Consider the following 43,515-nt stretch of genomic DNA (forward strand, 5'->3'; position numbering starts at 1 on the left):
TTCGGGTCGGACCACTTCGGACCACCCACGGCGCCCAGCAGTACCGCGTCGGCCGCCTTGCAGGCTTCCAGCGATGCCGCCGGCAGCGGTTCACCCGTGGCGTCGATGGCGCCGCCACCGATCAGGTGTTCCTCGAAATGAAAATGATGGTCGTAGTGCGCGGCGACCGCGTCGAGCACGGCCACGGCGGCGGCGGTGACTTCGGGGCCGACGCCGTCGCCGGGCAGGGTGACGATATGCGCTCTCATGCTGCGTTCTCCACGCGTTGTTCGTAGGCGGTAATGGCACTGTGGTGTTGCTGCAGATAACCGAGCTGGTCCACGCCATTGAGCAGGCAATGGCGAGCGAAGGACTCGAGCTGAAAGTGGATGCGTCCGCCATCGGGCAGCGCGATGTATTGCTCACGCACGTCGATGGCCAGTTCGATGCCCGGGTGTTCCAGCAGCCAGCGATGCTCGGCTTCGTCGAGCACGATGGCGAGCAGGCCGTTCTTCAGTGCGTTGTTGCGGAAGATGTCTGCGATCTCGCTGCACAGCACGGCGTGGATGCCGTAGTCCAGCAAGGCCCAGGGCGCATGCTCGCGGGAGGAGCCGCAGCCGAAGTTGCGGCCGGCGACGAGAATGGAGCAACCCTTCGCCTTGGGCTGGTTCAGCGGGAACGCCGGGTTGTCGCTGCCATCGGCCTGGTAGCGCCAGTCGTTGAAGCACAGCTTGCCCAGGCCCGCGCGCTCGGTGGTGGTGAGGAAGCGCGCCGGGATGATGCGGTCGGTATCGATGTTCTCGTCCGGCAGGACGGCGGTGCGGGAGTGGAGACGGGTGACGGGGCGCACTAGAAAACCTCCGAAGGGCAAAATCCCTTCTCCCCGCCGGGGAGAAGGTGCCCCGAAGGGGCGGATGAGGGGCGGGTGCTCGCGGCGACGTTGAACGAAGCGCGCTCCTGATTGGCGGTGAGGCTAGATTGGCCCCTCACCCCAACCCTCTCCCCGGAGGGGAGAGGGAGCAGATTGCGCGCGCTCATGCCGCCACCTCCGTCATGTACTCACGTGGATCGGCAATCCGCCCCGCGACAGCAGAAGCGGCGGCGGTGGCGGGACTCGCCAGCACCGTGCGCGCGCCCTTGCCCTGGCGGCCTTCGAAATTGCGGTTGGACGTGCTGACAACGAGTTGTCCCGGCTGCGCCAGGTCACCGTTCATGGCGATGCACATCGAGCAGCCCGGCACGCGCCACTCGGCGCCGGCGGCGGTGAACACGTGATGCAGGCCTTCGTGCTCCGCATCGCGGCGCACCGCTTCGGAGCCCGGCACCACCAGCATGCGCACGCCGTCGGCGACGCGGCGGCCACGCAGCACGTGCGCGGCTTCGCGCAGGTCGGACAGGCGCGAGTTGGTACAGCTGCCGACGAAGACCACGTCCACCGGCGTGCCCTGCATCGGCTTGCCGGCCTCCGCCTTCATGTAGTCGAGCGCGCGCTTCTCCACCGCGTTGCGCGCGGCGGGTACTGGCTTGTCCATGGCGATCGCCATGCCCGGATGCGTGCCGTAGGTGACAGTCGGGCGCACCTTGCCTGCATCGATGTGCACTTCGCGATCGTAAGCGGCGCCGGCATCGGTGCGCAGCGCGCGCCAATGCGCCACGGCGGCATCCCATGCGGCGCCCTGCGGCGTGCGCGGACGGCCCTTCAGCCAGGCGAAGGTGATGTCGTCCGGCGCGATCAGGCCGGCGCGCGCGCCAGCCTCGATCGACATGTTGCACACCGTCATGCGCTCTTCCATCGACAGCGCTTCGATGGCGTCGCCGCGGTACTCGATGACGTAGCCGGTGCCACCGTCCACGCCGATCTCGCCGATGATGTGCAGGATCAGGTCCTTCGCGCCGACGCCGGCCTGCAACTTGCCGCCCACGTGGATCGCCAGCGTCTTCGGCTTGCGCTGCAGCAGGCATTGCGTCGCCATCACGTGGCCGACTTCGGTGGTGCCGATGCCGAAGGACAACGCGCCAAATGCACCGTGGGTGGAGGTGTGGCTGTCGCCGCACACGATGGTCATGCCCGGCTGGGTCGCGCCCAGCTCAGGACCGATCACATGCACGATGCCCCGGTCCGCGCTGTCCCAGCCGTGCAGCTCGACACCGAACTCGCGGCAATTGGTTTCCAGCTGCGCAACCTGCGCCTTCGCTTCCGCGTTCGTGTAAGGACGCTCGCCGCTGGCATCGGCGGGCAGGGTGGGCGTGGAGTGATCCAGTGTGGCCAGCGTGCGGTCCGGCCGACGCAGCTTCAGGCCGCGCTCGCGCAGTTCGCTGAAAGCCTGCGGTGAAGTCACCTCATGCACCAGGTGCAGGTCGATGTAGAGGATCGCCGGCGTATCGGTGCTCTCCGGCGCGACGACGTGCGCGTCCCACACTTTCTCGAACAAAGTCTTCGCGGTCATGCCACAGCTCCCATCGAAGCGGGCTGTGGTTGAGAAGTGCGGCCATGGATGGCCGCTTTTTGATCGTCGTGGTCAGGGACGACCACATCAGATACCGCCGTGAGCCAGCCCCACTTGTCGGTCGTGGTGCCGTCGAACAACCCGAAGAACGCCTTCTGCAGCGCGCGCGTGACATCGCCCGGGCGACCCTTGCCAACGGCCTTGCGATCCACCGAACGCACCGGCGTGATTTCCGCCGCGGTGCCAGTCATGAAGATTTCGTCGGCGGTGTACAGCGCCTCGCGCGGCAGGTCGCGTTCTTCCACCGCAATGCCCAGCTCGCCGGCCAGCGTGATCACCGACTCGCGCGTGATGCCGGCGAGGATGCCTGCGCTGGTGGGCGGGGTGAGCAGCTTGCCGTTCTTCACCAGGAACAGGTTTTCGCCCGCGCCTTCGCTCAGCAGGCCGTTGTGGCCCAACGCGATGCCTTCGGCGTATCCGCCGCGGCGCGCTTCCAGCGCGATCAGTTGGCTGGAGAGGTAATTGCCGCCGGCCTTGGCCCAGCTCGGGATGGTGTTGGGCGCAGGGCGATGCCACGACGACACGCACACGTCGGCGCCGTGCTCGATGGCGTCGCCAAGATAGGCGCCCCATTCCAGCGCCATGATCGCTACGTCCACCGGCGAATCGGCCTTCGGCAGGACGCCCAGCCCGCCGGCGCCCCGGAACACGATGGGTCGCACGTAGGCGGCCTTCATGCGATTGGCGCGGATCACTTCATGACAGGCCGCGTTGATCTCCTCTTCGCTATAGCCGATCTCGATCTCGTACACGCGCGCCGACTCGAACAGGCGGCGCGTATGGTCGGCGAGACGGAAGTAGGCAGGGCCTTGCGGCGTGGCGTAGACGCGCTCGCCTTCGAATACCGAGGAGCCGTAGTGCAGTGCGTGGGTGCTGACGTGGACCGTGGCCTCGGTCCAGGGTTTGATCTGGCCGTTGTGCCAGAGAAATGGCGTGGTCATTGGACGTTCTCCTTTTGCGCGCGTCCATTCGCGCGAAGGTCAGAAAGCGGCCATCCATGGCCGCACTCTTCAACAAGAGCATCGCTACGTGGGGAGGCTTGTCGTTCGATGCGATTGACGATGGCGAGTGCCGCATGCGCGGTCGCTTCGATGATGTCAGTGCTGATGCCATTGCCGCGCCAGTCGCGCTCGCCGTGGCGCGCGGTGAGCTGCGCCTGGCCCTGCGCGTCGCCGCCTTCGCTGACGGCGCGCACCTGGAACTGCGTGACGTCCAGTGCGGTGCCGGTGGCGCGTTCGATCGCACGCAGCACGGCGTCGACCGGGCCGTCACCGATGGCGGCCTCGCCCACGTCGGTGCCGTTGTCGTGAGTCAGCTTCACCGATGCAGAAGCGCTGCCACCCATGTGCGAATTGGTATTGAGCTGCACCAGGCGCCACGGACCCGTCGCTTCCGGATCCATGCCCAGCGCGATCGCTTCCAGGTCTTCGTCGTGCACTTCGCGCTTCTTGTCGGCCAGCGCCTTGAAGCGCGCGAAGATGCTGTCCATCGAGGCTTCGTTGATGTCGTGGCCCATGCTCTGCAGTCGCTGGCGCAGCGCGTGGCGGCCCGAATGCTTGCCCAGCACCAGCTTCGTCTCGCCCATGCCCACGTCCTGCGGGCGCATGATTTCGTAGGTGCCGCGGTGCTTCAGCATGCCGTGCTGGTGGATGCCGGACTCGTGCGCGAACGCGTTGTCGCCGACCACGGCCTTGTTGCGCGCCACGGCCTGGCCGGTCAGCTGGGTCAGCAGGCGCGAGGTGGGATAGAGCTTGCGCGCGTCGATGCCCGTGTCCACGCCGAAGAAGGCGCCGCGCACGCGCAGGGCCATCACCACTTCCTCCATCGACGCATTGCCGGCGCGCTCGCCGATGCCGTTGATGGTGCATTCCACCTGGCGCGCACCGGCGGCGACGCCAGCGAGGCTGTTGGCCACGGCCATGCCGAGGTCGTCATGGCAATGCGTGGAAAAGACCACTTGGTCCGAGCCACGCACATGCTTGCGCAGGTAGGCGATGCGCTCCGCCATTTCCACCGGCGTGGTGTAGCCCACGGTGTCCGGCACGTTGACGGTGGTCGCACCGGCGGCAATGGCTGCGCTGAACACCTCCACCAGGTACTCCGGCTCGGTGCGCATCGCGTCTTCGGCCGAGAACTCCACTTCGTGGCACAGCAGCTTGGCTCGCTCGATGGCGGCGCAGGCGGTGTCGATCACCTGCTGCTTGCTCATGTTGAGCTTGTGCTCGCGATGCAGCGGGCTGGTGGACAGGAACAGGTGGATGCGCGCATGGCGCGCGGCTTCCAGGGCACGGCCGCAGGCGTCGATGTCGCCGTCGTGGCAGCGCGCCAGGCCTGCCACGGTCGGGCCGCGCAGTACGCGGGCAATCTCCGCCACCGAGGCGAAATCGTCGGGCGAAGCACTGGGGAAACCCGCCTCGAGGATGTCCACGCCAAGCGCCTCGAGCGCATGCGCCATGCGGAGCTTGGCGCGGCGATCCATCGAAAAGCCGGGCGCCTGCTCGCCGTCGCGCAGGGTGGTGTCGAAGATACGCACGCGTTCGGCGGCTACATCGCCCACGTCGCTGCTCTCGTTGCTGGTGCTGTCGGGGGTCATTGCTTCGCTCCGCTGGTGCGTCGCTCAAGGGCAATAAAAAACCCCGCATCCGTGTCCGGGTGCGGGGTTCTTTAGGTGGTATCAGGTTAGTTTTTCTTTACCTGGACACACGCCCTCAGCCCGCACCTCCGTTGGTAATAAGGAGTACGAGTACAAGGGCAAGAAGGAGGTTGTTGCGAAGGCGCAGCGCGCCGTCGATGGTCGGAGGACCAATCGGTTCGGCAATGCGATCGTGGCTGTTGCGCTGCGACATGCAACCGACCCTAATGGGGGTTGTTACGGGTTGTCAACAGTTTCGTTTGAAATTTCTGAAATCGCGTGCGAGAGCTCACAGTCGAGCGGCATTCGGACGTCCAGATGTCCAGACGTCCCATGCGGGAAATTCACGCATCACCGTCGATTGCTTCCGATAGCGATCGAAGATAGGCCGCCAAGGCGCGCTGCAGCTGGGTTTTCGCGGCTCGCCGCAGCGATGCCGGCTGCTCGTTCTGAAGCGCGACTGCCGCCTTCATCAGTTGCTGCACGACCATCGCTGCGGGGCGCAGTTCGCCCGCGGCCAGTCCCGGCGCGTGGATCGCGAGGATCTGGGAGAGGTAATCGCGCATGCGCTGGCGAATGGTGCGGGACAGCGAAGACGGCTCCGAGCCCACCGCTTCCACCAGCACCGCGAAGGACGGGTGCTGCCGTCGGTAGTCGGCGAAGGTGCGCACCAGCCGGGCCGCAAGTTCTTCCGTGCCCCAGCCGCGCGACTGTTCCACCAGCCGCTCCATGCGGCCGTACAGTGCTTCGGCATGGTCGGCCATCAGGGCATGAGCCAGCGCTTCCTTGGTGGGGAAGAACTGATACAGCGAACCGATGGAGGCCTCGGCGCGTGCGGCGATCTCGGTCATGGTGGCCGCGTCGTAGCCTTTTTCGACGAAGCAGGACGAGGCTGCCGCCAGCAGCGTCGCGACCCGCTCGCGGCCGCGCTGGCGCTGAGGCGCACGGCTAGCGGTGGTTGAATTACGTGAGGCCATCCTCATAAACTCCTATGTGAGGTTACCCTCACATAATTGCATAAGGCGCGATGTACCGCCGAGGCCAGTGCACGGTCTACGACGGGTCACCAGGCGCTCACGTTCCCCGCCGCCGTCCGGGCAAGTCTTGCCGGGCCGCTGGCTCCCCACCGGAGCACGACCATGGAAAAGCTTGACCCCCGCACCACCGCGCTGGTGCTGATCGACCTGCAGAAGGGTATCGCCGCGTTTGCCGGTGGTCCGCACTCTTCCGACGAGGTGTATACCCGCGCTGGTCGCCTCGCGGCTCGTTTTCGCGAACTGGGCGCGCCGGTGTGCCTGGTACGCGTGGGTTTTGCGGCCAATGGCGCCGACATGCTGAAGCCGCTCACCGACGAAGCCCCGCGTGGCGGAGCATTGCCGGCCAATTGGCTGGAATACGCCGACCAGCTCAACGTGGCCGAGGGCGACATCCACATCATCAAGCGTCAGTGGGGGGCGTTCTACGGCACGGAACTGGAGCTGCAGCTGCGCCGTCGCGGCATCACGCAGATCGTGTTGGGCGGCATTTCCACCAACATCGGCGTGGAATCGACCGCGCGCAACGCGTTCGAGCTGGGCTTCCACCAGGTGCTGGTGGAGGACGCGATGAGTTCGTCCAACGCCGAGCATCATCGCTTCGCGGTGGAGACCATCTTCCCGCGCCTGGGCCGCGTGCGTTCGACCGAGCAGGTGCTGGCCATGCTGGCTTGAAAGCCGCTTGCTTGGTTACCCTCGTCCGCTGGTCCGGGGCGAGGGAGCCTGCATGAAGATGAAGAACACGTGGTTGGCCATGGCATGCCTGTGCGGCGTGACGACCTTGCCGGTGCATGCGGAGCAGGGCGCCTTCGCGCCGCGCCACGTGCAGGTGGAAGGCCGCGACGTGGCCTATCAGGTCTTTGTGCCGAAGGGCTGGTCGCCGGATCGCGAATGGCCGGTAGTGCTGTTCCTGCACGGCAGCGGCGAGCGCGGCAGCGACAACGAGGCGCAGCTCAAACAGGGCCTGCCGCCATGGCTGGCCACGCATGGCGATGATTTCCCCGCGATCGTAGTCGCGCCGCAGGCGCCGGACGACACCATCTGGGACGGTGCGCAGGAGCGTGCGGCCCTTGCCGCGATGGAAGACAGCGTCGCGGCCTATCACGGCGACCGCTCGCGCCTGTATGTCACCGGGCTCTCGATGGGCGGTTACGGTGCATGGCAGTTCGCGGTCGACCACCCCGGCCTGTTCGCGGCGGCCGCGGTGATCTGCGGTGCCATCCGCGCGCCGGACGACATGCCCGAACTGGTGGTGCACGGCGCGCCCGAGGGCAGCAATCCTTACCAGTGGGTGGCCGAGCGGCTGAAGCCCATGCCGGTATGGATCTTCCATGGCGAAGTGGACGACCAGGTGTCACCCATCGAGGCGCGCAACATGTACGCCGCGCTGCTGAAGGCGGGCGACGACGTGCGATTCACCCAGTTTCCCGGCGTGAACCACGGCTCCTGGGGGCCGGCCTATGCAACGGCCGGGCTTTGGCCCTGGATGTTCGCCCAAACCAGCCGGCGTTGACGCTGCGCCCGCGCAAAAAGCACGGCGCGGGCACATTCATGGCCCGTGCCTAAACCGGTTTTGTTGCACTGCGTTTGAGCCTGTCCGGTCTTCGTTATGGCGATGTTATGCGGAGACGACTGTACGGACCTGCGGCGCAAGCCTAATGATTTTTTGCGGTGCAGCGGAAGATCCCGTTGCAAGTTCTTTACAAGCTTTCATGAAAACGTTTACGTTGGCGCCGCCGTGACCTCCGGTCACCCTCCATGCCGCCACCGTGACGACCAAGAAAGCGACCATCAAAGATGTAGCGCGCGAGGCCAAGGTGTCGGTGGCATCGGTATCGCGCGCGCTCAACGGCCAAGGTGGCGTCACCGCCGAAACGCTGGACCGCATCCGCGTTGCCGCCAAGCGCCTGCACTACATTCCCGACAACGCCGCGCGCAGCTTGATCACGCGCCGCACGCACACCATCGGGGCGCTGCTGCCCGACCTGTTCGGCGAATTCTTCTCCGAGCTGATCCGCGGCATCGATCTCGCCGCCCGCTCGCGCGGCCTGCACCTGCTGGTGTCCAGTTCGCACGATGGCGCCGATGAGGCCGCCACCGCGCTGCGCGCGATGCAGGGTCGTGTCGATGGCATGCTGATTCTTTCGCCATGGGTCGATGAAGCCTTCCTCGAGGCGAACATGCCCGGCGAGCTGCCGACCGTGCTGATCAACAGCCCGGTGCAGGGCCGCAGCGTGCTCAACATCGACAACCGCGGCGGCGCATACGCCATGACGGAGCACCTGCTGCGCACGGCAGGCCACAAGGACATCGCCTTCATCGCCGGCCCGGCCGGCAACTTCGACGCCGAGCAGCGCGAGCTGGGCTTTCGCGAGGCGATGAAGAAGTTCGCGCCCCAGGTGCCGCTCAACATCGTGGCGGGCAGCTTCACCGAGGAGTCGGGCTACCACGCGGGCCGCGAACTGCTCAAGCAGGCGCATCGCCCGGCCGCCGTGTTCGCCGCCAACGACATGATGGCGGTGGGTTGCCTCTACGCCTTCAAGGAAGCCGGACTGCAGGTGCCCGGCGACATGGCGCTGGCCGGCTTCGACGACATTCCCATCGCGCGTTATCTCTCGCCTCCGCTGAGCACGGTCAGCGTGCACATCGCCGAGCTGGGGCGAAACGCGCTGGAACGACTGTCCGCACAGATGGATGGGCGGCAGCCTTCGGATCGTACGGACGTGCTCGGTTGCGCGATCGCGGTCCGTGAAACCTGCGGCGGCAGCCGCGACGCGTCATCAAAAAACACCTATCAACCTGCACGCACATCCGATCCTTGATCGACTTTGGAGGGGAGACATGAAGTTGCCGCATCACCTTAAGAAAACCCTGCTGGCCAGCGTGATCGCCGGCGCGGTGGTGGCCACCGCCGCGTCGCCGAGCGTCGGCTGGGCGCAGACCGCCAATGCCACCTTGCGCGGCAAGGCCCCGGCCAGCGCCGAGGTCACCGCCAGGAACGTCGCCACCGGCGCGGTGCGCCGCGCGACTGCCGACGCGGAGGGCAGCTACGCCCTGGTCGGCCTTCCGCCCGGCACCTATCAGGTGGACGCCGGCCCGGGTACCGAGCGCACCGTGACGTTGACGGTCGCCTCCACTGCCTCGCTGGACCTGACCGCCGCCGCGCCGGCTGCCAATGCTGCCAATGCGCAGAACCTGGGCGGTGTTTCGGTCTCGGCCACCACCCTCCAGGAAGTGAAGACGCCCGAAGTGGGCGCCACCATTTCGCTGCGCCAGATCGACACGATTCCCCAGGTTTCGCGCAACTTCCTCGAGTTCGCCGACACCGTTCCGGGCATGGTGTTCTCGGTCGACTCGTCGGGGCACACGTCCTTGCGTGGCGGTGCTATGAACGATAGTTCTGTAAACGTTTACATCGACGGTGTGGGGCAGAAAAGCTACGTGGTGGCGGGGGGCGCGTCCGGCCAGAGCAACAGCCAGGGCAACCCGTTCCCGCAGCTGGCGATCGGCGAGTACAAGGTCATCACCTCCAACTACAAGGCCGAGTACGACCAGCTCGCCAGCGCCGCGGTGACTGCACAGACCAAGTCGGGCACCAACGACTTCCACGGCGAGACGTACTACCGCTATACCGACGACTCCTTCCGCGCCAAGACGCCGGCCGAAAGCGCATCGGCCACCAAGGCTTCTTCGGAAGAGAAGGAATACGGCTTTGCCGTGGGCGGTCCGATCATCAAGGACCAGATGCACTTCTTCATGGCCTACGAGGCCAAACGCTTCGACACGCCGGTGACGGTGGCGCCGAGCGCCGATGGTGCGCCGGGCGTGCCCTACCTGCCATCCAGCGTGGCCTCGCAGATGGGGCCGGCGAACCTGCCGTTCGAGGAGAACCTGTATTTCGGCAAGATCGACTGGGAGCCGACTGACCGCGATCGCTTCGAGGCCAGCGCGCAGGTGCGCAACGAGACCCAGCTCGACGGCATCGGTGCCAGCCAGCAGAACGCGGTGTCGGCTGCACGCAACGTCAAGAACAACGCCGAGCGTTACGTGGCGCGCTGGCAGCACAGCGGCGACGCGTACTTCAACGAACTGATCTTCGCCTACGAGGATGCCAAGTACGCGCCCACCGCAGTGACCGTCGGCAATGGCTACGTGTACACCTGGGAGCGTCCGATCGACGACCCGACCATCATCGCCACCGGCGCGGCCAGTCCGCAGGCCACGCAGAACAAGAGCCAGAAGGGCCCGTCGATCCAGGATGACTTCACCTTCAACGACCTGGAGTGGCACGGCGACCACGTCGTGAAGATGGGCATGAAGCTCAAGAAGGTGACGCTGGATGCATCCGACGCGTCGGACATCAACCCGCAGTACTACTACAACGTCAACACGGACGGCACCGCCGACACGCCGTACAAGGCCTACTTCACCAAGCCGGTGAACGGCCTGGGCCTGACCCCGTCGGTGTCGACCAAGAGCCGCCAGTTCGGCACGTACATCCAGGACGACTGGGCGGTCAACGACAAGCTCACGCTGAACCTCGGCGTGCGCTGGGACTACGAGCGCACACCGTCGTACACGGACTTCGTGACGCCGGCCAACGTGGTGGCGGCGATCTATTCGCAGGACACCAACGCCGGTGCGCCTGCCGGCCAGACCTATGCGCAGACGCTGGCCAAGGGCGGCATCAACATCAACGACTACATCAGCAACGGTTCCAACCGTTCGGCCTACAAGGGCGAGTGGCAGCCGCGACTGGGCTTCTCGTATGACTGGTTTGGCGACGAGCAGCATGTGATCCATGGCGGTGCGGGCCGTGCGTACGACCGCGACCTGTACGATTACCTGCAGCTGGAGACCACCAAGTCGGCGCTGCCTCAGTACACGATCTTCTTCCAGGATCCGGCCACGGGCACCTGTCATCGCGAAAGCACCCCGTGCTACGCGTGGGACCCGAATCTGCTCAGCGGCCTGCCTGCACTGCAAGCGTTGCTCGGCGCGTCCAGCAACGCCGGCACCGAGGTGGACCTGCTCAACAACAAGCTGAAGGCGCCATATTCGGACCAGTTCAGCCTGGGCATGTCCAATCAGGTCGGTGATTGGCAGACCGACGCCACGGTCGTGCGCGCGCTCAGCTATGACGGTTTTGCCTTCACGCTGGGCAACCGCTATCCCAATGGCGCGTTCTTCCAGCACAGCAACGACAACCAGCAGAACAGCCAGCCGTGGGGCAACGGCATTCCGGGCTTCGGCGCGCTGATCCTGGGCGACAATGGCATTTCCACCCGCAGTACGCAGCTGTTGCTGTCGGCCTCCAAGCCGTACGACAAGGCATCGGGCTGGGGCGCCACGTTCGCGTACACCTTCACCCACGCCAAGCAGAATCGCGACATCAACGAGCATTACTCGTTCGACTACGGCACGATCCAGGAATACCCGTTCATCACCTCGAATGCGGCGGCCAAGCACCGCTTCGTCGCCACCGGCAACATGGACGGCCCGTGGGGAACCGTGCTGTCGGCCAAGCTCACCCTGGCTACGCCGCTGCCGTACAACGGCGCGGCTTGCTACCCGGGCGTGACGCTGCCTGACGGCAGCAGCTGCGTGCCGTCGGCGGCGGTGCCGCAGGGCTCCAAGTTCCTCATCGGCGGCAAGATCTGGGGCTATCGCGACATCGACCTGCAGGCCACCAAGGACTTCGATCTGGGCCATGGCATGACGCTGTACGGCCGTTTCGATGTGCTCAACGTGTTCAACTGGCACAACTACTCCGACTACATCGCGACGTTCGTGCCGGGCAACACCATGGTCAGCTACAACACCACGGGCAACATCACTTTCGTGCCGCGCACGGTGAAGTTCGAGGTCGGCCTGAAGTTCTGACGGCCGCTTCGCAACCGCCCGCCGTCTCCCCCCGGACGGCGGGCAAACCGTCGGCTCCCATCCCCTGGGAGTCGCCGGAAGCGCGGGGCGGGCAACCCCTCCCATGCCCGTCCCGGCCGGACCGCCCGCCGATGGCAACACGGGGGCGATCCGGTGTTTTTCCGCGGAATGGCGGCTGTTTGTGGGCAGTCCGCCATTTCCGCCTTTTCTTCACGGGTCTGCGATGAATCGAACCAAGCTGCTCCGTTTTCTCCCCGTGGCGGCGGCTGCCATGCTCGCCTTTGTCTCGGGCACCGCATCGGCCGCCAGCAGCAACGCAACAGCGAGCCATGAATTCAACGCGATGCCCGCCGCGCAGCGCGCGATGGTCGAGGACCTGGAGAAGCGCACGTTCCAGTGGTTCTGGGACGGCGCCGACCCGAAGACCGGTCTGGTGCCCGATCACTGGCCCGGCGATTCCTTCGCCAGCATCGCTTCGGTCGGTTTTGCGCTCACCGCGTATGGCGTAGGCGTGGAGCGCGGCTACATCACGCGCAAGCAGGCGGTGGATCGCACGCTGGCCACGTTGCGCTTCTTCAATGATGCGAAACAGGGTGACGACGAAGACGACGTCACCGGCTATCACGGCTTCTACTACCACTTCCTCGACATGCAGACCGGCAAGCGCCATGCACGCGGCGTGGAGCTGTCGAGCGTGGATACCACATTGCTGCTGGGCGGCGTGCTGTTCGCGCAGTCGTACTACGACCGCAACAGCAAGGACGAAAAGGAAATCCGCCAGCTCGCCGATGCCATCTACCGCCGCGTCGACTGGACCTGGATGCAGCCGCATTCGCCGCTGATCAGCATGGGCTGGACGCCGGGCGGCAAGTTCATCCCGGCCGACTGGAAGGGCTACAACGAAGGCATGCTGGTCTACGTGCTGGCGCTGGGCTCGCCCACGCATGCGGTAGCCGACGATGCATGGACCGCCTGGACGAAGACCTATCCCGAATACTTCGGTGAGTTCCAGGGCCACAGCTTCCTCAACTTCGCGCCGCTGTTCGGCCATCAGTACAGCCACGCCTGGATCGACTTCCGCGGTATCCGCGATGCGTGGAGTCGCGAGCACGATACCGACTATGCGCAGAACAGCCGCGAGGCGACCTACGCGCAGCGCGCCTACGCCATCGCCAACCCCAATCACTGGACCGGGTACGGTGAAAACATCTGGGGCCTCACCGCGTGCAACGGTCCGGGCGATGCGGTGGTGAAGCGCAACGACGGCAGCACGCGTGCGTTCTATGGCTACACCGCGCGTGGCGCGGGGCGTGACTACGTATCCGACGATGGCACCATCGCGCCCACGGCGGCCGGTGGCTCCATCGCCTTCGCGCCGGAGATCGTGGTGCCTGCGCTGATGGAGATGAAGGCGCGCTATGGCGACGCCGTATATACCAAGTACGGTTTCGTCGATGCCTTCAATCCCAGCTACGATACGGGCATCGCGCCGCAGGAAGGTCGCGCCGTGCCCGGCATGGGCTGGGCGGACGACAAGCAGATCGGCATCGACCAGGGCCCCATCGTGCTGATGATCGAAAACTGGCGCAGCGGTTTCGTGTGGAACGTGATGCGCAAGAATCCCTACATCCGCAAGGGCCTGGAACGCGCCGGCTTCACTGGCGGCTGGCTGGAACAGAAAACGCGCTGAGACATGCCGACCACCCCACTACGCCACGCCAACGCGATGCTGCCAGCCAGATGGCTGGTGTTGCTCGGCGGCGTGGTGCTGGCACTGGCTGGCTGTGCCTCGCCCGATGAGGCGCATACGCTGACCTTCTGGACCATCGGCCGCGAAGGCGAGGCGGTGGCGAAGCTGCTGCCGGCGTTCGAGCGCGAGCATCCGGACATCCACGTCAACGTGCAGCAGATTCCGCTGCCGGCGGCGCACCAGAAACTGCTCACGGCCTTTGCCGGCGACTCCACGCCGGACGTCAGCCAGCTGGGCAATACCTGGATCGCCGAGTTCGCCACGCTGCGTGCGCTGGAGCCGCTGCAGGCGCGCGTGGATCGTTCGACAGTGGTGAAGCGAGACGACTACTTCACCAACATCTGGGCCACCAACGTGATCGACGATACGCTGGTCGGCGTGCCCTGGTACGTCGATACGCGGCTCATCTTCTATCGCGTCGACCTGCTCAAGGCCGCGGGCTTCAGCGCACCGCCGCGAAACTGGGCCCAGTGGCGCAAGGCGCTGGCCGCGCTGAGTCGTCCGCAGCAAGGCATCTACGGCATCCTGCTGCCCACCAACGAATACGAGCAACTGATGTCGCTGGCGCTGCAGCAGGACGAGCCGATGGTGCGCGATGGCGGACGCTACGGCAATTTCCGCAGCGAAGGATTCAAGCGCGCGCTGTCGTTCTACGTGGATACGTTTCGCCTGCACCAGGCACCGCCGATCACCGCCGTGGAAGCGGGCAATCCATGGGATGAGTTCGGGCGGGGCGTGTATGCGTTCTACTTCTCCGGCCCGTGGAACATCGGCGAATTCCGCCAGCGCCTGCCGGCCGGTGAACAGGACCGCTGGGCGACCGCGCCGCTGCCGGGGCCGGAGGGTGCTGGCGTGGGTGCGGCGGGCGGGTCCAGCCTGGTGATCTTCCGTCGCTCGCGGCACAAGGAAGCGGCGTGGGCACTCATCGAATATCTCTCGCGCCCCGACGTGCAGCAGCGCTTCTACGACTTGCTGGGCGACATGCCCGCGCGCCGCAGCGCCTGGGACGGTGACAGCCTGCGCAACGATCCCAAGGTGCTGGCGTTCCGCGAGCAGCTGGAGCAAGTGAAGCCCACGCCGCCCGTACCGGAATGGGAGCGCATCGCCAACGAGATGCAACTGGTCGCCGCACAGGCGGTGGCAGGCACGCTCAGCATCGACGAGGCCGCCAAGGAGATGGACCGGCGCGCCGACCATATCCTGGAGAAGCGGCGCTGGATCCTCGACCACGAGCGCCGCGTCGCGGGAGCCGCGCCATGAATGCGCCGCGCGCCGCATGGTGGTTCCTCACGCCGGCCTTGCTGGTGCTGGGCGTCTTCTTCCTGGTGCCGGTGATCGCTGCGCTGGGTTTGAGCCTCACCGACTACGACCTCTACGCGCTGGCCGACATCCGCCACCTGCGCTTCGTGGCGCTGGCCAACTACTGGGATCTGCTGCATCAGGAGCGCTTCTGGTCAGCGTTGGGACACACGTTCTATTTCGTGCTGGCCGGCGTGCCGTTGTCGATCCTGGTCTCGCTGGGCGCAGCCTTGCTGCTCAACTCGCCGCTGGCACGCTGCAAACCGTTCTTCCGCACCGCGCTGTTCGCGCCGATGGTGACCACGGTGGCGGCGGTGGCGCTCGTGTGGCGCTATATCTTCAACACCAAATACGGCATGGCGAACTACCTGCTTGGCGCCATCGGCATCCATCCGGTGGACTGGCTGGGCGATCCGCACTGGGCGATGCCCACCATCATCCTGTTCGCGGTGTGGAAGAACTTTGGCTACAACATGATCATCCTGCTCGCTGGCCTGCAGGCGATCCCGGCTGATCTCTACGAAGCGGCGCGCATCGATGGCGCCTCGCCGCTGCAGCAGTTCCGTCACATCACCTTGCCGATGCTCGCGCCGACGTTGCTGATGGTGGGCATCCTCACCGTGACGGGCTATTTCCAGCTGTTCGCGGAGCCCTACGTGATGACCGAGGGCGGGCCGCTGCAGAGCACCACCAGCGTGCTGTACCTCATGTACAACGAAGGCTTCAAATGGTGGAACTTCGGCGCCGCCTCGGCGGTGGCCTTCCTGTTGTTCGTGATCATGTTCGCCGTTACTGCGCTGATGCTGCGCGTGGCGCGCCGCGGAGCCACGGCATGAATCAGCGCATCGCCAAGGCGCTCATCAATGGCCTGCTGATCGGCGGCGCCGTGGTCGCGCTGTTTCCGTTGATATGGATGTTGTCGGTGTCGTTCATGCAGCCCGGCGCGGCCAGCGCGCTGCCGCCACCGTTGCTGCCGGCCAACGCCACCTGGCACAACTACGAAGCGCTGTTCATCCATGCGGGCATGGGCCGCTACCTGCTCAACAGCCTGCTGATTTCCGGCGCCATCACCGTGCTTTCGCTGGCATGCAACCTGATGGCCGGCTACGCGTTCGCCAAGCTGCGTTTCCATGGCCGCGAGCGCTTGTTCCAGGGCTTGCTCGGCATGCTGGTGATTCCCGCGCAGGTGGCGATGCTGCCGCTGTTCCTGATGCTCAAGACCATGGGCCTGGTGAACAGCTACGCTGCCGTGATCGTGCCTGCGATGGCCACGGCGTTCGGCATCTTCCTGGTGCGCCAGTACGCGCGCAGCATTCCCGATGAACTGATGGAAGCCGCCCGTATCGAAGGCGCCGGCGAGCTGCGCATCTTCACGCAGATCATGCTGCCGCTGCTCAAGCCCATCATGGTGACGCTGGCGATCTACACCTTCCTCACCGCGTGGAACGACTTCATGTGGCCGCTGATCGCCTTGACCGGGCAGAACCATTACACGCTGCCGATCGGCCTCGCCTCGCTGGCGCGCGAACACGCGCAGGACAGCGAACTGATGATGGCCGGCTCGGTAGTCACGGTCATTCCCGTGCTGGCCTTGTTCCTCGCCATGCAACGCTATTACATCGAAGGCCTGCTGTTGGGCAGCGTCAAAGGCTGACCGCCGTCAGGCGATACGGGTGCCGCTACTCGGTTCGAAGAAATGCAGACGATCCTGAGCCAACGCAAAGTGCATGACGGCGCCAGCCTCGGGCAGGGCGCAGGGAGCCACGCGCGATACCAGCGGCTGCGTGCCGCGCCGCAGGTTGAGGAAGATCTCGTTGCCGACGGGCTCGGGCACTTCGAGCACCGCACCGAGGGCGGCATGTTCGACACCGCTCAGTCGAAGGTCTTCGGGGCGCACGCCAAGCACAACCTCGCGGTCGATCCAGGGCAGCAATTCAGGGCTTTGTGCGATCAGTTCGCCAAGCGGTATCGCGCCGTCGGATGTTTCCAGCTCCCATGCACGCGTGTGCCGCAGCGTGCCGCGCAGCAGGTTCATCGCGGGCGAACCGAGGAAGCCGGCGACAAACAGGTTGGCCGGCTTTTCGTACAGGCGCATCGGCGTGTCGATCTGCTGGATCTTGCCGCCGTCCAGCACCACGATGCGCTGGCCCAGCGTCATCGCTTCCACCTGGTCATGCGTCACATAGATCGTTGTGGTGCCCAGCTGGCGATGCAGTCGGGCGATTTCCACGCGCATCGACAAGCGCAGCTTGGCATCGAGGTTGGACAGCGGTTCGTCGAGCAGGAACACCTTGGGCTCGCGCACCAGCGCACGACCCAACGCCACGCGTTGCCGTTGTCCGCCGGAGAGCGCCGCCGGCAACGCGTCGAGGCGATGTTCCAACTCCAGCAGCTTCGCCGCATCGCGCACGCGCGCATCGATCTCGTCGCCAGGCTTGCCGCGCAGGCGCAGGCCGAACGCCATGTTCTGCGCGACCGTCATGTGCGGATACAGCGCATAGTTCTGGAACACCATCGCGATGTCGCGATCCTTGGGCGACACCTCGTTGACCACGCGGCCGCCGATGCCCAGCGTGCCGGACGAGATCGATTCCAGCCCCGCGATCATGCGCAGCAGCGTGGTTTTTCCACAGCCGGAAGGCCCCACCAGCACCAGCAGTTCGCCGTCGGCGATCTCGAAAGTCGCCTCGTCGACGCCGACATGTCCGTTGGAATAGACCTTGCGCAGCCGATCCAGAGTCACCGTTGCCATCGACGTTGCGTCACTCCCCTGTCCGGGCCGTGGGCGGCCACTGCATATCTAGGTGAAAAGACCCGTGCACACGCGGGTCGCGCTCCGCTATTCTCGACATGTAAACGTTTTCATCAAGCCGCACTGCGGCATAAGGAATTGCCTCCATCATGACCCACAGCTACCGCTTCCCGGCGGATTTCCATTGGGGCGCCGCCACCTCGGCTTATCAGATCGAAGGATCGCCGCTGGCCGATGGCGCGGGTCCCAGCATCTGGGAGCGCTTCGCCCACACGCCGGGCATGATGGCCAACGGTGATACCGGCGACGTCGCTTGCGACCACTACCGTCGTTACAAGGACGACGTGCAGTTGATGCGCGCGCTGGGCTTGCAAGGTTATCGCTTCAGCATCGCGTGGGCGCGCGTGCTGCCGGAAGGCACCGGCCGCATCAACCAGAAGGGTTTGGACTTCTATTCGCGACTGGTCGACGAGCTGCTCGAAAACGGCATCGAACCGAATGCCACGCTGTTCCACTGGGATCTTCCCGCAGCGCTGGACGATCGCGGCGGCTGGTTGAATCGCGATATTGCTAACTGGTTCGCCGAGTACGCCAGCGTGGTCTACAAGGCGCTGGATGGCCGCGTAAAGCGCTGGTCCACCCTCAACGAGCCGTGGGTGGTCACCGATGGCGGCTACCTGCATGGCGCGCTGGCACCGGGCCATCGCAGCCTGTATGAAGCGCCGATTGCCGCACACAACCTGATGCGCGCCAGCGGTGCCGGCATCCAGGCGTATCGCGCCATCGGCAAGCATGAGATCGGCGTGGTGTTCAATATCGAGCCGAAGTATCCGGCGTCTGATAGCCCCGAAGACCTCGCCGCCACGCGACGCGCGCAGGCCTACATGAACGAGCAGTTCGCAGATCCGGCGCTGCTGGGCAGCTATCCGCCGGAACTGAAGGAGGTTTTCGGGCCGGCATGGCCGGACTTCCCCGAGGACGATTTCAAGCTCACGCGGCAACCCGTCGACTACGTGGGCATCAACTACTACACGCGCGCCGTGGTGAAGAACGATCCGAACCACTATCCGCTGCGCGCGGCGCCGGTGCGCCAGCCCAACAAGACGTACACGGAAACCGGCTGGGAAGTGTACGAGCAGGGTCTTACCGACACGCTCACCTGGTTCAAGCAGCGCTACGGCGACATCCCGCTCTACATCACCGAAAACGGCTCGGCCTTCTACGATCCGCCGGTGGCCGAAGGCGATGTGCTGGAAGATCCGCTGCGCACGAACTACCTGCGCAGGCATCTCAAGGCGATCCATCGTGCGATCGAGGCAGGCGTGAACCTCAGGGGTTACTACGCGTGGTCGCTATTGGACAACCTGGAGTGGTCGCTGGGCTTCTCCAAGCGCTTCGGCCTGTACCACGTGGATTTTGCCACGCAAAAACGCACGCCCAAGGCGACGGCGAAGTTCTATGCGAAGGTCATCGAGACGAACGGCGCCGTGCTGGACGACTGAGTCGCCCGCTGTCTTTGTCGAAATGTCGTGGGAGCGCACCCTGTGCGCGACCGCGGAGTGGCGTTGTACCGCTTCGCAGGCTCGTCGCGTTCAGGGTGTGCTCCCACAGTGGCGCTTTGGGCGAACCTGGCGGCGGCGGTGCGGACCCCTTTCGTAGGAGCGCACCCAGTGCGCGACCGCGGAGCTTCGGCGTTACCGCTCCGCGGCGTCCCTTTTGGCGGGATAGGCTCGTCGCGCACAGGGTGCGCTCCCACAGAATTCACTCTCAGGGTTGTCGAACCCAAACCGGGAACAACGCGGTTGCTCAGCCCGTAACCGCCTGCTCCCGCTCCACCCGCCTTACCAGCCATTCCCTCAGCGCCGCATCGCTCGCCGCCAGCGGTTCCGCGTGGGCTGGGCGCCGCAACATCTCCATGAGGGCCGGTGGCACCTCCACCGTTCGCCCGATCAACGGCTCGACCACGCTGTCGAACTTTGCCGGATGCGCCGTCGCCACCACGGCCCACGGCAGCCCGGTGGAACCCATCTGGTCGAGCAGGTGCACGGCGGTGGCCGTGTGCGGACAGAACAGTTCGCCGTGGTCTCTTGCGTGCCGCACGATGGTGTCGCGGATGGTGTCGTCGTCCACGCTGTTGGCGTGCAGTTGCATGCGCAGTTCGTAGTCGTGCGGGAAGGTCCAGCGCAGGCGTTCGAAGTTGCTTGGAGCACCCACGTCCATCGCGTTGGCCAGCGTGGGAATGGCGGGGCGGGGCGAGTACGCATCGCCGTCGAAATAGTCGGGCAGGGTCGCATTGGCATTGCACGCCAAATGGATTTCACCCACCGGCAGGCCCATCTCGCGCGCCCACACGCCGGCCAGCGCATTGCCCAGGTTGCCGGTGGGCACGATGAAATTGAGTGGCGCGCGATGGCGGTGCCACCAGGCGAGCGATGCGTGTGCGTAATAGCTCATTTGCGGCAGCAGCCGGCCCAGGCTGATGCTGTTGGCGGAAGACATCGGCACGCGAGCCTGAAGGTCCGCATCGTTGAGCGCCGCCTTCACCATGCGCTGGCAATCGTCGAAGCTGCCGGCGACGCGCAGCGCATGCACGTTGTCGCCGAAGCATCCCAGCTGATGGGCCTGTCGCGGCGACACACGTCCATCGGGATAGAGGATCACCACGCGCACGCCGCTCTGGCGATGGAACGCGGCCGCCACGGCGGCGCCGGTATCGCCGGAGGTGGCGACCAGGATCGTCAGCGGGGCATCGCCATCGCGCCGCAGGCGGCGAAAGCACGCGGCGAGGAAACGTGCGCCGACGTCCTTGAATGCGGCACTGGGGCCATGGAACAACTCCAACACCGAGGCGCCATCCAGATACGCCAATGGTCGCAGTGGCACCGGAAAGTCGAAGGCTTCGCGGCAGATCGCCGGCAGCTCCGCCAGCAGTGGCGTCGCGCGAAAGAACGGTGCCAGCAGCGTCTGCGCCGTGTCCGCCAGTGAGCCATGCGGATCGAAGGCGGCTGCATCCCGTGGCGGCAACACCTCCGGCACATAGAGCCCGCCATCCGGTGCCAGCCCGGTGGCAATCACTTCATCGATGCGCGCCGCGTGTCGTGCGCTGCGCGTGCTCCGGTAATGCAACGGCTCGGTCATGCCGCTTCCTCGTCCAGCAGTTCGGCGGCTGGACCATTGATGGGTGATACCAGGCGGTCGCTGCCGATGCCTTCTTCGGCAAACGCGAGCACCATCGCGGTGGCGGCGCGCTCGGCATCCTCGCGCGTTTCGTACCAGCCGAACACGCTGGGGCCGCCGCCGGAAATGCTGGCGCCGAGCGCGTGATGATCCAACGCCGCCTGTTTCACCCGTGCGAATCCCGGCACCAGCGGAGCACGGCGCGGTTCCACCAGCACGTCCTTGAGGCCTTCGCGCACCAGCGTGGCGTCGCCGCGATGGCAACCGGTGAGCACCAACGCAAGGTTGGCGTGCTGGGCGACCACCTCGCCCAGCGCAAAACCATCGGCGAGCACCGCGCGCGATTCGCGCGTTTCCAGCACGACATGCGGATGCACCAGGGCGCAATGCCAGGCGTCGGGAACAGGCAGGCGCAGCAGGCGGTCCCGGGTCGCCAGCACCAGCCCGCCCAGCAGCATCGGACCCAGGTTGTCGCCGTGGCGACTGCCGCTGGCAACCACTTCGCCATCCAGCGCAAAGCCGTACAGCGACTCGCGCGGCAACGGGCGTTCCAGCAGCGCGTTGGCGGCGACCAGGGCCGCCACGCACGACGCGGCCGAGCCACCCATGCCGGAACCCAGGGCGATGCCCTTGTGCAGCTCCACCTCGAAGCCGTGGCGCAGCCCCAGCGCACGGCGCAGGGAAAGCAGGGCGGCACCTGCGGTATTGCGCCCAGGATCCAGCGGCAGATCGGTGACCAGCCCATGGATGGCGGCGATGCGCACGGTGGGCTCGTCGATGCGGCGAACGATGGCCCGATCCCCGGCGCCTTCCACGCTGTGGCCCAGGATGTCGAAGCCCACGCCGACGTTGCCCACGCTGGCATAGGCCATGGCCTGCGCGCTCAGGGCACGTTGCGGCGCGTCCATCGGGTCGACCAGTCGCGCATTCATCAGCGCACCTCCAGCGATTCGGCGATGCGTAGAAGATCGGCGAAAACACCCGCCGCTGTCACCTCCGGGCCGGCGCCCGGCCCTTGCACCAGCATCGGATTGTCGCGATAGCGGTGGGTGGTGAATTGCACGATGTTGTCGGTCAGGCGCGAATGGGCGAACGGATGCGAGGCCGGCAGCATGGCCAGGTGCACGCTGGCGTGGCCTTTCGCGTCGAGGCTGGCCACATGACGCAGCACGCTGCCCTGGGTCTGTGCGCGGGCCACTTCACGTGCCATCGAGCGGTCGAGCAGGTGCAGGTTTTCCAGCGCCTCCTCGGGCGACATGGCGGCCAGTTCGGGTGGCACCAGGCTCTGCACGTTAACGTCCTCCAGCGACAGTGGCCAGCCGGCTTCGCGGGCGAGGATCACCAGCTTGCGCGCCACGTCCAGGCCGGAGAGATCGTCGCGCGGATCGGGCTCGGTGTAGCCCAGCGCATGCGCCTCGCGCACCAGGGCGGAGAACGGCCGGCTGCCGTTGTGCCGGTGGCACAGCCAAGCCAGCGTGCCGGAGAACATGCCTTCGACGGCGAGCAATTCGTCGCCGGTATCGAGCAGGTCGCGCAGCGTCTGCACGACCGGAAGCCCCGCGCAGACGGTCGCCTCGTAGCGGAAGCGCGCACCGCTGACGCAGGCCGCGCGGATCGCCTGCAGGCGCGGGAAGGAGCCGCTGCCGGCAAGCTTGTTCGGCGTTACCACGTGGATGCCCTGCGCCAGCCATTGGGCGTAGCGCGATGCCACGGCTTCGCTGGCGCTGCAATCGATCAACAAGGCGTGGCGACCGTCGTCGCCGCAAACATGGGCAGCGAACTCATCCAGGTTGCTGGGGCGCCAGGTCTGCGCACCGCCGTAGCGGCCGTTGAGTTCGGGATCGTCGGCATCGAGCCACATGCGGCGGCTGGCCGCCACGCCGCAGAGCTTGATTTCGAGGCCGGCCCGCGCGAGTCGAGGCCGCGCTGCGCGCAGCTGATCGAGCAGGGCGCTGCCGACACGGCCGGGACCGACCAGGCCCACGGCGAGCACGCGCTGGCGTGCGGTGACCATCGGCAGCGCTGCGGCATGCGGCGGTAGTGATGGCTGTTCGAGCGATGACGATACGGCAAGGTTCACGGCGGCCTCCTTTTTGGGGCCCGTGCTCGCTGGCGGTATCGGAGTGGTGCATCCGGTCCGCCTCATCGAGGGCGGGACCGTTTGCGTTGGGAAACTTATTCGCGCACGGAAACCCACCCCGACCCGGTGGTAATAGTGGTCGTGGTGGTGGTCGTGACGAAGGTGATGGCGCCTGCGCACAGCGGCACGCTGCCGGTCGGAACCGGGCGAAAAAGCGTGCAGGCTGGCGAAATGGACGGCGACATGGAACCGACCTTAGGCCGATTGTTGCAGTGCAGTCAACAGGTACGTTTGAAACTTTCTGACGGATGGACGGCCAAATGACCCACGCGGTGCCCACTGTAGGAGCGCACCCAGTGCGCGACCGCGGAGATGGTTCGTACCGCGGTTCTGGGTCTACCCGATCCAGAACCGCATCCCCGCTGTACAGGCTTTTCGCGCACTGGGTGCGCTCCTACAGGGCGACGATGGGGCGCAGCGGTTGTGCCACCGCGCCCTGTAACATCAATGCGACAGGTCGACGACGTAGATCGCCGTGCCGTCGCCGTTGTCCTTGAGCTGGCGGATGTTCTTCAAACCCACCGAGCGCGCGACGTCCTGCTTGTTGGCTGCACCCTTGAACACCACCTCGCCGCGGGTCTTCACCGGAGCGAAGTGCCACGAGGCGGCGGGCAGCGTCTTGGCATCGATGGTCTTCTGCCGCTGCAGCCACTTGGCGAGGATTTCGCGCGCGCCATCGGGTGCGGCCATCACGATGTTCTTGCCGTCCAGGCCGGGGAAGTTGCCGCCGCCGCTGGCGCGGTAGTTGTTGGTGGCGACGACGAACTGCTGCTGCGGCGTCACCGCCTTGCCCTTGTACGCGAGCTTGCTGATGCGTGCGCCCGCCGGCTTGGTCACATCGATGACGTAGGCCAGGTCACCCTGGATCTGGTCGAAGTTGTAGCCGGGCATGCGCGTGTTGATCAGCTCCTGCTCGCCTTCCTTCGACGGATCGATCCGGTTGAAGCGTTCGGCGGATTTCTCCAGCCACGCCTTGAGACCGGCGCCATCGACCTGCACGGCCGAAAGCGTGTTCGGATAGAAGTACAGGTCCGCCGCGCTGCGCAGGGTGAGCGGGCCGGGCTCGACGTCGGTGTAATCGTCGGGACCGCCGAAGCCGGTGCGGAACGCCGCGGCCGACGACAACACCGGCAGCTTGGCCAGTTCCGGATGCAGCTTGGGCAGTTCGCTCTGCACGTAGTCGCGCATCGCGGCATTGATCGGCGCGAGCGCGCTCATGTTGCCTTCGTCGGCGAAGTAGCTGTTCATGGGCACGCGGGTTTCGCCGATGGGCGTGTTCACGTACTGCATGGCCGCTTCATGGGCCTGTTGCACCAGCGGGGCAATGGCGGGATCAGCCGGTACGCACTCCATCTTTTGCGAGCCCGGCTTGCCCGGGCTGCCTGATTTGTTGCAGATCGGGCGCACCTCGCTATGCGTCTGGCTGGCGTCGATCACCCAGCGGCCGTCCTTGCGCTGCAACGCGAGATCGATCACGCCAAGATCCTTGCCGAAGAAACCGCCCATCACCGCCGGCTTGCCGCGCACGAAACCGCGATCGGCATCAACGTCCTGCATGCCCTTGTAATGCGGACCGGGGAATTCGGTGTGCGAGTGGCCCATCAGCACCACGTCGACGCCGGGAATGCCGGCGACGTACCAGCCGCCGTTCTCCATGTCCGGCGTGTACGGCGCGGTGTTGAGGCCGCCGTGCAGCACGGCGATGACGAGGTCCGGATGCTGCGCCTGCAGTTCCGGCAGGTACTTCTGCGTGGCTTCGACCACGCCGGTGACGGTCACCTTGCCGGCGAGGTTCTGCTTGTCCCACTCCAGGATCGGCGGCGGGGTGAGACCGATGATGCCCACCTTCAGCGGCACCTTGCGCTGGCTGCCGTCCGGCGCGGTCACGGTGATGTCTTTCTCCACCACGGTCCACGGTTTGAAGATCGGTGCGCCGTCGCGGGCGCTGAACACGTTGGACAGCACCAGCGGGAAGTGCGGACCGGCGCAGCGCTCGCTGCGACCGCCGTCCACGTTCATCGGCGTGCCGGTGACCTGCGAGAGGAAGCCCAGGCCGTAGTTGAACTCGTGGTTGCCGGCGGTGCCGCCGTCGTAGCCCATGGCATCCATGGCGCGGTAGATGCCCAGCTCTTCGTTGCAGCCCAAGGGCTTCACCTGGGCCTGGTAGTCGGCCAGCACGCTGCCCTGGATGGTATCGCCGCTGTCGAACAGGAAGCTGTTGGGGTACTGCTCGCGGGCACGGCGGATCAGGGTGGCGGTGCGCTCGTAGCCCACCGTGTCGTCCTCGCGCTGCTTGTAATAGTCGTAGCTCAGCACGTTGGAGTGGACGTCGGTGGTTTCCAGGATCGCCACCTGGGCATGGCTGCCATCGGGCAGGCTGGCAGGCTTCAGCGACTGGCTGGCGCAGCCCGCCAGGGCGGCAACGGCGAGCAGGGCGATGGGACGCGAGCGAAGGGGCATGGGGGGAGCTGTTCCTGTCGGGGACTGCGCACGCTACCAGATCAGCCGCGGGGCGGGCGGCGAAACCGGCGCTGAACCGCATGGCGCCGCCATTTTGCCGTTGCCGGCCGTTGTGCATGTGACGCTTTGAAGACCGTAGAATTGCGGCCGAATGACACCGAGGCCAAACAGGGGGCCCGATCCATATGCCGCAACAATCACTACGCTTCCTGCGGAAATGCGGACCCTGGCTGTTCGCTGCCGGCTTCTTCGTGTTTTGCGTGAGCATGACCGCGATGCGCGAACCGGCCCTGCTGCAGCAGGCCTTCGTGATCGCGCTGATGGTGTGCGCGTTCGGCGTGCTGCTGTTCGCCTTCGCGCGGCCGGCAACGGCGCTGGTGGTGAGTGGCGGCCTGTTCCTCGGCTTGAACTTCCTGTCCGTGATGAAGCTGCGTTACCTCGACTCGCCGCTGATGCCGGCGGATTTCATCTACTACGCGCGCAGCAGCCTGCTGGAAACGCTGGGGCACTACCCGCACCTGTGGACGCTGGCGCTGGCTGTGGGCGTGGTGACGCCGCTGGCCTTGTGGGCCGTCTGGCGCTTCGACCGCCGGCTGCTCGCCAACCTCAGCCCCAGTCGTGCGCTGCTGACGCGCGTGGGCGGCGTCGGGCTGTGGGCGCTGGCGTTCTGGGTGTGCCTGCTGCCGGACGGCCCGTTTGCCGAAGTGCACGCCCGCAACGTGTGGGAAAAGCTTTCCGACGACGCCCAGATCACCAACTTCTTCGTCAACTTCAGTGATTCGGACATCCAGATGCCCGCCATGGCCGACGACGCCGTGGCCGAGCAGGATTGGGGCGCCACCGCCTCCGGGTTCCCGGCTGCAACGCCGCGTACGCCGGAAAACTATCCGGACATCGTGCAGGTGCTGGAAGAAAGCACCTTCAACCCGTCCAACTTCACCCAGTGCAACATCCCCGAATGCCGGGTGGGCATGTTCAAGGCCGATGCGCGCACCCGCGCCACCGGTCCGATGCGCGTGCATACGTTTGGCGGGGGCACCTGGGTAAGCGAGTTCGCCACGCTCACCGGCATGCCCCAGGACATCTTCGGGCCGGGCGGCATGTACGCGCCCTACGTGCTGGCGCCCCACGTGCAGGACAGCCTGCCGCGCCAGCTGCAGCGGCTGGGCTATCTCACGGTGGCGATCTATCCGACCAACGGCGCCTTCCTCAATGGGCGCAACGCATATACGGCCTACGGCTTCGACCAGTTCTACGACGCCGGCCAGCTCGGCCTGGAGGAGTGGGAGGAAACCGACGCGCAGATGTTCACCGCGGCCAAGCGCGTCTACGACAAGGTAAAGAAGCCGGGCCAACCGGTGTTCGTGATGATCCTCACCCTGGCCCAGCACGGCCCGCACGACACCGACCCGCTGTCGACGTTGCCGGCACCGTTCAACAAGGGCTTGCTGAAGGGCCTGCCGGTGCGCGAGTCGCTGAACTTCAATACTTACCTTTCCAACTTGCGCAACTCCGACGTGGCGATGCGCGGGCTGGAACACGACTTCCTCGATCGCGAGGAGCCGACGGTGATCGTGCACTTCGGCGACCACCAGCCTTCCTTCAGCGGCCTCATCCGCGAGATGCCGCGCGTCTGGCCGGACGGGCTGTCCGAATACAAGGACTACCTCACGTATTACATGATCAAGAGCAACTTCAAGGGCGCACCGCTGCCGCGCTATCCGTTGCTCGACATCGCACTGCTGCCGAGCATGGTGCTCCAGGCGGCGGACTTGCCGACCGATCCCTATTTTTCCGCTGCGATCGCGTTGCGCACGCGATGCAATGGCCTGTACACCGACTGCGCGCAACCCGCATTGGTGAAGTCGTACCACGCGTGGATATTCGACCGGCTGCACGTCTACCAGTAAGCGCGGGTTCTCTCCAGGGCGGAGGTTCCCTTCGCAATCGTCCGGACGAATGTTCGAGACGTCGAACATGTCCGAGCTCCAAGTTCGTGCAAGAGCCAGGCCGTGGCCACGGCGGACAACGTCAAGCCGCCAGCCGAGGCCGAGTCGGCGGTGTTTCCCTGCGCACGAAAATCGCTGTTGGGCAATGCCCGGGCGGCCTTTGTGATAGACGTCCAGACATCCGAAAGAAGTTGGGAATGGCCTTGCGTGTTTCACGCCTGACACTCCGCCATTTGGCCTGTATTTCCCCTGCACGCGACGGGCGTACGCTCGCCCCCGTTTTTGCGAGCCGCTTCCTGGGCCAGGCGCAAGGGGATGGCGAGGCGCTGTCAGGAAGCCGCTCGATGTAACGAGTGAACGAATGCCGGTACGTGCCGCCACTCCGGGAGTATTGGCGACGGCACGCGTGCGCGGCTGGTCTGGGAATTCAACGTCGGGGCTTCAGTTCGATCGGCTTGCACGTCGCTCGCGCGACGGGAGGGAAGGGCCATGCATCGCAGATCCGCTTTTGCCTGTCTGCTCGCCGCCTGCTCGGGACCGGCGGTCGCCACCACGTTGGTCTACACGCCGGTCAATCCCAACTTCGGCGGCAGTCCGCTCAACGGTCCCAATCTGTTGAACGAGGCGAATGCGCAGAACTACTACAAGAATCCCGGCGCCTCTGGCAGCGCGGGTGCAAAGCAGCTCACGCCGTTACAGCAATTCCAGCAGGAGCTGCAGCAGGCAGTGCTGTCGCGCATTGCACAATCGGTGACGGGAGGCATCGTCAATGCCCAAGGCCAGCTGGTGCCGGGCACCATCCAGACTTCCGATTTCATCATCAACATCTCGCAGGTGAGTCCCGGGGTGCTTCAGATCACCACTACGGACAAATCGACCGGGCAAACCACGTCATTCCAGGTCTCCGACAACAACAATGGCGAGCCGGGGCTCTGACATGGAGGCCACGCAACCAGGGGAAGCCGGGGCGCCCGAACCATACGCGACGTATAAGGTGATCCGCGCCGTGGCGAGGCTTTCGGTACTGATCCTGATGCTCGTGCTCGAATCATGTACCTCCATTCCGCCGCATGCCGACGAGCCTGCAGGCGTCGGCAAGCAGGCGCATCTGACACCCGCGTCCGATAGTTATCGAGATCTGCTGCATCTGCCGCGGCCCAAGGGGCGCATAACCGTGGCGGTGTACGGCATCCGCGACCAGACCGGCCAGTACAAACCCGCACCGGACAGCAGTTTCTCCACGGCGGTGACGCAGGGAGCGACTTCCATCCTGGTCAAGGCCCTGAACGATTCGCAGTGGTTTGTACCGGTGGAACGGGAGAACCTGCAGGATGTGCTCACCGAGCGGCGCGTCGTGCGTGCCGCGGAACCTGCACCGGCCGCCAGCACCACGCCTCCCAACCTGCCGGCATTGCTTCCGGCCAGCATCCTCATCGAGGGGGCCATTGTCGGCTACGACAGCAACATCAAGACCGGTGGCGCGGGTGCGTCTTATCTGGGCATCGGTGCCAATGCGCAGTACCGGACCGACCAGGTGACCATTTCCCTGCGTGCGATCGACATCCGCAGCGGCCGGATCCTGCACAGCGTATCGACCACCAAGGCGATCTATTCGACGCAGGTGGACCTAAATGTGTACCGCTTCGTGCGCTACCAGCATCTCCTGCAGATGGAGGTGGGCTATGCGCGCGACGAGCCTGCGCAACTGTGCGTCGCCGATGCCATCGAAGCTGCCGTAGTGAACCTGATCGTGCAGGGCGTGCAGGCCAATACCTGGGCGTTGGACGCGCCCTCTGATCTCGATTCACCGGTTTTCAGGCGCTACATCGAAGAACAGCGCACCGTGATGAACGACTATCCCGGAGCGCACGCCAAGACGGGTGGCTCATGAGGCGGCAGGCACGCTGCGTAGTGAGTTGCCTGGTGCTGGCCGCAGCGACAGCACGGAGCGCGGACAACAACACCGCATGGGTGGCTCAGGCCGGTAGCGCCAACGGTGTCGTCGCCAGTCAGGCGGGGCTTGCAGGGACAGCCGATGTGGCCCAGTGGGGCGACAACCAGGCCACCTCCGCCTATCAGGCTGGAAACTCGGACATGCTGTTGGTGAGCCAGGCCGGTGCGCTCAACAGTGTCGCCGTCGTTCAGACGGCCAACCTGCAGAGCGCAAGTATCGAACAGACAGGCTCGGGCAACAGCGCCTCTGTGACGCAGTCAGTCGACGCCGCTTGGGCGGACATAAGCCAGGTTGGCGATGGAAACATCGCGAGCATCGCGCAAGCGCCCAGCGCGGACGCAGCCAGCAACGCGGCCAACGAGGCCGCCATCAGCCAGCTTGGATCCACCAACGCCGCCGCACTGGCCCAGAGCGGGGCTGGCAATGCCGCAAGCGCCGTGCAATCGGGCGACGGCAATGTCCTCAATCTTGTCCAAAGCGGCACGGTGAACGTCGCCCAGGTCATGCAGGCGACTTCGGCTGCAGAAGCGTTCGTGATCCAGAGCGGGCAGATGAATCAGGCATCGGTCACCCAGGACGGAGCCGGTGACGTCACGCATGTGCAGCAATCTGGCACCGGCAACCAGGCGACGGCCAATGCCTATGGCGCCAACGACAGGATCGATATCACGCAAATCGGCAACGGTTTGCAAATCGCTGTTACCACAACCGGTAACAACACCCGTGCCTCCGTCATGCAGGGGCGGTGATGACGCGCACCCAACCTAGGGAGGTGATACCCATGCTACGCAAGACCCTCATATGCGTCGCCTTGAGTGCGACGCTCGGACTGGCCGGCAACGCGCTGGCCGGAAACAACAACAAGGCATTGGTCAACCAGAACGGGACCAACAATGTCGGCGCGGTGGACCAGACCAATGCCGATTCTTCCAATCAGTCCTTGAGCAACATCTATTTCAATTCGGGTGACGGCAATACGATCGATCAGCAGGGTGACAACAACAATGCGTCGGTGACCCAGGCGGGAAGCTCGAACAGTGCCCAGATACAGCAGGTCGGCGCCAACCAGGGTGGCGTCACTTACATCACGCAGAACGGCAGCGGCCTGCAGGGCTACATCTACCAGACCGGTACTGGCCAGACATCGAAGGCCGATATCTCACAGTTGGGCAGCAACAACTATGGAAGCGTGGCCGAGCTCAACACTTCCGGCGTATGGGGTGAGATCGATCAGGGCGTTTTCTATTCGCCCAAGGGAAGCAACAACCAGGCTTATGTATGGATGTTCGGAAAATCGGGCGAGTTCGGGCCCAATTTCACTTGGATCAGCCATGACAACCTGCTGGCCGATATTCCGCCGTTCTCAACCCTTGTGTTCCAGGAAGGCGATACAAGCGACTTCGCGTTTATCAGCCAGAACGGTGGCAGCGATAGCTCTGCGGTGATCTACCAGGGTTTCGGATCGAACAATTCGGCGTGGTTCTACCAGAGTGGATCGAGTGATAGCTGGGGCAGCATCGAGCAGCATGGCCAGTTCAATTCCGCGACCAGCTACCAGTGGAACGGTGTATCCGAATCGCACATCCTTCAATACGGAAGCTACGAGCAGGCCACCACCAACCAGTCTGGCGGGCTATCGCAGCTGCAGGAGAACTACGCCGAGATCGACCAGGGTCTGCTGGGCGGTGGATACGGCAATGTCGCCAGCATCGACCAGGTTGGATACTCCAACCAATCAACGGTGACGCAAGACGGCACGTTCAACTCTGCCAGCGTGTCGCAGAACGGTATCGCCAATTTTGCCAACGTCACGCAGAACGGTAACAACAATCTGGCGAACGTCACTCAGGTCGGCTTCGGCAATACCGCAAACGTGCATCAATGAGCATGTTGCTCCTCAGGGGGGCCGGTGGCGCCCGTCGGCGCCGCCGGACTTTCATGCTGCCCGCACTCGTGTGCGTGGCGATATCGCCCGCATGGGCGGGAACCGATCAGGAGTCCTTGCTGGGCAAGGCTGCGCCGGTGCCTGTCAAGGCGCCTGATGTGATGGCCGGGCTGGCGCCCGCGCTGGACTTTCTCGACAAGGGGATCATCGAGGGCGAGAGCGACGCCCTGATCGAAAGGCCACTGGACGAGACGGCGGCATCCACGGTCATTGCTGACCAGACCATCACCCAGACCGGACGCCAATTCGTCCATGGCTTCGAACAGGCGTGGCGCAATCGCGACGGCCTCGCGCATGTTTCCATCGCGATCAGCGAACGCCCTTCGGCACGGTGGGGCAGCGTGATTCGCGTCGAGGAAAATTTTGCCCTGATCTACCAGGTGGTGTTGTTTCCCGGTCGCGGTGATCCGTTGGCCGTGGGCGCCGAGGCAGCGCAGATGGCAAGCAAGAAAGCCTCGGCCATCGAAGCCGAGCGTCTGTTGTTCAAGGATCAGGATCTGGGTGCAGAGGAGCTTTGATGGGCTGGCGTGGGTCGATCCACGACGACCGGCACGCCTGCCTGTGAGAAGGCGCGTCTTGCGGTCACACATCCGCTGCACGACCGCCATGTACCCGCATCGCCGCCCCGTCGGGTTGTCCGAACATGGGTGCGGCCCTGCAGAGTAGAGCGGTTGTCAGGGGGCGTAGCGCACGCCGCTGATCCAGGTCTCATGCACCATCAGGCCATCATCCAGCACGGCGAAGTCAGCGCGTTGGCCTGCCACGAGGCGGCCGTGCGCATGTTCCAGACCTATCCATGCGGCGGGGTAGGCACTGGCCATGCGCGAGGCTTCGGCCAGCGGCAGGCCAACCATCTCCACGAGATTGCGCATGCCGGTGGCCATGTCCAGTGCGGAGCCGGCGAGCACGCCCGTGTCGCTCTGGCAGATGCCGTCGCGAGCGACGATGGTCTGGCCGTTGAGCACGTACTCGGGGTTGTCCGCGCCGACGGGCGGCATGGCGTCGGTCACCAGCACGCTCTTGCCGCGCGCCTTGGCGGCAATGGCGATGCGCAGCGCGGCCGGATGCACGTGGTGGCCGTCGACGATAAGCCCGCACCAGCTGTGGGGATCATCCAGCGCGGCACCGACCACGCCAGGCTCGCGGCTGCCGAGCGGCGTCATGGCGTTGTAGAGATGGGTGAAGCCGCACACGCCCGCATCCAGCGCGGCGCGCGTGGTGTCGTAGTTGGCCGCCGTGTGGCCGGCCACCACCAGCACGCCCGCTTCGGTGAGCTGGCGGATGGTGTCGAGCGGTACTTCTTCGACGGCTAGCGTAAGCATCACCACGCCGCGGCGGTTGCGCGTGATGGCGGCGATGTCGTGCGCATCGGGCAGGCGGAACAGGCTGGCGTCGTGGATGCCCTTGCGCGCAGTGGCGAGGAACGGGCCTTCCAGATGAATGCCGAGCACGCCAGGCACGCCTTGTTCGATCGCGGCATCGACGGCATCCAGCGCCTTGCGCATCACCTCGGCAGTATCGGTGATCAGCGTAGGCAGGAAGCCGGTGGTGCCGAACTTGCGATGCGCGGCGCCCATGGTTGCCAGTGCTTCCACGGTGGGCTCGGCATTGAACAGCACGCCGCCGCCGCCGTTCACCTGTACGTCGATAAAGCCAGGCAGCAACAGCTTGCCCTTGAGGTCATGCAGCGTGGCTGCCACGGCGCGCGCGTCGTCCGCGCGCATGATCGCTTCGATATGCGCGCCGCGCACCAGCACCGCGAGGCCTGCCTGCGGGCCGTGGTCGGTGAGCACGCGACCGTTGACGAGGACGGTGGTCTGGCTGGTCATTACATCGTCTCCGTCACCTTGCGAAGATGCGGCGGCACGTCCGGGTCGTAGCCGCGCGCCAGCGACAGCGCGCTGGCGGCGCGATAGAAACTTTGCACGGCGAGCAGCGGCGCCACGATGGGCGCGATGCCTTCGGGCAGGGGCAGCTTGTCTGGGTCGTGGTTGCCAGGCGCGGCGACGAACACGCGCGCACCGCGGGCGCGGAACTCGCCGGCCACGGCCATCGTGTTTTCCAGCGTGCCGTCATCCTGCGCGAAGAACAGCACCGGGAAGCCTTCGCCCACCAGCGCCATCGGCCCGTGCTTCACTTCCGCCGCGCTGAAGGCCTCGGCATGCAGGCCACAGGTTTCCTTGAGCTTGAGCGCGGCTTCCAGCGCAGCGCCAAAGCCGAAGCCGCGACCGACCACGAACAGGTTGTGCGTGTCGCGCAGGCCGTCGACGAGTGCGCTCCAGTTGCAGTCCCAGCCTCGGCGCAGATCGTCGGGCAGGCGCGCGACGGCGGCGTGCAGCTCTTCGTCGTCGCTCCAGTGCGCGGTCAACTGCAGGATCGCCGCGAGCGTGGCGAGATAACTCTTGGTGGCGGCGACGCTGAGCTCCGGACCCGCCCGCAGCGGCACGAAGGTGTCGGCCAGCTGCGCCAGCGGCGACTCTTCCACGTTCACCAGGGCAACCACGTGCGCACCAGCATCCTTCGCGGCCTGCGCGCTGCGCAGCAAGTCCGGGCTCTTGCCCGACTGCGAGATGGCGACGAACAGCGCGCCGTCCAGATGCAGGTCGGCGTCGTAGATGGAGGAAATGGACGGCGATGCCGAAGCGGTGATCAGGCCCAGGCGCGTTTCGAAGACATACTTCGCATAGGCGGCGGCGTGGTCGGAGCTGCCGCGCGCGCAGGTGACAATGAAGCGGGGTGGATTGGCCCGCAACTGCTCGCCGAGCGCCTTCAGGATCGGCGCGTTCTGTTGCAGCTGGCGCTCGACCACGGCGGCCGTTTCGTGGGCCTCGCGGTACATCAGGGTGTTGCTGGCTTCCTTCATCGTCTTTCTCTTGGCATGCGTGTGGGCGCACGCCGCGGGGCTGGTGTCAGCCCTTGCGTGGCGTGGGAGTTTGCGGTGGCGCGGTAGAGCCGCGCACGACCAGTTCGGGGACAAAGCATTCGGCGTGCGGCATTTCCACCTGGGCGCCGGTCTTGCGCTGCAGCTCGGCCATCAGCTGCAGGGCGGCGTGGCGGCCGATGTCGCTGGTGGATTGGCGGGCGGTGGTGAGTGCGGGCCATGCCTGCTTGGAGAACGGGCTGTCCTCGAAGCCGGCGATGGAGAGGTTCCACGGCACGTCGAGGCCGCCGGAGCGCGCCGCTGCCAGCACGCCGGCGGCGATCTCGTCGTTGCTGCCGAAGATCGCGGTCGGCGGGTCTTTCAGCGCCAGCAGCTTGCGGGCGCCGCGGAAGCCGTCGTCGAACGCGTAGCGGCCCGGCAGTACCAGCTTCTTGTCCTGCGGCAGGCCATAGTCCTTCAGCGCGTCGGCGTAACCCTGGTAGCGCTCCGGGCTGGAACGATGGTGCGGTTCGCCCCACAGGAAGCCGATGCGCTTGTGGCCCATCTGGATGAGATGTTCGGTGATCGCGTACGCGGCGCTGCGGTCATCCACGTAGACGCAGGGCGCGCCGTCGTGGGGATCCTCGCGCGAGGAAATGATGCGCACGAAGCTGATGTCGCGTGCGCTGAGCTTGGCGATCAGCCCGGGCTCCTCGGACATCGGCGGCGCCAGCACCAGGCCGGCGAGGCGATTGCGTTCGACCAGCGCGCACAGTTCGTCGGCGAGGCCGGGCGAGTTGGAATCGCAGGGATGGATCAGCAGGCCGTAGCCACGTTCGCGACAGGCCGACAGCACGCCATCCTGCATGCTGATGACGTAGTGCGCGTTCGGGTTGTCATAGACCAGGCCAATCGCATAAGCATGCGTGCTGCGCAGGCCGCGCGCCGAAGGATTGGGCTGGTAGCCCAGCGCCTCGATGGCGCGCTCGACCTTTTCACGCGTATCGGCGCGTACCGAGGTTTCTCGGTTGATCACGCGCGAGACCGTCTTGAGCGAAACGCCCGATCGCTTGGCGACGTCCTTGATGGTGGGGTTGCGCAACGTTGGGACTCCGGCAGAACGAGGAAGGGCATCGTAGCCCAGCGGGGCGGGGCTCGGCGCGCACCGGGCCCGCCGCAGCTCACGGCGCGTGCTGGCCGACGCGGTGCCCCCTTGCGCCGTAGTAAAGGATGTACAGATAACAGGGCACCATGAGTGCCATGAATACCAGCTGGAAGTTGTAGTGCTGTTTCAGCAGCACGAACAGCTTGGGCACCAGGCCGCCACCCACGATGGCCATGATCAGCAGCGCCGAGCCGCGCTCGGTAAGCCGGCCCAGACCGTGGATCGCCAGCGGGAAGATCGCCGGCCACATCATGGCGTTGGCAAAGCCCAGCGCCGCCACGAAGCCCACCGAGACATAGCCGTCGGTGACGTAGGCGCCCAGCGTGAAGATCACGCCCAGCACGGCGGACACGGCCAGATAGCTTTGCTGCGAGATAAAGCGCGGAATCAGCGCCAGGCCCGCGAGGTAACCGGCGAGCATGGCGCCCAGCGTGAACGAGGTGAACACCTTGGTTTCGCTCAGAGGCAAGCCAAAGCCTTGCCCGTAGGTGCCGATGGCATCGCCTGCCATCACCTCCACGCCCACGTAGAGGAACAGGCACAGCACGCCCAGCCACAGGTGCGGAAAGCTGAAGATGCCGCCCTTGGCGTGGCCGATGTCGGTTTCGGCGTTGGCGCCGGCCGGCCGGATTTCCGGCAGCGGCGAGCGGACCACCCAGATCGCTAGCAGCACCAGCAGGGCGGCCATGATCATGTAAGGCATGTGGATCTTGGCCGCGAAGGTGTCGAGCAGCGCCTCGCGTGCTTCGACCGTGGGCGCCGCCTTGACCTGCGCGTCGAACGAATCGATGCCGGTAAGCACCAGTGCGCCGAACACGAATGGCGCGAGTGCGCCGGCCACCTTGTTGCAGATGCCCATGAAGGCAATGCGCTGCGCCGCGCTGTCGATCGGGCCGAGGATGCTGATGTAGGGATTGGACGCCGTCTGCAGCAGCGCCAGACCCGCACCGATGACGAACAGGCCGAACAACGCGGGATAAAAGATGCGCATGCTGACGAACTGGCCGAACAGCACTGCGCCGATCGCCATCACGAACAAGCCCAGTGCCATGCCTTTCTTCATGCCGGTGCGACGAAGCACGAACGAAGAGGGGATCGCCAAGACGAAATAGGACAGGTAGAAAACCTGCGGCACCAGGAACGCGGACACGTCATCCACGTTGAAGGCGAGCTTCACGAAGGTGATCAGCGGGCCGTTGAGCCAGGTGACGAAGCCGAAGATGAAAAACAGCACGCCGATGATGAGCATCGGCACCACGCTCGACGAACGCGGCTCGCCGGAGGCAAGCGTTGTGGCTGACATGACTTGACTTACTCCCCGCGGATGGCCGCTGAACGATAGGCCGTGGCGGCCCGATTCCCCCGAAAGACTTTCTCACTTCCCAGCGGGAGGTGGAGATGTGCGTGTTATCGACGCTAAGCATAACGTTGTCAAATTCTGACACAGTCGAGCCAAAGCCAGGCTGCATTCCATGATCCCCGATTTCCCTCAAGGCAGACATCTGTATGGCGTTGCCACACGGTGAAAATGTCAGCGCGAAGAACGGGAAATTTTGGCGAAAAACGCTTTCATAACAATATGATGCGGCGCATCATGAGCTTGCGATTCAGGCGTCATTCGATGCGATTGCTGGAGCGCGCCAAATGGTTGTTTCTGCTAACAAAATACCGTGCTGACAACGTTGTCATCAGAGGACAACACTCAAGACAAATCAGGGCTCGGTCGCATGGCGCGACGTAGCTACGCCGAGGGAATATCGGTTGGGCAAAGCGGCAACCACAACCTCGGGATACGGCAACTTCCCGTCAACCCGGGAGCGTTCTTCGCAGCCGACGCCATCGTCAACGACAACCTCCCGTGGCCGGTGTCCATCCGTGACATCCGCGACAGCCTGGGCATCGACCAGCTGACCGTCGTCAATGATTTCGAAGCCGTAGCCTATGCCACGCAGTTCCTCGGCCAGGCCGACACCACCGCCGTGATCGAGAGCGAGGCGCCGCCGGTCGAGGGTCCGGTGCTGGTAATGGGGCCGGGCACAGGCTTGGGTTCGGCGGTGCTGCTGCCGGGTCACCCGCACGCCACGGTGCTGGCAACGGAAGCGGGTCAGATCGCGCTGGCGCCCGGCAATGAGCGCGACTTACAAGCAGTACCTCGGTTCGGCCATGACACAACTGGCGAACGAATACTCCAGCGGCCGCGAGTATCTGCTCGAAGCCCGCTTCAAGCTCTGAGGATTTGCAGGACTTTCCTCCCCGAAAAGGGCTCGGCACCATTGCCGGGCCCTCTTTTTGTCCGGGCTTGCCATGCTTCAGTCCAGCGCGCCGGCGCCGAAGCGGTCATCGGTGCGTTGGGTCGCGGCCACTTGCAGCGCAATGATCAGGCCACGCACCACATCTTCCTGCGCCATGCTCGGCGCATTCGGGAAGCGCGCCGCCTGCGACGGCAGATACGGAATGTGGATGAAGCCCGCGCGCAGATCGTGATGCCTGGCAGCGAGATGCAGCATCAGGTACGCCACGTGGTTGCATACAAACGTTCCCGCGGTGTTGGACACTTCCGCCGGCACGCCTTCGGCGAGCAGTGCCTTGAGCATGGCCTTGATGGGCAGGCTGCTGAAGTACGCCGCGGGACCATCGGCGACGATGGCTTCGTCGATGGGCTGGACCCCGGCGTTGTCCGCCATGCGCGCATCCTGCACGTTGATCGCCACGCGTTCCAGGGAAAGCCGGCTGCGTCCGCCAGCCTGGCCAACGCCGAGAAGGATCGCGGGCGCAACCTCGTCCACCATCAAGCCAAGCTCGCGCCGTGACTCGGCGAAGATCGTCGGCAACAGCCGTGCCACCACGACGTGACCGGCGATGTGCCTGCCTTCCAGCTCGCGCACGGCTTCCCACGACGGATTGATGTCCTCGTTGCCGAACGGCGTAAAGCCGGTGAGCAGAATGCGCGGTTGCTTGCTCATGAGCGTGATTCCAGTGGCGACGCGTTCAACGGAATACCAGGGCCCACATGGCGACAAAAGTGGCGATGAAGATCCACGCTGCGCTCCAGGCCTGCGCGCGGATCACGCCATAGGGATTGCGCAGTTCCAGCAAGGCGGCGGGTACCAGGTTGTAGTCGGCGGCCATGGGCGTGAGCAGCGTGCCGCAGTATCCGCACAGCATGCCCATCGAGCCGAGGATCGCCGGGTGCGCGCCATAGCGTTGCACCAGCAGGGGCAGGCCGATGCCGGCCATCATCACCGGGAACGCCGCGAACGCATTGCCCATGATCATGGTGAATAACACCATGCCCAACGCGAACACCAACAGGCACAGGAGGGCGTTGCCCTCGGGCAGCATGGTGTTGGCGATCGACGCGATGGCGGTACCCACGCCGCTCTGCGTGAATACCTGGCCCAAGGCCGCCAACAGCAGCGGCAACAGCGCTGCCCAGCCGATGGCATCAAGCAGGCGGCGCCCTTCGAAAAGGCCTTGGCGTAGCGGCGCACGGGCGATGCGCGCAGCGGCGAACAGCGCGATGACACACGCCAGCGCGAGGCCGGTGAGGGTCATTTGCGACGTCGCAAAGAGCGGGTGACCGCCTATGGAAAGATGCGCACCGAACAGCGCGACCAGCATGGTCACCAGTGGGATCAGCAGTGCCGGTACGAACAACCGATGACCAAGCCGGACAGCGGATGCCAGCCGTTGTTCGGCACTGGCTGTTTCCGGATGCGCCCGCCGCTTCAGGCTTGGCGCAAGCACGGCCAGCGCGATTACCGCGCCACCCGCCAGCTGCGCGGGAAGAGGATCGCCGACCTTCTCCCGCGCCAACACCGCGTCGCCACCGGCGACCAGAAGGCCCAGCAGCAACCAGAATGCGGCGCGTGCGTGTTGACGTTCGCGCAGGTTGCGCCATGCGGTGTAGAGCAGGAAGGCGGCAATCAGCCAGTAGGCGTATTCAACGCGCAGCACGCTCAAACCCCTGACTTCTGCTGCGCGGCCTGGCGCCGCAAGCGGCGCTGGAACAGCCACACCCGCACCGACTGGATGACGAACGCGGCGATGGCGGTAGGCAGCGACCACAACGCGATCGACAATGGTGTGAGCTGGATGCCGTGCCTGGCGTAGAAATCCTGGATCAGCAGCACTGCGCCGAGGGCGATGAATACATCCTCGCCGAAGAAACGTCCGATGTTGTCGGTGGCAGCGGCTACAGCGCGCACCTGCTCGCGATCTTCCCGGGTGAGGTCAGGCTTGATCTTCTCGGCGGCGGCCTCGCCCATCGGCGCCAGCAAGGGACGCACCGTCTGCGCGGCGCCGGCCACACCGGTCAGGCCGAGCATGGCGAGCAACTCGCGCACCAGCAGGTAGCCGATGAGCAGGCGCGCGAGCGTGAGCCCGCGGAGTTGTTCCATCCATCGTTGTGCGTGTTCGCGAAGGCCTGCGTGCTCAAGCAGGCCAATGGCCGGCAGCACGAGCACGAACAGGAGCAGCATGCGGGAGGACACGAAACTCTTGCCCAGGAGCGCGAGCAGGTCCGCCGGATGCATGCCGGCAAGCAGCCCGCTCACCAGTGCCGCGCAGACCACCACCGGCACCGCATTGAGGCGCAGCGCAAACCCGATGACGATGACCGCAACGCCCAGCAGCGGCCAGTAGTTCATGCGTCGGCTCTGTCACGCGGCGCCGCGATGCCGATGTCCGCCGCTTCCAGCGCGGCGCGCAGCTGGCGGGCAAACGCCACCGCGTGGGCACCGTCGCCGTGCACGCAGAGCGTGTCGGCGTGCAGCGTCACCACGCTGCCATCGACGGCGCGAACCATGCCCTCGCGCGCTATCGCCATCGCCTGGGCGATGGCATCGTCGCTCTCCTGTATGACCGCATCGGCCTCGCGTCGTGGCTGCAGCGAACCATCGCTACGGTAGCGGCGATCGGCAAACGCCTCGCTCGCCACCGGCAGTCCGGCGGCCTTGCCTGCATCGATCAGCGCCGAGTTGGCGAGGCCGACCAGCCGCAGGGCTGGATCAAAGTCACGGATCGCGCGCGCGATGGCCTGGGCAAGTTTCATGTCGCGCGCTGCCATGTTGTAAAGGGCGCCATGCGGTTTCACGTGGCGAAGGCGCGTGCCGGCGGCCTGCACGAAGCCGTGCAAGGCACCGACCTGGTAAAGCGTCATCGCATAGGCTTCGTTGGGTGTCACCATCATTTCGCGACGACCGAAGCCTTGCAGGTCGGGCAGTGACACGTGGGCGCCGATGGCTACGTCATGCTGCACGGCCAGCGCCACGGTGCCGCGCATGATGTCCGGATCGCCCGCGTGAAAACCGCATGCGATGTTCGCGGAGCTGACGATGGCGAGCAGGGCAGCATCGTCACCCATGCGCCACGCGCCATAGGATTCGCCCAGGTCGCTGTTGATATCGATGGTCTTTGCCCGGGTGTTGCTCATGCGGATTCCAGCCGTTGTCCGATGCGTCGAAGCAAGCGTTCCAGCGCGTCATCGCGCCTGCGAAGGCGATCCATCGCTTCGTCCATGGAAGTCTCCGTGAAGCATACGGCATCGCCCGGTCGCCGCTGCGCGAGACGGGGCAAGTCCACCGCTGCCAGCTGGCCAATACGCGGGTATCCGCCGGTTACGGGGGCTTCGGCCAGCAGCAGGATGGGCTGTCCCGATGGCGGAAGCTGCAGCGTACCCGGCACGCTGGCCTCGGAAATCAACTCGAGTGGATGGCGCAGTTGCAGCGTGGTGCCCTCGAGCCGCGTGCCGGTGCGATTGCTGTGCCTGCTGATGACGAAGCGTCCGGAGAACAGCATCTGCCGTGACGCGTCATCCAGCGCATCAAAGTGATGCCCGCGCAGCAATGCCAGCGGAGCCTGCGCATAGTCGAGCCAGGGTTGCGGATCCAGTCCCCAGCCAAGCGCCTTCATCTCGTTGCCGCCCGGAAACCACGAGCACGCCGCTGCATGGCCTGTGGCGATGGCATCGCCGGCCCGAAGCGCGCGCCCTCCGCATGGGCCGATGCGCGCGTGCAGATCGGTACTGCGGCTGCCAAGCACGGGCGCGACGCCAAAGCCACCGCGCACACTGAGATAGCTGCGGCAACCATGGCGCATGCCGCCCATGCGCAGGATGGTTCCGGCGGGAAGAAAGCACGTCGTCCACGGCGGCAGCGCCTGTCCGTTGGCCCGTGCTTCGATGATGCCGCCAGTGATGGCGATGACGGCGGCCTCGCGAAAGCACAGCGTCGGGCCTGCCAGCGTGATCTCCATGACTGCCTGATCGTGCGCGTTGCCGACAAGCGCATTCGCAAGGCGTCGCGAGGGTTCATCCATGGCGCCTGCACGGCCCAGCCCGAGGCTCGCGTATCCACGGCGACCCGCGTCTTGAATGCTGGTGAGCAAGCCGGACTTGATCAGCTCGATGGTCACGCCGCGGTTCCTGCCTGCGTGGCAATGCGGTCGAACTGTGCTTCGTCAATGGCGCGAAAACGCACGCGGTCGCCAGGCTTCAACAAGGAAGGTGGCTCCGCCGAGACATCGAACAGTTGCACGGGCGTGCGGCCAATCAGTTGCCAGCCACCTGGCAGCGCCTGTGGATAGACGCCGGTCTGTTGGCCGCCGATGGCGACGCTGCCGGCAGGCACGCTTGTGCGCGGCGTTGGACGCCGCGGCATGGCGAGCGTCGGATCGAGCCCAAGCAGATAAGGAAAGCCGGGGGCGAAGCCGATCATGGCGACACGGTAGGTCACCGCGGTATGCCGCGCGATCACTTCAACAGCAGACAGGCCTGCATGGGCGGCGACATCGCCCAGGTCTTCGCCGGCGCCGTACCAGACGGGAATGACCACCTCTTTCATCGGCGTTTCGCTGACGGCTGCTCCGCGCAATGCACTGTCGATGGCATCGCGAAGATGGTGGCCGGCGAAACGGCCTTGCGTGTCCGTCCAGTGTCGGGGATCGAAGCGCAGCAGAAGGCTGGCGTACGACGGCACGCATTCGATGTCCGACAGTGCCGCGCCGATCTGGGCGGCAGCGCCATGTACGCGTGCATTGATCGCGACGTCGATGTCGTTGCCGAAGCGCAGAAGCCACGCGTCTTCGGCGAGTGTTTCGATATGCACGTTCGTCAGGGACATGGCGGGCACGCGTCCGCCGCGTTGGGGGCGGGCGCGCAAGGCGTCATGCGTTGGCGCGGCAAATGAACGTGTTTCACGGGTGAAGTGTTGCAGAAGCCATGGTGTTTGCGGACCTGCGAAACAACGCGAAACGGACGAGCCATGCCTCGATGCCTTGGTTTCGCCGTATTCCTGCGGTGCCAGGACGACGCCGTGTCGAGGGTGGTCGTGCATGAGACGTGAAGTTGCGACGCATCCTTGTGCGTCCCCTCGTGCATTCCTGCGCCTCGGCGCGCCGGATGCTTCACATTTCGATCCGCTCGCTCGCGGCCGATTTTCCCCCCGTGCGATACCCTCAATGACCCATAGGGGTCATGCATGATGATCGTTGTCGTGGCGCGTTGCGAAACGACCTGCAAGTTCAATTGACGCGAAGAAAATGGCTTATATACGCGTACTTGGGCGCGCCGCGAGCGCGGAAATGGCACCGCTGTGGTGGTATATGTGCTGCACCGCAACATAGGACATTTTCCTATGTGCCATGGGGTTTATTGACAACGTTGTCAGCCATTACCCAGACTCCTCGGCATAGGGGCGTTCATACGAACGTGACATGAGCATGACGAGGGGACCGTAGTGGTCGATGGGATCAGCCACAGCGCGCGCGAGTTGGTGGCGCAAGAAGCCATGTTTCTCGCTGCCGACGTCGGAGGCACGCATGCGCGCGTCGGTCTGGTGAGCCATCAGCCTGACGGCGTCCGGCCGGTGACGGTGCTGCAGTACCACCGCTATGCGTGTGCCGACTGGCCGAGCCTCACCGCGGTGCTCAAGGATTTCGTGAGCCAGCTGGACCGCGGCGTGCACGTGGACGCGTGCGCCGTGGCGAGCGCGGGTTACGTGCTGGGCGATGCCATCGTCAACGACAACCT

General features: G+C 65.3%; 38 protein-coding genes and 1 pseudogene. 18 read left to right on the top strand and 21 right to left on the bottom strand.

Features of this window, described 5'->3' with window-relative positions; genetic code table 11:
• The 6 genes from VFG49_RS16780 to VFG49_RS16805 form a co-directional block, all read right to left on the bottom strand.
• Nucleotides 1-248 (bottom strand): isocitrate/isopropylmalate family dehydrogenase (locus VFG49_RS16780; protein WP_324862633.1); only part of this gene is annotated, 248 nt, incomplete at its 3' end.
• Nucleotides 245-829 carry a 3-isopropylmalate dehydratase small subunit gene (leuD, locus tag VFG49_RS16785; RefSeq protein ID WP_324862635.1) on the bottom strand — a complete coding sequence of 195 codons (585 nt, stop codon included), beginning with the start codon at nucleotides 827-829 and terminating at the stop codon, nucleotides 245-247. The genes leuD and VFG49_RS16780, both read right to left, overlap by 4 nt.
• Nucleotides 830-1,013: 184 nt before the next feature.
• Entirely contained in the window at nucleotides 1,014-2,426 is a 1,413-nt protein-coding gene (gene leuC, locus VFG49_RS16790; protein ID WP_324862637.1) for a 3-isopropylmalate dehydratase large subunit, read from the bottom strand.
• On the bottom strand, nucleotides 2,423-3,427 hold the full coding sequence (locus tag VFG49_RS16795; protein ID WP_324862639.1) for a branched-chain amino acid transaminase: 1,005 nt from the start codon (nucleotides 3,425-3,427) through the stop codon (nucleotides 2,423-2,425). The genes leuC and VFG49_RS16795 overlap by 4 nt, the downstream gene beginning before the upstream one ends.
• Nucleotides 3,424-5,079, bottom strand: a complete 1,656-nt coding sequence (locus VFG49_RS16800; RefSeq protein WP_324862641.1) for a 2-isopropylmalate synthase — start codon at nucleotides 5,077-5,079, stop codon at nucleotides 3,424-3,426. The genes VFG49_RS16795 and VFG49_RS16800 overlap by 4 nt, the downstream gene beginning before the upstream one ends.
• A 383-nt stretch (nucleotides 5,080-5,462) precedes the next feature.
• Nucleotides 5,463-6,095 (bottom strand): TetR/AcrR family transcriptional regulator, encoded by a 633-nt coding sequence (locus VFG49_RS16805; RefSeq protein WP_324862643.1) that lies wholly within the window; start codon nucleotides 6,093-6,095, stop codon nucleotides 5,463-5,465.
• A gap of 162 nt (nucleotides 6,096-6,257) precedes the next feature.
• Here VFG49_RS16805 and VFG49_RS16810 point away from each other — a divergent pair, with 162 nt between their 5' ends.
• The 8 genes from VFG49_RS16810 (at nucleotide 6,258) to VFG49_RS16845 (ending at nucleotide 16,738) form a co-directional block, all read left to right on the top strand.
• On the top strand, nucleotides 6,258-6,827 hold the full coding sequence (locus VFG49_RS16810) for a hydrolase (RefSeq protein ID WP_324862645.1): 570 nt from the start codon (nucleotides 6,258-6,260) through the stop codon (nucleotides 6,825-6,827).
• Nucleotides 6,828-6,879: 52 nt separating this feature from the next.
• The gene (locus VFG49_RS16815) at nucleotides 6,880-7,665 is read left to right on the top strand and encodes a prolyl oligopeptidase family serine peptidase (protein ID WP_324862647.1); all 786 of its coding nucleotides are present in this window, start codon (nucleotides 6,880-6,882) and stop codon (nucleotides 7,663-7,665) included.
• A 256-nt stretch (nucleotides 7,666-7,921) separates the two neighbouring features.
• Nucleotides 7,922-8,974 (top strand): LacI family DNA-binding transcriptional regulator, encoded by a 1,053-nt coding sequence (locus VFG49_RS16820; protein ID WP_324862649.1) that lies wholly within the window; start codon nucleotides 7,922-7,924, stop codon nucleotides 8,972-8,974.
• Nucleotides 8,975-8,993: 19 nt separating this feature from the next.
• On the top strand, nucleotides 8,994-12,035 hold the full coding sequence (locus tag VFG49_RS16825; protein ID WP_324862651.1) for a TonB-dependent receptor: 3,042 nt from the start codon (nucleotides 8,994-8,996) through the stop codon (nucleotides 12,033-12,035).
• A gap of 223 nt (nucleotides 12,036-12,258) precedes the next feature.
• Nucleotides 12,259-13,725 carry a glucoamylase family protein gene (locus tag VFG49_RS16830; RefSeq protein WP_324862653.1) on the top strand — a complete coding sequence of 489 codons (1,467 nt, stop codon included), beginning with the start codon at nucleotides 12,259-12,261 and terminating at the stop codon, nucleotides 13,723-13,725.
• A gap of 3 nt (nucleotides 13,726-13,728) precedes the next feature.
• Complete coding sequence (locus VFG49_RS16835; protein ID WP_324862655.1) at nucleotides 13,729-15,045, top strand: sugar ABC transporter substrate-binding protein; 1,317 nt, start codon at nucleotides 13,729-13,731, stop codon at nucleotides 15,043-15,045.
• The gene (locus VFG49_RS16840; RefSeq protein ID WP_324862657.1) at nucleotides 15,042-15,920 is read left to right on the top strand and encodes a sugar ABC transporter permease; all 879 of its coding nucleotides are present in this window, start codon (nucleotides 15,042-15,044) and stop codon (nucleotides 15,918-15,920) included. The genes VFG49_RS16835 and VFG49_RS16840 overlap by 4 nt, the downstream gene beginning before the upstream one ends.
• The gene (locus VFG49_RS16845) at nucleotides 15,917-16,738 is read left to right on the top strand and encodes a carbohydrate ABC transporter permease (RefSeq protein ID WP_324862659.1); all 822 of its coding nucleotides are present in this window, start codon (nucleotides 15,917-15,919) and stop codon (nucleotides 16,736-16,738) included. The genes VFG49_RS16840 and VFG49_RS16845 overlap by 4 nt, the downstream gene beginning before the upstream one ends.
• A 6-nt stretch (nucleotides 16,739-16,744) precedes the next feature.
• Here VFG49_RS16845 and VFG49_RS16850 read toward each other — a convergent pair whose 3' ends face one another.
• Nucleotides 16,745-17,836, bottom strand: a complete 1,092-nt coding sequence (locus VFG49_RS16850) for a sn-glycerol-3-phosphate ABC transporter ATP-binding protein UgpC (RefSeq protein WP_324862661.1) — start codon at nucleotides 17,834-17,836, stop codon at nucleotides 16,745-16,747.
• A 149-nt stretch (nucleotides 17,837-17,985) separates the two neighbouring features.
• Between VFG49_RS16850 and VFG49_RS16855 the strand changes: the two genes are divergently transcribed.
• The gene (locus tag VFG49_RS16855) at nucleotides 17,986-19,338 is read left to right on the top strand and encodes a GH1 family beta-glucosidase (protein ID WP_324862663.1); all 1,353 of its coding nucleotides are present in this window, start codon (nucleotides 17,986-17,988) and stop codon (nucleotides 19,336-19,338) included.
• 304 nt (nucleotides 19,339-19,642) lie between these two features.
• Here VFG49_RS16855 and thrC read toward each other — a convergent pair whose 3' ends face one another.
• From thrC to VFG49_RS16870, 3 genes are read right to left on the bottom strand one after another with little or no spacing between them, the layout of a single operon-like run.
• Nucleotides 19,643-20,974, bottom strand: coding sequence for a threonine synthase (gene thrC, locus VFG49_RS16860; RefSeq protein ID WP_324862665.1), 1,332 nt, complete (start codon nucleotides 20,972-20,974; stop codon nucleotides 19,643-19,645).
• Nucleotides 20,971-21,945: a homoserine kinase gene (locus VFG49_RS16865; RefSeq protein WP_324862667.1), complete on the bottom strand. Its 975-nt coding sequence runs from the start codon at nucleotides 21,943-21,945 to the stop codon at nucleotides 20,971-20,973. Before VFG49_RS16865 ends, thrC begins: the two co-directional genes overlap by 4 nt.
• Nucleotides 21,945-23,093: a homoserine dehydrogenase gene (locus VFG49_RS16870; protein ID WP_414649166.1), complete on the bottom strand. Its 1,149-nt coding sequence runs from the start codon at nucleotides 23,091-23,093 to the stop codon at nucleotides 21,945-21,947. Before VFG49_RS16870 ends, VFG49_RS16865 begins: the two co-directional genes overlap by 1 nt.
• 135 nt (nucleotides 23,094-23,228) lie before the next feature.
• Here VFG49_RS16870 and VFG49_RS16875 point away from each other — a divergent pair, with 135 nt between their 5' ends.
• Nucleotides 23,229-23,417, top strand: coding sequence for a hypothetical protein (locus VFG49_RS16875; RefSeq protein ID WP_324862669.1), 189 nt, complete (start codon nucleotides 23,229-23,231; stop codon nucleotides 23,415-23,417).
• A 180-nt stretch (nucleotides 23,418-23,597) separates the two neighbouring features.
• On the opposite strand, the gene VFG49_RS16880 is transcribed toward VFG49_RS16875, so the two are convergent.
• A complete protein-coding gene (locus VFG49_RS16880; protein ID WP_324862672.1) occupies nucleotides 23,598-25,613 on the bottom strand; it encodes a bifunctional 2',3'-cyclic-nucleotide 2'-phosphodiesterase/3'-nucleotidase in 2,016 nt (671 codons plus the stop codon).
• A gap of 266 nt (nucleotides 25,614-25,879) precedes the next feature.
• Between VFG49_RS16880 and VFG49_RS16885 the strand changes: the two genes are divergently transcribed.
• The 6 genes from VFG49_RS16885 to VFG49_RS16910 all read left to right on the top strand — a co-directional run bounded on the left by VFG49_RS16885 (nucleotide 25,880) and on the right by VFG49_RS16910 (nucleotide 31,979).
• Nucleotides 25,880-27,523, top strand: coding sequence for an LTA synthase family protein (locus VFG49_RS16885; protein WP_324862709.1), 1,644 nt, complete (start codon nucleotides 25,880-25,882; stop codon nucleotides 27,521-27,523).
• 528 nt (nucleotides 27,524-28,051) lie between these two features.
• Entirely contained in the window at nucleotides 28,052-28,498 is a 447-nt protein-coding gene (locus VFG49_RS16890; protein WP_324862674.1) for a curli assembly protein CsgF, read from the top strand.
• 70 nt (nucleotides 28,499-28,568) lie between these two features.
• Complete coding sequence (locus VFG49_RS16895; protein ID WP_324862676.1) at nucleotides 28,569-29,453, top strand: CsgG/HfaB family protein; 885 nt, start codon at nucleotides 28,569-28,571, stop codon at nucleotides 29,451-29,453.
• A gap of 32 nt (nucleotides 29,454-29,485) precedes the next feature.
• Nucleotides 29,486-30,265: a hypothetical protein gene (locus VFG49_RS16900; RefSeq protein ID WP_324862678.1), complete on the top strand. Its 780-nt coding sequence runs from the start codon at nucleotides 29,486-29,488 to the stop codon at nucleotides 30,263-30,265.
• A 32-nt stretch (nucleotides 30,266-30,297) separates the two neighbouring features.
• Nucleotides 30,298-31,401 (top strand): hypothetical protein, encoded by a 1,104-nt coding sequence (locus VFG49_RS16905; protein ID WP_324862680.1) that lies wholly within the window; start codon nucleotides 30,298-30,300, stop codon nucleotides 31,399-31,401.
• A gap of 53 nt (nucleotides 31,402-31,454) precedes the next feature.
• On the top strand, nucleotides 31,455-31,979 hold the full coding sequence (locus tag VFG49_RS16910) for a CsgE family curli-type amyloid fiber assembly protein (protein ID WP_324862682.1): 525 nt from the start codon (nucleotides 31,455-31,457) through the stop codon (nucleotides 31,977-31,979).
• Nucleotides 31,980-32,135: 156 nt separating this feature from the next.
• On the opposite strand, the gene nagA is transcribed toward VFG49_RS16910, so the two are convergent.
• The 4 genes from nagA to VFG49_RS16930 all read right to left on the bottom strand — a co-directional run bounded on the left by nagA (nucleotide 32,136) and on the right by VFG49_RS16930 (nucleotide 36,789).
• Nucleotides 32,136-33,290, bottom strand: coding sequence for an N-acetylglucosamine-6-phosphate deacetylase (nagA, locus tag VFG49_RS16915; RefSeq protein ID WP_324862684.1), 1,155 nt, complete (start codon nucleotides 33,288-33,290; stop codon nucleotides 32,136-32,138).
• Complete coding sequence (locus VFG49_RS16920; RefSeq protein ID WP_324862686.1) at nucleotides 33,290-34,324, bottom strand: SIS domain-containing protein; 1,035 nt, start codon at nucleotides 34,322-34,324, stop codon at nucleotides 33,290-33,292. Before VFG49_RS16920 ends, nagA begins: the two co-directional genes overlap by 1 nt.
• Nucleotides 34,325-34,370: 46 nt before the next feature.
• Nucleotides 34,371-35,423 (bottom strand): LacI family DNA-binding transcriptional regulator, encoded by a 1,053-nt coding sequence (locus VFG49_RS16925; RefSeq protein ID WP_324862688.1) that lies wholly within the window; start codon nucleotides 35,421-35,423, stop codon nucleotides 34,371-34,373.
• 79 nt (nucleotides 35,424-35,502) lie between these two features.
• Complete coding sequence (locus tag VFG49_RS16930; protein WP_324862690.1) at nucleotides 35,503-36,789, bottom strand: sugar MFS transporter; 1,287 nt, start codon at nucleotides 36,787-36,789, stop codon at nucleotides 35,503-35,505.
• Between the two features lie 424 nt (nucleotides 36,790-37,213).
• On the opposite strand from VFG49_RS16930, the pseudogene VFG49_RS16935 reads away from it, so the two are divergent.
• A pseudogene (locus tag VFG49_RS16935) lies at nucleotides 37,214-37,576 on the top strand (glucokinase); the annotation flags it as partial.
• Between the two features lie 219 nt (nucleotides 37,577-37,795).
• Here VFG49_RS16935 and pcp read toward each other — a convergent pair.
• From pcp to pxpB, 6 genes are read right to left on the bottom strand one after another with little or no spacing between them, the layout of a single operon-like run.
• Nucleotides 37,796-38,449: a pyroglutamyl-peptidase I gene (gene pcp, locus VFG49_RS16940; protein ID WP_324862692.1), complete on the bottom strand. Its 654-nt coding sequence runs from the start codon at nucleotides 38,447-38,449 to the stop codon at nucleotides 37,796-37,798.
• Nucleotides 38,450-38,474: 25 nt separating this feature from the next.
• Nucleotides 38,475-39,443 carry a 5-oxoproline transporter, DUF979 family subunit gene (locus VFG49_RS16945; RefSeq protein WP_324862695.1) on the bottom strand — a complete coding sequence of 323 codons (969 nt, stop codon included), beginning with the start codon at nucleotides 39,441-39,443 and terminating at the stop codon, nucleotides 38,475-38,477.
• 2 nt (nucleotides 39,444-39,445) lie between these two features.
• Nucleotides 39,446-40,135: a DUF969 domain-containing protein gene (locus VFG49_RS16950; RefSeq protein WP_324862697.1), complete on the bottom strand. Its 690-nt coding sequence runs from the start codon at nucleotides 40,133-40,135 to the stop codon at nucleotides 39,446-39,448.
• Entirely contained in the window at nucleotides 40,132-40,920 is a 789-nt protein-coding gene (locus VFG49_RS16955; RefSeq protein WP_324862699.1) for a 5-oxoprolinase subunit PxpA, read from the bottom strand. The genes VFG49_RS16950 and VFG49_RS16955 overlap by 4 nt, the downstream gene beginning before the upstream one ends.
• Entirely contained in the window at nucleotides 40,917-41,900 is a 984-nt protein-coding gene (locus tag VFG49_RS16960; RefSeq protein ID WP_324862701.1) for a biotin-dependent carboxyltransferase family protein, read from the bottom strand. The genes VFG49_RS16955 and VFG49_RS16960 overlap by 4 nt, the downstream gene beginning before the upstream one ends.
• Nucleotides 41,897-42,607: a 5-oxoprolinase subunit PxpB gene (gene pxpB, locus VFG49_RS16965; protein WP_324862703.1), complete on the bottom strand. Its 711-nt coding sequence runs from the start codon at nucleotides 42,605-42,607 to the stop codon at nucleotides 41,897-41,899. Before pxpB ends, VFG49_RS16960 begins: the two co-directional genes overlap by 4 nt.
• Nucleotides 42,608-43,222: 615 nt before the next feature.
• Between pxpB and VFG49_RS16970 the strand changes: the two genes are divergently transcribed.
• A partial coding sequence (locus tag VFG49_RS16970) for a glucokinase (protein ID WP_324862705.1) occupies nucleotides 43,223-43,515 on the top strand: 293 nt, incomplete at its 3' end.

This window comes from Dyella sp., assembly GCF_035685885.1.
Lineage (GTDB): Bacteria > Pseudomonadota > Gammaproteobacteria > Xanthomonadales > Rhodanobacteraceae > Dyella.

What these genes read in the sequence shown, in the direction of transcription:
- leuC (WP_324862637.1), bottom strand. Translation starts at nt 2,426, where the DNA reads ATGACCGCGAAGACTTTGTTCGAGAAAGTGTGGGACGCGCACGTCGTC.
- VFG49_RS16795 (WP_324862639.1), bottom strand. Translation starts at nt 3,427, where the DNA reads ATGACCACGCCATTTCTCTGGCACAACGGCCAGATCAAACCCTGGACC.
- VFG49_RS16800 (WP_324862641.1), bottom strand. Translation starts at nt 5,079, where the DNA reads ATGACCCCCGACAGCACCAGCAACGAGAGCAGCGACGTGGGCGATGTA.
- VFG49_RS16805 (WP_324862643.1), bottom strand. Translation starts at nt 6,095, where the DNA reads ATGGCCTCACGTAATTCAACCACCGCTAGCCGTGCGCCTCAGCGCCAG.
- VFG49_RS16810 (WP_324862645.1), top strand. Translation starts at nt 6,258, where the DNA reads ATGGAAAAGCTTGACCCCCGCACCACCGCGCTGGTGCTGATCGACCTG.
- VFG49_RS16815 (WP_324862647.1), top strand. Translation starts at nt 6,880, where the DNA reads ATGAAGATGAAGAACACGTGGTTGGCCATGGCATGCCTGTGCGGCGTG.
- VFG49_RS16825 (WP_324862651.1), top strand. Translation starts at nt 8,994, where the DNA reads ATGAAGTTGCCGCATCACCTTAAGAAAACCCTGCTGGCCAGCGTGATC.
- VFG49_RS16830 (WP_324862653.1), top strand. Translation starts at nt 12,259, where the DNA reads ATGAATCGAACCAAGCTGCTCCGTTTTCTCCCCGTGGCGGCGGCTGCC.
- VFG49_RS16835 (WP_324862655.1), top strand. Translation starts at nt 13,729, where the DNA reads ATGCCGACCACCCCACTACGCCACGCCAACGCGATGCTGCCAGCCAGA.
- VFG49_RS16840 (WP_324862657.1), top strand. Translation starts at nt 15,042, where the DNA reads ATGAATGCGCCGCGCGCCGCATGGTGGTTCCTCACGCCGGCCTTGCTG.
- VFG49_RS16845 (WP_324862659.1), top strand. Translation starts at nt 15,917, where the DNA reads ATGAATCAGCGCATCGCCAAGGCGCTCATCAATGGCCTGCTGATCGGC.
- VFG49_RS16850 (WP_324862661.1), bottom strand. Translation starts at nt 17,836, where the DNA reads ATGGCAACGGTGACTCTGGATCGGCTGCGCAAGGTCTATTCCAACGGA.
- VFG49_RS16855 (WP_324862663.1), top strand. Translation starts at nt 17,986, where the DNA reads ATGACCCACAGCTACCGCTTCCCGGCGGATTTCCATTGGGGCGCCGCC.
- thrC (WP_324862665.1), bottom strand. Translation starts at nt 20,974, where the DNA reads ATGACCGAGCCGTTGCATTACCGGAGCACGCGCAGCGCACGACACGCG.
- VFG49_RS16865 (WP_324862667.1), bottom strand. Translation starts at nt 21,945, where the DNA reads ATGAATGCGCGACTGGTCGACCCGATGGACGCGCCGCAACGTGCCCTG.
- VFG49_RS16880 (WP_324862672.1), bottom strand. Translation starts at nt 25,613, where the DNA reads ATGCCCCTTCGCTCGCGTCCCATCGCCCTGCTCGCCGTTGCCGCCCTG.
- VFG49_RS16885 (WP_324862709.1), top strand. Translation starts at nt 25,880, where the DNA reads ATGACCGCGATGCGCGAACCGGCCCTGCTGCAGCAGGCCTTCGTGATC.
- VFG49_RS16890 (WP_324862674.1), top strand. Translation starts at nt 28,052, where the DNA reads ATGCATCGCAGATCCGCTTTTGCCTGTCTGCTCGCCGCCTGCTCGGGA.
- VFG49_RS16905 (WP_324862680.1), top strand. Translation starts at nt 30,298, where the DNA reads ATGCTACGCAAGACCCTCATATGCGTCGCCTTGAGTGCGACGCTCGGA.
- VFG49_RS16910 (WP_324862682.1), top strand. Translation starts at nt 31,455, where the DNA reads ATGCTGCCCGCACTCGTGTGCGTGGCGATATCGCCCGCATGGGCGGGA.
- nagA (WP_324862684.1), bottom strand. Translation starts at nt 33,290, where the DNA reads ATGACCAGCCAGACCACCGTCCTCGTCAACGGTCGCGTGCTCACCGAC.
- VFG49_RS16920 (WP_324862686.1), bottom strand. Translation starts at nt 34,324, where the DNA reads ATGAAGGAAGCCAGCAACACCCTGATGTACCGCGAGGCCCACGAAACG.
- VFG49_RS16930 (WP_324862690.1), bottom strand. Translation starts at nt 36,789, where the DNA reads ATGTCAGCCACAACGCTTGCCTCCGGCGAGCCGCGTTCGTCGAGCGTG.
- pcp (WP_324862692.1), bottom strand. Translation starts at nt 38,449, where the DNA reads ATGAGCAAGCAACCGCGCATTCTGCTCACCGGCTTTACGCCGTTCGGC.
- VFG49_RS16950 (WP_324862697.1), bottom strand. Translation starts at nt 40,135, where the DNA reads ATGAACTACTGGCCGCTGCTGGGCGTTGCGGTCATCGTCATCGGGTTT.
- VFG49_RS16955 (WP_324862699.1), bottom strand. Translation starts at nt 40,920, where the DNA reads ATGAGCAACACCCGGGCAAAGACCATCGATATCAACAGCGACCTGGGC.
- pxpB (WP_324862703.1), bottom strand. Translation starts at nt 42,607, where the DNA reads ATGTCCCTGACGAACGTGCATATCGAAACACTCGCCGAAGACGCGTGG.